The organism is Bacteroides sp. AR29, from assembly GCF_900217715.1.
GTDB classification, from domain to species: Bacteria; Bacteroidota; Bacteroidia; order Bacteroidales; family Bacteroidaceae; genus Bacteroides; species Bacteroides uniformis.
The window spans coordinates 1-56,885 of sequence record NZ_OBMS01000023.1; the positions used below are offsets into that span (position 1 = coordinate 1).

Annotated in this window: 64 protein-coding genes (1 of these 64 running past the window's edge); 6 read left to right on the forward strand and 58 right to left on the reverse strand. The window is 46.8% G+C overall.

The genetic code is table 11. The features are described from left to right. Positions 1-52: 52 nt before the first annotated feature. The 5 genes from CSD97_RS14270 to CSD97_RS14295 all read right to left on the reverse strand — a co-directional run bounded on the left by CSD97_RS14270 (position 53) and on the right by CSD97_RS14295 (position 7,571). On the reverse strand, positions 53-661 hold the full coding sequence (locus tag CSD97_RS14270) for an HU family DNA-binding protein (RefSeq protein ID WP_098032610.1): 609 nt from the start codon (positions 659-661) through the stop codon (positions 53-55). A gap of 244 nt (positions 662-905) precedes the next feature. Beyond that, a complete protein-coding gene (locus tag CSD97_RS14280) occupies positions 906-1,625 on the reverse strand; it encodes an SGNH/GDSL hydrolase family protein (protein WP_005825612.1) in 720 nt (239 codons plus the stop codon). A 186-nt stretch (positions 1,626-1,811) separates the two neighbouring features. Beyond that, a complete protein-coding gene (locus tag CSD97_RS14285) occupies positions 1,812-3,212 on the reverse strand; it encodes a TolC family protein (RefSeq protein ID WP_098032611.1) in 1,401 nt (466 codons plus the stop codon). A gap of 31 nt (positions 3,213-3,243) precedes the next feature. Beyond that, on the reverse strand, positions 3,244-6,435 hold the full coding sequence (locus tag CSD97_RS14290; protein WP_098032612.1) for an efflux RND transporter permease subunit: 3,192 nt from the start codon (positions 6,433-6,435) through the stop codon (positions 3,244-3,246). Between the two features lie 20 nt (positions 6,436-6,455). Beyond that, positions 6,456-7,571 carry an efflux RND transporter periplasmic adaptor subunit gene (locus tag CSD97_RS14295; RefSeq protein ID WP_005825620.1) on the reverse strand — a complete coding sequence of 372 codons (1,116 nt, stop codon included), beginning with the start codon at positions 7,569-7,571 and terminating at the stop codon, positions 6,456-6,458. Positions 7,572-7,761: 190 nt separating this feature from the next. On the opposite strand from CSD97_RS14295, the gene CSD97_RS14305 reads away from it, so the two are divergent. Then, positions 7,762-8,598, forward strand: a complete 837-nt coding sequence (locus CSD97_RS14305; protein ID WP_098032613.1) for a helix-turn-helix domain-containing protein — start codon at positions 7,762-7,764, stop codon at positions 8,596-8,598. A 90-nt stretch (positions 8,599-8,688) separates the two neighbouring features. Next, positions 8,689-10,356 (forward strand): beta-N-acetylhexosaminidase, encoded by a 1,668-nt coding sequence (locus CSD97_RS14310; protein ID WP_057098261.1) that lies wholly within the window; start codon positions 8,689-8,691, stop codon positions 10,354-10,356. On the opposite strand, the gene CSD97_RS14315 is transcribed toward CSD97_RS14310, so the two are convergent. The 13 genes from CSD97_RS14315 to CSD97_RS14375 all read right to left on the reverse strand — a co-directional run bounded on the left by CSD97_RS14315 (position 10,357) and on the right by CSD97_RS14375 (position 27,658). After that, positions 10,357-11,865: an MBOAT family protein gene (locus CSD97_RS14315; protein WP_057098260.1), complete on the reverse strand. Its 1,509-nt coding sequence runs from the start codon at positions 11,863-11,865 to the stop codon at positions 10,357-10,359. Beyond that, a complete protein-coding gene (locus CSD97_RS14320; protein ID WP_232059003.1) occupies positions 11,852-12,787 on the reverse strand; it encodes an SGNH/GDSL hydrolase family protein in 936 nt (311 codons plus the stop codon). The genes CSD97_RS14315 and CSD97_RS14320 overlap by 14 nt, the downstream gene beginning before the upstream one ends. Beyond that, positions 12,771-14,150, reverse strand: coding sequence for an SGNH/GDSL hydrolase family protein (locus tag CSD97_RS14325; RefSeq protein ID WP_009037291.1), 1,380 nt, complete (start codon positions 14,148-14,150; stop codon positions 12,771-12,773). The genes CSD97_RS14320 and CSD97_RS14325 overlap by 17 nt, the downstream gene beginning before the upstream one ends. A gap of 123 nt (positions 14,151-14,273) precedes the next feature. Then, positions 14,274-14,567 carry a PG0541 family transporter-associated protein gene (locus CSD97_RS14330; protein ID WP_005825638.1) on the reverse strand — a complete coding sequence of 98 codons (294 nt, stop codon included), beginning with the start codon at positions 14,565-14,567 and terminating at the stop codon, positions 14,274-14,276. A gap of 51 nt (positions 14,568-14,618) precedes the next feature. Continuing rightward, complete coding sequence (locus CSD97_RS14335; protein ID WP_057281922.1) at positions 14,619-17,789, reverse strand: efflux RND transporter permease subunit; 3,171 nt, start codon at positions 17,787-17,789, stop codon at positions 14,619-14,621. 102 nt (positions 17,790-17,891) lie between these two features. Then, positions 17,892-18,908 (reverse strand): efflux RND transporter periplasmic adaptor subunit, encoded by a 1,017-nt coding sequence (locus tag CSD97_RS14340; protein WP_022400662.1) that lies wholly within the window; start codon positions 18,906-18,908, stop codon positions 17,892-17,894. Between the two features lie 43 nt (positions 18,909-18,951). After that, the gene (locus tag CSD97_RS14345) at positions 18,952-20,304 is read right to left on the reverse strand and encodes a TolC family protein (protein WP_057087526.1); all 1,353 of its coding nucleotides are present in this window, start codon (positions 20,302-20,304) and stop codon (positions 18,952-18,954) included. Positions 20,305-20,331: 27 nt separating this feature from the next. Next, positions 20,332-20,994 carry a TetR/AcrR family transcriptional regulator gene (locus tag CSD97_RS14350; protein ID WP_005825647.1) on the reverse strand — a complete coding sequence of 221 codons (663 nt, stop codon included), beginning with the start codon at positions 20,992-20,994 and terminating at the stop codon, positions 20,332-20,334. Positions 20,995-21,149: 155 nt separating this feature from the next. Continuing rightward, a complete protein-coding gene (gene hutH / locus CSD97_RS14355; RefSeq protein ID WP_098032615.1) occupies positions 21,150-22,646 on the reverse strand; it encodes a histidine ammonia-lyase in 1,497 nt (498 codons plus the stop codon). Then, a complete protein-coding gene (locus CSD97_RS14360) occupies positions 22,643-23,272 on the reverse strand; it encodes a cyclodeaminase/cyclohydrolase family protein (protein WP_098032616.1) in 630 nt (209 codons plus the stop codon). Before CSD97_RS14360 ends, hutH begins: the two co-directional genes overlap by 4 nt. Before the next feature lie 48 nt (positions 23,273-23,320). Further along, entirely contained in the window at positions 23,321-24,574 is a 1,254-nt protein-coding gene (hutI, locus tag CSD97_RS14365) for an imidazolonepropionase (protein ID WP_098032617.1), read from the reverse strand. A gap of 63 nt (positions 24,575-24,637) precedes the next feature. Then, a complete protein-coding gene (gene ftcD, locus CSD97_RS14370) occupies positions 24,638-25,528 on the reverse strand; it encodes a glutamate formimidoyltransferase (protein ID WP_005833514.1) in 891 nt (296 codons plus the stop codon). A 147-nt stretch (positions 25,529-25,675) separates the two neighbouring features. Continuing rightward, a complete protein-coding gene (locus tag CSD97_RS14375) occupies positions 25,676-27,658 on the reverse strand; it encodes a urocanate hydratase (protein WP_098032618.1) in 1,983 nt (660 codons plus the stop codon). Positions 27,659-27,971: 313 nt separating this feature from the next. Between CSD97_RS14375 and CSD97_RS14380 the strand changes: the two genes are divergently transcribed. Further along, positions 27,972-28,709, forward strand: a complete 738-nt coding sequence (locus tag CSD97_RS14380) for a hypothetical protein (RefSeq protein ID WP_005833521.1) — start codon at positions 27,972-27,974, stop codon at positions 28,707-28,709. Positions 28,710-28,737: 28 nt separating this feature from the next. On the opposite strand, the gene CSD97_RS14385 is transcribed toward CSD97_RS14380, so the two are convergent. Then, a complete protein-coding gene (locus tag CSD97_RS14385; protein ID WP_005833523.1) occupies positions 28,738-29,088 on the reverse strand; it encodes a lipocalin family protein in 351 nt (116 codons plus the stop codon). A 432-nt stretch (positions 29,089-29,520) separates the two neighbouring features. On the opposite strand from CSD97_RS14385, the gene CSD97_RS14395 reads away from it, so the two are divergent. Together CSD97_RS14395 and CSD97_RS14400 are read left to right on the forward strand one after the other, a co-directional pair. Next, complete coding sequence (locus tag CSD97_RS14395; RefSeq protein ID WP_005825664.1) at positions 29,521-29,799, forward strand: LysO family transporter; 279 nt, start codon at positions 29,521-29,523, stop codon at positions 29,797-29,799. After that, complete coding sequence (locus tag CSD97_RS14400) at positions 29,796-30,416, forward strand: lysine exporter LysO family protein (RefSeq protein ID WP_005825665.1); 621 nt, start codon at positions 29,796-29,798, stop codon at positions 30,414-30,416. Before CSD97_RS14395 ends, CSD97_RS14400 begins: the two co-directional genes overlap by 4 nt. 251 nt (positions 30,417-30,667) lie before the next feature. Here the strand turns inward: CSD97_RS14400 and CSD97_RS14410 are convergent, their stop codons facing one another. Together CSD97_RS14410 and CSD97_RS14415 are read right to left on the reverse strand one after the other, a co-directional pair. Beyond that, on the reverse strand, positions 30,668-31,120 hold the full coding sequence (locus CSD97_RS14410) for a DUF6078 family protein (protein ID WP_009037297.1): 453 nt from the start codon (positions 31,118-31,120) through the stop codon (positions 30,668-30,670). 11 nt (positions 31,121-31,131) lie between these two features. Next, the gene (locus CSD97_RS14415) at positions 31,132-31,776 is read right to left on the reverse strand and encodes a DUF6563 family protein (RefSeq protein WP_034532588.1); all 645 of its coding nucleotides are present in this window, start codon (positions 31,774-31,776) and stop codon (positions 31,132-31,134) included. 126 nt (positions 31,777-31,902) lie between these two features. Between CSD97_RS14415 and CSD97_RS14420 the strand changes: the two genes are divergently transcribed. Continuing rightward, the gene (locus tag CSD97_RS14420; RefSeq protein ID WP_009037299.1) at positions 31,903-33,801 is read left to right on the forward strand and encodes a MutS family DNA mismatch repair protein; all 1,899 of its coding nucleotides are present in this window, start codon (positions 31,903-31,905) and stop codon (positions 33,799-33,801) included. A 40-nt stretch (positions 33,802-33,841) separates the two neighbouring features. Here CSD97_RS14420 and CSD97_RS14425 read toward each other — a convergent pair whose 3' ends face one another. The 37 genes from CSD97_RS14425 to rpoC all read right to left on the reverse strand — a co-directional run. After that, positions 33,842-34,381, reverse strand: coding sequence for a hypothetical protein (locus CSD97_RS14425; protein WP_005833536.1), 540 nt, complete (start codon positions 34,379-34,381; stop codon positions 33,842-33,844). A gap of 109 nt (positions 34,382-34,490) precedes the next feature. Beyond that, complete coding sequence (locus CSD97_RS14430; protein ID WP_098032619.1) at positions 34,491-34,904, reverse strand: hypothetical protein; 414 nt, start codon at positions 34,902-34,904, stop codon at positions 34,491-34,493. 141 nt (positions 34,905-35,045) lie between these two features. Continuing rightward, entirely contained in the window at positions 35,046-35,549 is a 504-nt protein-coding gene (gene rplQ / locus CSD97_RS14435; RefSeq protein WP_005825680.1) for a 50S ribosomal protein L17, read from the reverse strand. Positions 35,550-35,552: 3 nt separating this feature from the next. Continuing rightward, a complete protein-coding gene (locus tag CSD97_RS14440; RefSeq protein WP_005825683.1) occupies positions 35,553-36,545 on the reverse strand; it encodes a DNA-directed RNA polymerase subunit alpha in 993 nt (330 codons plus the stop codon). Positions 36,546-36,556: 11 nt separating this feature from the next. After that, positions 36,557-37,162 (reverse strand): 30S ribosomal protein S4, encoded by a 606-nt coding sequence (gene rpsD / locus CSD97_RS14445; protein WP_005825685.1) that lies wholly within the window; start codon positions 37,160-37,162, stop codon positions 36,557-36,559. Between the two features lie 117 nt (positions 37,163-37,279). After that, positions 37,280-37,669: a 30S ribosomal protein S11 gene (gene rpsK / locus CSD97_RS14450; protein WP_002558049.1), complete on the reverse strand. Its 390-nt coding sequence runs from the start codon at positions 37,667-37,669 to the stop codon at positions 37,280-37,282. A gap of 11 nt (positions 37,670-37,680) precedes the next feature. Continuing rightward, positions 37,681-38,061, reverse strand: coding sequence for a 30S ribosomal protein S13 (gene rpsM / locus CSD97_RS14455; RefSeq protein WP_004291218.1), 381 nt, complete (start codon positions 38,059-38,061; stop codon positions 37,681-37,683). A gap of 34 nt (positions 38,062-38,095) precedes the next feature. Next, complete coding sequence (ykgO, locus tag CSD97_RS14460; RefSeq protein WP_002558051.1) at positions 38,096-38,212, reverse strand: type B 50S ribosomal protein L36; 117 nt, start codon at positions 38,210-38,212, stop codon at positions 38,096-38,098. A gap of 9 nt (positions 38,213-38,221) precedes the next feature. Continuing rightward, entirely contained in the window at positions 38,222-38,440 is a 219-nt protein-coding gene (infA, locus tag CSD97_RS14465; RefSeq protein ID WP_002558052.1) for a translation initiation factor IF-1, read from the reverse strand. Positions 38,441-38,449: 9 nt separating this feature from the next. Further along, complete coding sequence (gene map, locus CSD97_RS14470) at positions 38,450-39,250, reverse strand: type I methionyl aminopeptidase (RefSeq protein ID WP_005825687.1); 801 nt, start codon at positions 39,248-39,250, stop codon at positions 38,450-38,452. A gap of 13 nt (positions 39,251-39,263) precedes the next feature. Continuing rightward, positions 39,264-40,607 (reverse strand): preprotein translocase subunit SecY, encoded by a 1,344-nt coding sequence (gene secY, locus CSD97_RS14475; RefSeq protein ID WP_005825690.1) that lies wholly within the window; start codon positions 40,605-40,607, stop codon positions 39,264-39,266. Between the two features lie 4 nt (positions 40,608-40,611). Then, a complete protein-coding gene (gene rplO, locus CSD97_RS14480) occupies positions 40,612-41,058 on the reverse strand; it encodes a 50S ribosomal protein L15 (RefSeq protein WP_005825692.1) in 447 nt (148 codons plus the stop codon). Between the two features lie 30 nt (positions 41,059-41,088). After that, positions 41,089-41,265, reverse strand: coding sequence for a 50S ribosomal protein L30 (rpmD, locus tag CSD97_RS14485; protein ID WP_004291222.1), 177 nt, complete (start codon positions 41,263-41,265; stop codon positions 41,089-41,091). A gap of 11 nt (positions 41,266-41,276) precedes the next feature. Further along, on the reverse strand, positions 41,277-41,795 hold the full coding sequence (gene rpsE / locus CSD97_RS14490; protein ID WP_005825693.1) for a 30S ribosomal protein S5: 519 nt from the start codon (positions 41,793-41,795) through the stop codon (positions 41,277-41,279). A gap of 5 nt (positions 41,796-41,800) precedes the next feature. Then, on the reverse strand, positions 41,801-42,145 hold the full coding sequence (gene rplR / locus CSD97_RS14495; RefSeq protein ID WP_005656518.1) for a 50S ribosomal protein L18: 345 nt from the start codon (positions 42,143-42,145) through the stop codon (positions 41,801-41,803). 20 nt (positions 42,146-42,165) lie between these two features. After that, positions 42,166-42,735 carry a 50S ribosomal protein L6 gene (rplF, locus tag CSD97_RS14500; protein WP_098032620.1) on the reverse strand — a complete coding sequence of 190 codons (570 nt, stop codon included), beginning with the start codon at positions 42,733-42,735 and terminating at the stop codon, positions 42,166-42,168. A gap of 15 nt (positions 42,736-42,750) precedes the next feature. Next, positions 42,751-43,146, reverse strand: coding sequence for a 30S ribosomal protein S8 (gene rpsH, locus CSD97_RS14505; RefSeq protein WP_004291226.1), 396 nt, complete (start codon positions 43,144-43,146; stop codon positions 42,751-42,753). Positions 43,147-43,201: 55 nt separating this feature from the next. Then, positions 43,202-43,501, reverse strand: a complete 300-nt coding sequence (gene rpsN, locus CSD97_RS14510; protein ID WP_005825697.1) for a 30S ribosomal protein S14 — start codon at positions 43,499-43,501, stop codon at positions 43,202-43,204. Between the two features lie 4 nt (positions 43,502-43,505). Continuing rightward, positions 43,506-44,063, reverse strand: coding sequence for a 50S ribosomal protein L5 (gene rplE / locus CSD97_RS14515; protein ID WP_005825698.1), 558 nt, complete (start codon positions 44,061-44,063; stop codon positions 43,506-43,508). After that, positions 44,063-44,383 (reverse strand): 50S ribosomal protein L24, encoded by a 321-nt coding sequence (gene rplX / locus CSD97_RS14520; protein ID WP_005825699.1) that lies wholly within the window; start codon positions 44,381-44,383, stop codon positions 44,063-44,065. Before rplX ends, rplE begins: the two co-directional genes overlap by 1 nt. 20 nt (positions 44,384-44,403) lie before the next feature. After that, positions 44,404-44,769: a 50S ribosomal protein L14 gene (gene rplN, locus CSD97_RS14525; RefSeq protein WP_005825700.1), complete on the reverse strand. Its 366-nt coding sequence runs from the start codon at positions 44,767-44,769 to the stop codon at positions 44,404-44,406. Positions 44,770-44,771: 2 nt separating this feature from the next. Beyond that, entirely contained in the window at positions 44,772-45,041 is a 270-nt protein-coding gene (gene rpsQ, locus CSD97_RS14530; protein WP_005825701.1) for a 30S ribosomal protein S17, read from the reverse strand. After that, positions 45,038-45,235: a 50S ribosomal protein L29 gene (gene rpmC, locus CSD97_RS14535; protein WP_005825702.1), complete on the reverse strand. Its 198-nt coding sequence runs from the start codon at positions 45,233-45,235 to the stop codon at positions 45,038-45,040. Before rpmC ends, rpsQ begins: the two co-directional genes overlap by 4 nt. Positions 45,236-45,240: 5 nt before the next feature. Then, positions 45,241-45,675, reverse strand: a complete 435-nt coding sequence (gene rplP, locus CSD97_RS14540) for a 50S ribosomal protein L16 (RefSeq protein WP_004291234.1) — start codon at positions 45,673-45,675, stop codon at positions 45,241-45,243. Positions 45,676-45,696: 21 nt separating this feature from the next. Next, the gene (gene rpsC, locus CSD97_RS14545; protein WP_004291235.1) at positions 45,697-46,428 is read right to left on the reverse strand and encodes a 30S ribosomal protein S3; all 732 of its coding nucleotides are present in this window, start codon (positions 46,426-46,428) and stop codon (positions 45,697-45,699) included. A gap of 5 nt (positions 46,429-46,433) precedes the next feature. Beyond that, positions 46,434-46,844, reverse strand: coding sequence for a 50S ribosomal protein L22 (gene rplV, locus CSD97_RS14550; protein WP_004291236.1), 411 nt, complete (start codon positions 46,842-46,844; stop codon positions 46,434-46,436). Between the two features lie 36 nt (positions 46,845-46,880). Then, positions 46,881-47,150, reverse strand: a complete 270-nt coding sequence (gene rpsS / locus CSD97_RS14555; protein ID WP_002558070.1) for a 30S ribosomal protein S19 — start codon at positions 47,148-47,150, stop codon at positions 46,881-46,883. Positions 47,151-47,170: 20 nt separating this feature from the next. Next, positions 47,171-47,995, reverse strand: a complete 825-nt coding sequence (rplB, locus tag CSD97_RS14560) for a 50S ribosomal protein L2 (RefSeq protein ID WP_005825705.1) — start codon at positions 47,993-47,995, stop codon at positions 47,171-47,173. A 5-nt stretch (positions 47,996-48,000) separates the two neighbouring features. Then, positions 48,001-48,294, reverse strand: a complete 294-nt coding sequence (rplW, locus tag CSD97_RS14565) for a 50S ribosomal protein L23 (protein WP_005825706.1) — start codon at positions 48,292-48,294, stop codon at positions 48,001-48,003. Between the two features lie 16 nt (positions 48,295-48,310). After that, positions 48,311-48,937, reverse strand: coding sequence for a 50S ribosomal protein L4 (gene rplD / locus CSD97_RS14570; RefSeq protein WP_005825707.1), 627 nt, complete (start codon positions 48,935-48,937; stop codon positions 48,311-48,313). Continuing rightward, entirely contained in the window at positions 48,937-49,554 is a 618-nt protein-coding gene (rplC, locus tag CSD97_RS14575; protein WP_005825708.1) for a 50S ribosomal protein L3, read from the reverse strand. Before rplC ends, rplD begins: the two co-directional genes overlap by 1 nt. A gap of 19 nt (positions 49,555-49,573) precedes the next feature. Beyond that, positions 49,574-49,879, reverse strand: a complete 306-nt coding sequence (gene rpsJ, locus CSD97_RS14580) for a 30S ribosomal protein S10 (RefSeq protein ID WP_004291244.1) — start codon at positions 49,877-49,879, stop codon at positions 49,574-49,576. An 87-nt stretch (positions 49,880-49,966) separates the two neighbouring features. Continuing rightward, positions 49,967-52,084 (reverse strand): elongation factor G, encoded by a 2,118-nt coding sequence (gene fusA, locus CSD97_RS14585; RefSeq protein ID WP_005833549.1) that lies wholly within the window; start codon positions 52,082-52,084, stop codon positions 49,967-49,969. 58 nt (positions 52,085-52,142) lie between these two features. Continuing rightward, positions 52,143-52,619, reverse strand: coding sequence for a 30S ribosomal protein S7 (gene rpsG / locus CSD97_RS14590; RefSeq protein ID WP_005825710.1), 477 nt, complete (start codon positions 52,617-52,619; stop codon positions 52,143-52,145). Between the two features lie 155 nt (positions 52,620-52,774). Continuing rightward, a complete protein-coding gene (gene rpsL / locus CSD97_RS14595; protein WP_005825712.1) occupies positions 52,775-53,176 on the reverse strand; it encodes a 30S ribosomal protein S12 in 402 nt (133 codons plus the stop codon). A gap of 117 nt (positions 53,177-53,293) precedes the next feature. Then, on the reverse strand, positions 53,294-53,605 hold the full coding sequence (locus CSD97_RS14600; RefSeq protein ID WP_005825714.1) for a DUF3467 domain-containing protein: 312 nt from the start codon (positions 53,603-53,605) through the stop codon (positions 53,294-53,296). A gap of 268 nt (positions 53,606-53,873) precedes the next feature. Next, on the reverse strand, positions 53,874-56,885 hold the 3' portion of the coding sequence (gene rpoC, locus CSD97_RS14605) for a DNA-directed RNA polymerase subunit beta' (RefSeq protein WP_008661873.1). The gene runs 1,284 nt beyond the window's last position; the window shows 3,012 of its 4,296 coding nt (coding positions 1,285-4,296); its start codon lies beyond the right edge, outside the window; the stop codon is at positions 53,874-53,876.

Sequence of the window (56,885 nt, forward strand, 5' to 3'; positions counted from 1 at the left end):
AAGGAAGGGGACACATTATATATATACGCGCGCGCATCGGAATATACTAAGTTCACCCCTTGACATAGACCACAGAACGGCCGGCACCACGCTTGCGAATCACGCCGGAATCGATAAATGTCTGCAAATCCCTCGAAGCCCGGCGGGCGGTGACATGGACAAGGCGGGAATATTCTGCACGAGTAATACAGACATTAGCCTCCAGAAAGTCCATCATGCTTTTTTCACGGGCAACCATGTCGCCCATTGCTTTCGGTTTATCCGGGAAAAAGCGTTTATCCGCACGTTCCAACTCCATCTTACCTGCCACATAACGTTTGAATTCGATGCCGGAACGGAATTTCACCGTGGACATCTTGACCGACTCCGCACGTACTTCTTTCTTATTCATCACCGGATGGGTACACTTCAGCGTGGTGCTGAAGAAGCCAAGTCCCTCTATCTCCACCGTATAGCCCTTTGCCAGCCAGTCTCCAAGCGTAGTGGTGATGGCTTGCACAATACCCACAACCATGGCGTGGGGCATATGTTCTTCACGAAAAACCCGTTCCATAAACTCTTTACCAGAAATGGTTCCCTTGGAACAGACACGGGCATGCAGCGACTTCGGTTCCTCGCCTTCGGGGACGGGCGTTTCATAAAGGTCATAATAAGCACTCATAAAATAATTTAAATTAATGGTTTATAGAGAATTGAGGGAAACTTGCAGCAAACTTGGGGAAGAAATGTTCTCGAAATCGGCAGAAGCTGGCAGTAAAGGTACTAATTATTTTTCTTGCCACAAGGATTTTACTTTCTTTCCACTGCCGTATTCTTTTCTTTCCACAGCTGTGGAAAGAAAAGAATACGGCAGTGGAAAGATTAGCATTTAGGATAGAAAAGGATAACTCCCAATGAGTCTGTCCTTAGTTCTTGGCAGGCAAAGAAACAGAAGCCTCCAATATCGGGGAGACAGACTCCCAAACCTGAGCATCGATACTCTGCATTCCTTGCACAGAAGGATGCCCCCATTGTTTATCAATGTCGTGCAAACGAATATTCTCGATGCCATAGTGCCGGCAAATTTCATCCATGGAATCAGTTACCTCTTCGGATAATTCAGAATTGGTAATATTATAAATCCTGGCCGCAGGATAGAGCTGCTTGAGAGATGCAAGCAGATAGCAAAAGGCAGGACGGAAGCTATACAAATCGGCTTTCGTCCAGCCATCATATTGGTATGCGCCAATGGGAGCACCTGCCCAACTGTCATTGGTACCGCCAAAAACAAGGATTATGTCGGGGGTGCCGAGGTTGTGAATACGGGTGATAAAAGAACGGTCGGAGTAATCAGCTTTCTCGTAACCGGTATGACAGACGGTAGAGCCGGAATAGGAATTGTTGCGTTCCAACTGAAAGCCGTGCTCATGGATGAAACGGTACCACCAGGTTTCCTCCACCTTTGTCACATCATTCTCTTTCTTTTCGCCGGGAACTCCATACCAGCAGAGATTGGCGGCAGGAGAGACATGACCGTAAAAAGTGGAATAGGAATCGCCAAGAATAGAAACTTTCTTTTGAGCAAACACCCCTGATATAAGGGTCAGGGAAAAAACAACCAGAAAAAACAAGGATTTGCAGTTCATAATAGATAGATTTTTATGTCGTATGCCGCAAAGTTATAAAGTTTGTCCCGGTTTGACGGCAAGAAACCGTAGTTTTTTTGCCATAGCCCGCTTATATGAAAGCCCCTCTACCATCGGATTCCCACAAAAAAAGGAAATGCCGGATTGATAGAGGGGCGAGAGAATGAAGATGAGAAAGAGTATATTTTACTCCCGCCCTCCACCGAGGGCTTGATAGAGGTTGATGATACCTTGTATTTCATCAAAGCGGTCGGCTACCTGTGTCAGTTGGGCAGAGAGTAGCCCCTGCTGGGCAGTGAGCACTTCCAAATAGATGGAAGTGCCGTGTTGCATCAGTAACCGGGTGCTGCGGACGGTAGTTTCCAGTGAAGTTATCTGCCTTGCGCGGAGCTCCGTCTTTCCACGGGCTACCTGCACTTGGGTCAGAGCATTGTTCACTTCGCTACCGGCATTGAGCAAAGCTTGCTGAAAAGCGAGCCTGGCTTCTTCCTGCTGTGCTTTGGCTATCTTGAGCTGTGCCACGTTCAGCCCTTTGTTGAACAAGGGTTGTGTCAGCGAACCGATGGCGGAGAAGAGTAGTTTTCCTGGATTGACAATCATGCTTCCTGCCGAGTTGGTCCAGCCAGCTGTACCGCTCAGGGTGATGGAGGGGTAGAAAGCAGAACGGGCGGCATTGGTGCTGTAGAAAGCGGATGCCAGCGAGAGTTCGGCACTTTTCACATCGGGACGGCGGGAAAGCAGTTGCAGAGGTACGCCCACCGCAAGTTCCTGCGGGAACTCCTGCCCCGCCAACCGGCCACGCTCAATGGTGCCCGGAACATCGCCCAACAGAATGGAGAGACTGTTCTCCACTTCCTTTACCTGCTGCCGGAGGTCGAGCAGCGAAGCTTCCACCTGACGACAGTTGGCTTCGGATTGCGAGACACTCGCCTCGTTCGTCATACCTGCAGCCATCATGGCTCGCATGGTGCGTACACTTTCGCGCCAACTGGCGGCTGTTTCTTCGGAAATGCAGTATTGCTCGTCGAGCATCAGCAAGGTGTAGTACAAATTGGCCACATTAGCTATCAGCGAAGTGTTGACGGCTTGTTCGTACTCCAAGCTTTGAAGGTAGAGCGCTTTGGAACGGCGTTTGGCATTGGTCAACTTACCAAAAATATCGACTTCCCAACTTGCCGAGGCAATGCCGGAATAGGTCCACGAGCCTTTGGAATTGTCGAAACTGCTGACGCCACCCTGCGGAGTGAGCATAAACGAAGGCAGGTACGAAAGTTTGGCCGACATCAGCGTGGCTTCTGCCTCCTTGATACGTTGTTGGGCGGAAAGCAGGTCAGTGTTGCCTTGCAAGGCTTGTTCGATGAGCGACTGTAATTGCGGGTCCGTAAAAAGCTCGCGCCAGGAAAGGGAAGCGATGGAGGTAGTGTCCGATGCCGCAAACAGACTCAGGCTATCCAGACTTTGCCCATCCAAATCGTGTCCATAAAGTCCATCGGTCGTGATGTCCTCCGGGCGCTGGTATTTGGTATAGATGCCGCAACTGGTCAGTACCAAGCCGGCGACAGCTAATAATATGAATTGTTTCTTCATTATTTTTTTATGTTAGTTACGCGATAATGTACTAATGTGATTCTTCTATCTCCTTCCGGCTTACTTTCATCTCTTCCTCAATCTGCCAGTCGCTCGTCGGGACGGATTGGGCAGGACGAAGCCGCTCCTGCAACCACTGGAAACTGATGAACAAGACAGGAACAATGAACAGCAGCGCCAATGTGCCGATGAACATACCACCGACAACACCCGTACCCAATGAACGGTTACCGTTGGCTCCGACACCCGTGGCAACCACCAAGGGGAAAAGGCCGAAAATCATCGTCAGTACCGTCATCAGGATGGGACGGAAACGCGCCTTTGCCGCACTGACGGCAGAAGCAATCAGCCCCATTCCCGCTTTACGGCGCTCGGCGGCATACTCCGTCAACAGAATAGCGGTCTTTGCCAACAGACCTATCAGCATGATAAGTCCCGTCTGCAAATAGATATTATTCTCCAACCCGGCTATCCTGGCAAAAAGGAACGACCCCATCAGGTCCGCAGGAACGGCCAGGATAACGGCAAACGGAATCAGAAAGCTCTCGTAAAGCGCACTCAGAATCAAGTAAATCATCAAGATACAGATACCGAAGATGATGACTGTAGTACCACTCTGCTGGCTTTCCTCGCGGGTGATGCCACCAAAGTCATAGCCATATCCCTTCGGCAAGGCTATCTCCGCCGTTTCTTGTACGGCACGGATGGCGTCACCGGTACTGTATCCCTCAGCAGGCATGGCATTCACGGCAATGGAGTTGAACATGTTGAAGCGGCTCAAGGACTCGGCACCGTAGGAACGGGTCAGCGTAACGAACTGGCTCAACGGAGCCATCTCACCGTTGGACATGCGCACAAAGGCATTGTTCAGTGAAGCCTCATCCAAACGGAACTTCGGGTCGGCCTGAATCATTACCTTGTAAACTTTGGAGAAACGGTTGAAGTTGGAGACATATTGCCCGCCATAATAGCCCGACAGTGTGGACAACACCTGGTCGGGAGTAATCCCGGCACGTTTGCACTTGGAAGCATCCACCTCGACGGTCCACTGCGGATAGCGTACATCGAACGTGGAGTATGCCATCGAAATTTCCGGACGCTGGTTCAGTGCCGCCAGATACTGCTGGGTGGTCTGGAAGAAGGTGTTCATATCCCCTCCCTGCTTGTCCTGCACATTCAAGTCCAGCGCATTACCCATACCATAGCCCGGAATCATACCCGGAGCAATGGCAAAGACTGTAGCATCCTTAATATCCGCCGTGCGAGCGTATATCTGGTTGACGACTGCCTGCACCTGGTCTTCCTTTGCCGTACGCTCGTCCCAAGGTTTCAGCTTCACGATAATCATACCGAAAGAATTTCCCTGCCCGGACAGCAGACCATAACCGGCAACTTTCTGCAAGTGCAATTTCTGAGGAAGGTCTTCCAGACGCTTCTCCACGCGGTCTATAATGTCATTTGTCGTCTTGAGCGAGCTACCCGGAGCGGTGCTAACGTTGACAAACAACGTTCCTTGGTCCTCATCGGGCACCAGTCCGGTCTTGGTGGTATTCATCAGGAATACCAGCAGCACTACCGAAAGTGCCAGCAACGACCATCCCAGCCAGCGGCGCTTGATGAACAGCAACACTATCTTCTTATACTTCTCGACCACCGCCTCGAAAGCCGTGTTGAATGCCTTGCGGAAGCGCGAAGCAAAATTATTCTTCTCCGTTCCGTCCTCATTGATATAAGGCTTCAGCAGCAAGGCACAAAGTGCGGGACTGAGTGTCAACGCATTAATCGCCGAAATACCAACGGCCACCGCCATCGTCAACCCAAACTGGGTATAGAACGTACCGGAAGTCCCTCCCATGAACGATACCGGAATAAACACCGCCATAAACACCAGTGAAGAAGTGATAACCGCGTTGCTGATGCCCTTCATCGCATCGATACTTGCCATGTAGGAGGACTTATAGCCCACATCAAACCGTGCCTGCACCGCCTCCACCACGACAATGGCGTCATCCACCACCGTACCAATCACCAATACCAGCGCAAACAGCGTAATCAGATTGATACTGAATCCGGCAACGGACATGAAAGCAAACGTACCAATCAGTGAAACAACGATACCTACCAGCGGAATCAGCGTAGAGCGGATGTCTTGCAAAAAGACATAAACCACCAGGATAACCAGGATAATAGCCTCAATCAGCGTTTTCACCACTTCGTGGATAGAGGCGAAAAGGAAGTCGTTGCTGGACATCATCTGGGTAAGCTCCACGCCTTTCGGCAAGTCCTTGCGTGCTTCTTCAAGGAGCCGGTCAATCTGCCGGTTCACTTCCGTGGCATTGGAGCCCGCGGTCTGGAACACCATGCAGGAGATACCGGGATGTCCATCCATGGTACCTTTGTAGGCATAACTGTCCTTACCCAGTTCTATGTCGGCGATGTCCTTCAGTTTCAGCACCTCGCCGTCTTCGGTAGAACGGATGACGATGTCGCCGAACTCTTCAGGAGTAATGAGGCGTCCCGTATATTTCATGGTATATTGATACGTCTCATCCGAGTTCTCACCGAACGACCCGGTAGCCGATTCGATATTCTGCTCAGCCAGCACAGCCGTCACATCCGAAGGTATCAGCTTGTACTGCGCCATGACATCCGGTTTCATCCAGATACGCATACTGTAGTCACCACCCATAATCATCATATCGCCCACACCGGAGATACGTAGAATCTGCGGCTTCAGGTTGATACTGATATAGTTGGCAAGAAAGTTTTCGTCATAGCTGTCATCAGGGCTATATAAAGAGAACATCTGTAAGATACTGGTCTGCCGCTTGCTGGTGGTGACGCCCACCTGGGTTACTTCGGCAGGAAGCTGCCCCGTGGCTTTGGACACACGGTTCTGCACATTGACCGCCGCCATGTCCGGGTCTGTACCCTGCTTGAAGTACACAGTAATGGAAACCGACCCTGCATTGCTGGCGGTAGAAGTCATGTAAGTCATGTCCTCTACACCGTTGATGGCCTCTTCCAACGGAGCGATAACACTTTTCTGAAGGGTTTCCGCACTGGCACCATAGTAAGTGGTGCTCACCATGATGGTGGGCGGCGCAATGTCGGGATATTGCTCAACGGGCAAGGTGAACAATCCGATGATGCCCAGAATGACAATCGTAATGGAGATGACTGCCGAAAAAACGGGGCGTTCTATAAAAGTTCTGAGGTTCATATTCTATCGGTTAAAAATTATCATTCATTCGTTTTGGGTTGGACGGAAGTACCTTCACGCAGCAAACCCACGCCTTCGGCCACAATTGTGTCCCCCACTTTCAAGCCACTCTCTACGATATATTCCTGACCTCCATTCACACGGGTCACTTGCACGGGAACTGATTGCGCCTTGCCGTCAACTACCTTATATACATAGACCTTGTCCTGCACTTCGTAAGTGGCACTCTGGGGAACAACGATGCAGTTCTCTTTCCGTACCGGGATGATGACGTTGCCCGAACCGCCACTGGTCAGCAATCCCTCTTTATTGGGGAACACGGCACGCAGACTGACTGTACCCGTAGAGGTATCAATTACACCACTGATAGTTTCTATCTTACCTTCTTGCGGATAGACAGAACGGTCATTGAGCTGTAATTCGATAGAGTCCATCTCTGCCAGCGCCTTATCCTTGGAGCCGTAGCGGCGGGTGAGGTCAAGCAACTGATTCTCTGTCATGGAGAAATAGACATACATATTAGAATTATCGGATACGGTCGTCAGTGGTTTGGGCAAACTGGCGCTGACCAACGTCCCCACCCTATAAGGGAGCGTACCTACCATTCCATCTGCCGGACTCTTCACTTCTGTATAAGAGAGGTTATTGGCGGCATTCACCTGCTGCGCCTCGGCTTGGGCCAACTGGGCTTTCGCTGTCAGCAGGCTGTTGTAGGAAGTCTTTAAGTCAAACTCGGAAATCACCTTCTGGGCATAAAGCTCCTTCTTGCTGTCATATGTCAGTTGCGAAGTGGCCACGCCGGCACGGGCAGCTTCCACATTGGCTTCTGCTGTGCGCAAGGCTGCCAGATAGGGCACCTGGTCGATAATAAACAAGACTTGCCCCCGACGCACGGTCTGTCCTTCCTCCACACAAAGTTTGGTGAGTGTACCAGACACCTGCGGATAGATGTCAATGTCCTGCCGTCCGCGGATGGCTGCGGAATAAATTGTCTGCAGTTCTTTGTCGGTAGTCGAAATAGTCATCACCTGATATTCCGACTGGGGTTGCACGACAGGCGCGCTGCCGCAGGCTGCCAGTGTTGCACTACAGATGACGGTCATCATCTGTTTCATCATACTCTTTTTTGTTATCATACTTTTTATCTTAAAAAAATAATACGTCGGCTTTCTCTTTCATTTTTTAAGCCGGCAGCAAAGGTATGCCGTTTTTGAACAACCATTTGTTTCATTGAAGGTACACGACTGTTCATTTTCGGAACATGCCATTTAACAATCCAAAAAGAACTCGTACCTTTGTAACCGCAAATCATAAGCAATCTAACATATGAACCCATTACTGACTACCAAACAAGAAACGTTCAGAGCCGGAACAGACAAGCTGGAATTCTTCCGGGAACGTCTTCTGAAAATGAACAATGGAGCACTGATGTTCTGCACCCGTGGAGAAGCAATTATCACAATAGATTTAAGAAAATATCATATTGTACCCAATACGCACATTACGCTGCTTCCAAGTTCCATTATTTCACTGACAAGTGCGAGTAAAGATTTTCTGGTGGACTTCTTTGCCTATTCCGAGACAATGTTCAAGACGGCATGCTTCCGTTTAGAGCCGCCCTTCATACATTTTATAAAGGAGAATGCATGCTATACGCATACCGAAGACGAACCGGTTCGTGCTATCACGGGACTCATCACGGCAAGCAATGCCATCTACCGCGATTCTGAAAATCTGTATCGCGAAGCCATTGCACAAAACCTGCTGCAAATTTTCTTTCTTGACACCTACGACAAGGTTCAACGTTACTTTACGGAGGAACAAATCAATGGCAGTAACCGGAAAGAAGAATTGTTCAAAAAGTTTATAAATCTGGTACATACGTACTGTACTACCCAGCGGGATGTCGTTTTTTATGCTGACCAACTCTGCATTTCGACCCGCTACCTATCTGCCATCACCAAACAAGTGGCGGAAAATTCTGCCAAAGAAATCATTGACGAAAACCTGATATTGGAACTGAAAATGGCGCTGCAATCCACCGGCATGTCACTGAAAGAGATTGCCGACAAATATCGTTTTCCCGACCAGTCTTTCTTCGGACGATATTTCAAGAAACACACGGGAATGTCACCCAAGGAGTATAGAGCAAAAAAGAACTGAGGTATGAGCATGCATTTATCCCCTTCTCCTCTGCCTCTTTAGTATTTTTTCTCTATATTTGTCAGACACTAATTTAATCAGTTCAATGCCATGAGAAAACTTACACACATGCTCCTTGCAGGCACTCTCATCCTGGCCTGCTCTTCATGCGGAGTAGAAACAACAGCCAACTATCAAGTCATTCCCTTGCCCCAGGAGGTTGCCTTGAGTCAGGAATCCCCCTTCAACCTGAATGACGGTACCATCATCGCCTACCCCGAAAACAATGAACTTTTGAAACGCAATGCCGAGTTTCTGGCCGAATACATCAGCCAGTCCACCGGCCGCACCCTCCAGACAGAAGCCCTTGCCCCGGGGAGCGAAGCGCCCAAAGGCGCCATCACATTGGGACTGGATCCGGCTATCGGCAACCGGGAAGGCTATGTGCTGACCGTCAAAGCCGACCGGGTGACCCTAAACGGACAGACCGAGAACGGAGTGTTCTACGGTATACAAACCCTGCGTAAATCAATCCCTGCCGAAACCAAAGCCACCTCTATCCTATTGCCTGCCGGCAGCATCCAGGATGAACCCCGCTTCAGCTACCGAGGCATGCACCTCGATGTGGGCCGCCACTTCTTTCCCATTGAGTTCGTAAAGAAATACATAGACTTGCTGGCACTTCACAATATGAATACCTTCCACTGGCACCTCACCGAAGACCAAGGCTGGAGAATAGAAATAAAGAAGTATCCCAAGCTGACGGAAATCGGCGCCTGGCGCGACCGTACCGTTATCGGCCGGAACACCGAAGAGTATGACAACACCCAGTATGGCGGTTTCTATACGCAGGAGCAAGCCAAAGAAATCGTAAAATATGCCGGGGAGCGCTATATCACGGTCATCCCCGAAGTAGACCTGCCCGGACACATGCTTGCCGCACTGGCCGCCTATCCCGAAATGGGATGTACCGGTGGACCGTATGAAGTGTGCCCACGTTGGGGCGTATTCGAAGATGTGCTGTGCATCGGCAACGAAAAGTCCATGCAGTTCCTCGAAGATGTCATGGCCGAAATCATTGACATATTCCCTTCCAAATACATCCACATCGGCGGTGACGAAGCTCCCCGCACCCGTTGGGAAAAGTGTCCCAAATGCCAGGCACGTATCAGAACCGAAAAATTGAAAGCCGACAAGAACCATACTGCCGAAGACCGTCTGCAGAGCTATTGTATGACACGTATCGAAAAGCTCCTCAATAGTAAAGGACGCCAGATTATCGGCTGGGATGAGATTCTGGAAGGCGACGTCGCCCCCAACGCAACTGTTATGTCATGGCGTGGCTCGGCAGGAGGAATCAAGGCGGCCCAACTGGGACACGACGTGATAATGACACCCAATGACTATTGCTACTTTGATTATTACCAAAGTGAGGATACCCGGCACGAACCATTTGCCATCGGAGGCTTTGTCCCATTGGAGAAAGTATACAGTCTGAATCCTACCGCCTCACTGACCGAAGAACAAGCCAAGCACATACTCGGCACACAAGCCAACCTTTGGACAGAATACATCCCGACCAGCGAACAGGTAGAGTATATGGTTCTCCCCCGTATGGCCGCCCTTGCCGAAGTACAATGGACACAACTGGAAAAGAAAGATTATACAAACTTCACTACCCGACTGGCCGGACTCATCGGCCTCTACCGGAGAGACGGGCTCAACTACCGAGAACCCTTCCGACAGCAGGCAGACTCCACAGCGACCGAGAAGAAGTAATCAGAACTGGAAATAGATAAACGGCTGTATCTCCGAACTTTTCATCTGAATGACCAGATAGATTACAGCAAGCATCAGTACCGCCTTTCCCAACAAGGGGAGGCGGATTACTGTTTTTGTGCAAGCACGTTCCCAACTGTCGGGCACAAAATGCAGCAGATAGCCCAATGCCATCAGTGCAAACACTTCCCAATAACCCTCTACCAGCTGCGGGAAGAGTTGCGGACGGAAAGTAGTGAATATCTGCTTCAGCATATCCATTGATGTGGAGAACTCCGCATTACGGAAGAATATCCAGCAGAAACAAACAAAATGGAAAGTGACAAGCACTCCGAAGAAGCGGTGGATGCCATGGCTCTCCGTCCCCTTCTTACGCCCGGTAAGCGTCATCCAGAACTTATGGGCTGCAAGCGCAACGCCATGCATCATTCCCCAAAGTACAAAATTCCACGAAGCGCCATGCCACAAGCCGCCCAGAAACATGGTAATGATGAGATTGGCATATTGGCGAATTTTCCCCTTCCGGTTGCCTCCCAAAGAAATATAAAGGTAATCGCGCAACCAGCTGGAAAGCGAAATATGCCACCGCCTCCAAAATTCCGTAATGGAAGCGGACTTATAAGGGGAATCGAAATTGATATTGAAATGGAAGCCCAGCAACAAGGCAATGCCGATAGCCATATCACTGTAACCGGAGAAGTCGCAATAAATCTGCAAGGCATAGCCATAAACACCCATCAGATTCTCCACCCCCGAATAAAGAGTAGGATTATCAAAAATACGCTCTACAAAGTTAACGCTGATATAGTCCGATATAACCGCTTTCTTGAAGAGCCCACTCACGATGAGGAAGATTCCACGTCCGAACATCTCATTGGAGACAAACAGCGGGCGGCGGATTTGCGGAATGAAATCACGGGCACGTACAATAGGACCCGCCACCAACTGGGGAAAGAAAGAAACATAAAAAGCATAATCCAACAAACTGGTCAGAGGCGTTATCTGGCGACGGTACACATCTATCGTATAGCTCAACGACTGAAAAGTGAAAAAAGAGATGCCCACCGGAAGGAAAATATCCATTGTCGTGAACGTGCCTCCCGTCAGCGAGGCAAAAGTTTCGCCCAGAAAATTGGTGTACTTGAAGTAACACAACAATCCCAAATTGATGAACAGACTCAACACAACCCATGCCTTACGTAGCCAGGGAATAGCCTCGCGTGCCATCAAGCGTGCAATGAAAAAGTCACAGACCGTCACCAGTCCAAGCAGGAAGAAATAAGTGCCACTACTTTTATAATAGAAGTAATAGGAAAACAAGGTGACAAACAGCAAACGCGCCGTCGTCCGGCGTTGCAACAACAGATAAACCAATATAAAAGCGACAAACAGCCAGAGGAAAATACCACTGCTGAATATCATCGGGGCTTGCGGGTCATAAGTGAAGACATCGCGCAAACGGTCCAAGTCTATATTCAATCCGGATAAAAATTCGTCAATATTCCACATAATCGTTATAAGCTTTTAACAAGGCCTGGTAGAACAGCTCGCCTTGCAGGCGGTAACCGTCCGGCAAATAGTGTACATGGTCCGGACGCATCAATCCGGCTTCCTGCCAGTTGAGGCAGGCACGGTGGGTACCGCCAAGTATTTCGTACATGTCCCATACCGCCAATCCGTTTTCATCGGCATAGCGGCGGATAGTCTGCACGGCAACGGCAGTACGCGGATTAATCTTATAGGTTCGACGACGGCGACGCTGCCGGAAACTCTCGTAAGAGCCCGGAGGGGTCGTCATCAACATCGGTACATTCGGCAGTTTCTCGCGAAGCATGCGTACAAGGTCGTCCATCTGGCGATAGTGCAGCATTGTATTGTAACGGCGGTTATGGCTTTCGTTCGTCCCGAAGGAAAGAATAAGCAGGTCGGGATGCAGAGCCGCAATATCAGCAATACGGTCCGGACGGGTGAAAGTAATGCAAAATGCACCGTTGATACCTACATCGGTATAAGAGACTGCTCCGAAAGTGTCCTGCATCAACGCACCAGTGGTACGGGGGAAGATATGGCCGCGTATATGGCTGTCGCCCACATGTACGATGCGAAGCGTATCAGCGGAAGCGCCCAGCCGGGACAGACGTAGCTTCTCCCAGAAAGGATTAAGAATACCCAGACTGTCGGTAAGTACATTCTCCTTCATTTGCCGGAATGCGGCGGGAAAAGTTATCAAAGGGACAGACACCGTATCCGTACGTTGGGAATAGAGGCAGAGAGTATCACAATCCGTTCCGCCGACATGACACGAAAGGCTGCCCGGCAATACATCTTGTGCATGGAGCGGCCCTATCGCCGCAATCAGCACCAGCACCGCGCAGCAAATCGTACATCGTAAATCGTACAATCGTGAATCCTCCTTATGGCTCCTCTTCATAGTAGGCCCTCCTTCTGTCATACTGTTCCTTACCATAAATCAAAGACTCATAAAGCAATCCCGCAAGATACTTTCCACCACGGAAGTTGATGTGCGTATAATCATAATTGGCCAGTGACGGCTTGGCATGCACCATCTCTGCCATACTGCCTTCCCCACCCATAGCCTCGAACATGTTCCAGAAAGCGACAGCCTCATCCGCCGCCAAATTCTGTTGATAACGAACCAGATTCTTGATACCGGGCATGGTACGCAGCTCCCCTTCTTCGGTCTTATAGTCACGGTCGCCCACGCTGACCACAAGGATGGCAGCTTGCGGAAAGGCTTCCTTGAGATGTTCCACCGTTGTCTGCATACCTGCAATGTACCTATCGTAATTGCGTCCGCGCTCGGTGGCCACATTCAAGCCGTATTGCAGGATTATCAGGTCGTAGGGTCGCTGCTCGTTGAACTCGCGCATCATCCACACGGGAACAGAACGGAGGGAGAGGCCGGAGCTGCCACGCAGTGAGAAGTTATCCAGCACAATGCCGGAAGTACCGTCCATGGCAAGGCCATAAAACAAGGTGGAGTCCGCACTTTCCACCGTCCAACGGACAGAACCGATATTTCCCTCTACCGTCATCTCCTGCAAATCATCAATCGGCTCAAAAGTCTCGGTAGTTGCTTCGCCACGATTGACGCGGACAGAAAGGGTGGTTGTGCCACGGTTATAGAAAAAAATACTGGCACGCTGGCAAGTATCCAGACGGGAGGCATAGTTCTTCTGCCCCCGCAGTTCCACATAAGCACCGGTATTCGGAATAAAGTAATGTCCGGAGACTCCCAGCTTGCTACGGTCAAAGAACACGGAGTCCATGACAGAATGACTCTGCCATCCGCTGAAGGAATGACGCACTGTAGGACGGAAGCCACTGGTCATGGACGTAATGGTGACAAAACCTACTCCGCAACCGCCATATTTCTGCTGAAGCATCTCGCGTAAATCAGCCGTCAGAATATCCGCTTCGATAAAGGAGTCGCCGAAGTAGGCGATACGAACCGGACGGGGTGCTTTGGCAAGCTCGTCGAGCGCCTGATAGAACCGCGTCATGCCACGCATGGTAGAATCGCTGTAATCTTCAATGCACGTCATGCCCGCACGGCAGGTGTCCACAAAGGCGGGCTTCACCTTCGGGGGCGGAGGCAGCAGGCTGTCCGGCTCACTCACCGGCTTGGAAGGACGACGCACGTCCCCCAAGATATCCACACGCCTCAGCACACGGCCACCCATCGTAATACTTGGCAACAGATGCATCAGCAACAATGCACCCCATACGATAAACGCCAACAGACCCGTATATTTCAATGAATTCTTTTCCATACCTAATGTGGCCGCAAAGATATAGATATAGGTTGAAAAAATCTCTCCGGACAAAAAAGAATTATCCCCAAAGAAACAAGATTTTTTCTCCGGGGATAACGGTTATAGACAGAGCAGACCCGATTAAATGGTCTGTTCGATATTCCAAACAAAAGCACGGAGTCCGAGTTGCTCGGTCTCCTTGTCCATCCGGTGGAGCGCTTCGAGCAACGGAGCCACCTTAGCCTCATCTATGATAGTGATGATGGCGGAACACATACTGGGCCAGGCATGGCTGCCATAGTGCGGTTCCCCCGTCTTACTGCCACGCCCCTGTACTTGCTGCCAATAGCTGAAGCCGCGGCAGTTGTGGCGGTCAAGCAATGCCATGATACGTTCAAAGAACGCTTGGTCGAATGTTATAAATACTGATTTCACGCTATATAATGTTTAGTGATTAATGTTTAATGATTAACGGATAATGATTAATCATTGTTTACGTGGTTTCGTCATCTTCTCCTTATGCAACTGGTAATAATCATTCAGCTCACGGTCTTTCTTAATCTTCTTACGCGTGCGGCGGATACCAACACCTGCAAACGAGCAATAGAGTACGGGGACAAGAATCAATGTCAGAATGGTAGATACCGTCAGACCGCCAATTACGGCAACACCCAACGGACGCCACATCTCGGCACCTTCACCCTGCCCTACAGCCATCGGCACCATACCGAGGATAGTGGTCAGCGTAGTCATCAATACCGGACGCAAACGGCTGCGGCCTGCCGTGACTACAGAGTGAAGCACCGCTTGACCACGTTCGCGGCAAAGCGTGATGTAGTCGATGAGTACGATACCGTTCTTCACCACAATACCAATCAACATGATTCCACCCAAAAGCGACATCACATTCAAATTGGTTCCCGTAAAGAATAATGCCATCAACACACCGCTGAATGCAAATGGAATGGAAAACATGATGATGAACGGATAACTCAAAGACTCAAACTGAGCTGCCATCACAATGAATACGAGAATAACAATCAATACAGCCAGCGTTCCCAAGTCGGAGAATGAATCCTGTTGGTCCTCATACGAACCCGAAATCTGGATAGAAACACCACTTGGTAGGTCCATCTTATCAATTATAGCATTACCATCGGCCACCACATCGCCCAAAGGTGCTCCCGAAATAACCGCAGATACAGTAACAATACGCTCACGGTCTTTACGTTCGATGGTAGGAGGAGCAGAACGCTCGACTACTTTGCCGAGGTCTTTCACGCGGATACCCTCACCGGAAGGCGTATAAATAAGGATGTTCTCCAAATCTTCAATCTTTGTACGGAATTCGGGAGCGTAACGCACACGGATGTCGTACTCGTCACCATCTTCGCGATAATAAGATGCCAAAGCACCATTTACACGATTACGCAGATAGTTGGAGGCAGTAGAAAGATTCAAGCCATGCAATGCCAGCTTCTCACGGTCAAAGTCCACCTGATATTCGGGCTGATAATCCTGACGGCTGATGTTCACTTCACTCACACCTTTCACCTGCAACAATTTCTCTTTCAGTTCGGCTGACACTTTGTCCGTAGCGGTGAAGTCGTAACCATAAACCTCAAAGTCGGCACTTGCCTGGGCGCTCATGCCGCCTGTGCTACCGCCCAGAATAACCTGCGCCTTGTCCAATTCGGGATACCCCTTCAAGTCCTCACGCATTTCGTCGCAAACGGTTTCCAGTGTCACGTCACGGTCTCCCGGACTCACCAGACTGATATTGAAACTAATGATATGACTACCGTTGTCCTGCATGGAAGCAAACGTATTGTCAGAGTCCGCCTGCCCCACAGTGTAGTTGCAAACTTTCATCATATCTCCGTAGCGTGTCATCCACTTGTTTGTCAGTTCCGAAGCCAACGCTTCCGCACGCTCCACACGGGCCCCGATGGGCAACTGAAGGTTGATACCGATGCGGCTATTGTCTGCTGCCGGGAAGAACTCGGTACCGATATACTTGGCACAGAACAGACTTGCCACAAAGAATGCGGCACAGCCTGCCATAACCGTCAGACGATGGCGCACAGCCCAGTTCAACCGGTTCTGATACCACACGTCAAGACCATCCAGCGCACGCTGAATCGGCGTATAGAGCGTAACGAACATCTTACTCTGCTTTTTCTGCAAACGCAGAAGCTGCGCACACATCATCGGGGTGAATGACAAGGCTGAAACTGTGGAAACCGTCATAATCACACACATCATCCATCCCAACTGACGGAATAACACACCGGACATACCACTTACCATCGTCAATGGGAAGAATACCGCAATCATAGTCAGCGTAGATGCAATTACGGAGATGGCCACCTCGTTCGTGGCATGTATCGCTGCCTGCTTCGGTTCGGAACCCCGTTCAATATGGGTCGTTACATTCTCGAGTACCACAATGGCGTCGTCCACCACGTTACCAATAGCAATAGAGAGACAAGAGAGCGAGATGATATTCAGTGAACCGCCGTCGATGATACCCAGATAGATGAACGAGGCAACCAGTGACATCGGTATGGTGATACAGATGATGACCGTGGCACGCCAACGCCCCAAAAAAACGAACACCACCAAGATAACGAACAGCATAGCGTACATAATGGTTTCCTCCAAGCTGTCTATCGTATTCAAGATGTTATCGGAAGTATTGACAATGATCCCCAGCTTCACATCGCTCGGCAGTGACTTCTGCAACTGTGGCAACATATCAATTACCTTCTGCGAAATGGCTACAGAATTGGCACCCGATTGTTTCTGCACCACAATCATAGCGCCCTGCACACCGTTGCTATACGTCTTCTGTGCACGTTCCTCCACAGAGTCCACAACTTTTGCCACATCGCGCAGATAGACGGAAGCACCGTTGTGCGTACCTACCACGATGTTCTCCATCTCTTTGGGATCCTTGAACTCACCTTCCACACGCAGCGAATAGGTATTGCTACCTACATCAAACGTACCGCCCGGCGTATTCCGGTTTTCGGCACTGATAATAGAGCTGATAGTTTCTACAGAAAGGTTGTAGGCATCCAGTTTATTGGGGTCGCAATATACATTGACCTCACGCTTGGGGGCACCCGAAATGGACACCGTACCCACACCGGGCACACGCGCCAAGGGATTCGCCACGTTGTCATCCAATATTTTGTAAAGAGCCGGCTGGCTCTCCTCTGCCTGCACGGAGAGCAGCAGGATAGGAATCATGTCCGTACTGAACTTGAAGATGATGGGAGTTTCGACCTCATCGGGCAGCATGGAGCTCACCATGTCCAGTTTATCACGCACGTCGTTCGTCAGCACGTCTATGTCATATCCATACTCAAACTCCAGCGTAATCACGGAAATATTCTCCGACGAACGGGAAGTGATATGCTTCAAGTTGCTGACCGAATTCAGCACGTTTTCCAACGGACGGGTCACGTTATTCTCGATGTCCGAGGCACTGGCACCCTGATAGGTCGTCATCACCATAATGGTGTTGGTCTCGATGTCCGGATAAAGGTCTACCGGCAATTTCGACAGAGAGAACAGACCAAATATAGCCACTGCCAGGAAGCAGAGCGAGGTCATAATCGGTTTCTTAACCGCTCCTTCGTATAAACTCATAAGATTAATTCTTTAATTTGCCAATGTGCTAATATGCTAATTGGCTGCGCAATGTAGCTACATCGGCACATTAGCATATTATCACATTACCACATTACCATATTATTTTTCTACCTCGACTTCCACACCATCGGCTAATTTAGACTGCCCAGCAATAACAACTTGAGAGTTATTGTCTACACCGGAAATCAACTCATACTCCGTATCCATACGACGGCCAAGCTCTACCTTATTATAAGACACCTTGCCGTTCTTGTAGACATAGACATAGCGGTCGCCTGAACCGGCACGCTTCACAATGGCCAGGTCGGGAACAACCACGTGGTCCTGTGTTCCGAAGTTCAGCGTGGCGCGGGCAAACATTCCCGGACGTACGCGCTGATCACGGTTGACAAGCTGTATCTCTACCGGGAAAGTACGGGTAGCCGGGTCGATGGTAGGATAAACAAGGCTGATTTTGCCTTCGAACTCCTCGTCACCATAGACATCTACTTTCACGGATACGGGAGCGCCCTTCTTCACTTTGGTAAAGTAGCCTTCGGATACGTTGATGTATAGTTTTACCGGAGTGATTTGCTCCACTACCAGTACCGGTTCTCCACCGCTATACATATCTCCGTTATCGTAATTGCGTGCCGTCACCACCCCGTTAATGGGACTGAGCAACGAGGTGTTCTCCAAGAGATTCTTATAGGAAGTCTCACGGATGTCGAGATTCATCTTGGCGGTATCCCACTCCGACTTGGAGGCACCGCCTACCTTATACAACTCGTCAATACGCTTGAACTCTATCTGCTGGTTGTCCAACTGATATTTTATCTGCTTCAGATTGGCAGCATCCATGCTGACCAGCTTCTGGCCTTTCGACACGCGGTCGCCCACCTCCACAAAAATGCGGTCTATACGCACCGGAGAAGAGGGAGCAATATTGTTTTTTACTTCGGCTTCCACCGTAGCGGTGTATTCCTGAATCTGTTCCACGGGACGGGACGACACCTCGGCCAGTTTCACCCTCGGCTTTTCGTCCACCTTCTCAGCAGCAGCTTTATCACTACCTCCGCTACATGCCCCCAGCATGGCAACAACCAGCAGGGCCATCCATTGAAAACCTTTTTTCATATCGTTGTTCTTATTTCTATTCTTCATTCTTAGTTCTTCATTCTTAGTTCTCTGCAATATAATCCTTTCCCAGCACTTGGTCAAGGTCAGCCTTCGCAACCAGATAATCATAGATGGACTGATTATAAGTCAGTTCGGCCTCCGTAAGCTGCACTTGCGAAGTGTTCAGCTCCAACACCGTACCTTTACCTACCTCATAGCGTTTACCGGCAATCTGCACAGCTTTCTGTGCCTGCATCACATTCTCGCGGTTGCTGACAACCTGCTCGGAACTGGCAGCCATGTTGTTCTGGTAGCTGGTAATCTGCATGTTCAGCTTTCGCTCTGTGTCCAGACGGTTCTGCTCCAACTGACGTATCTGAATACGGTTGGACTTGAGCTTGGTGAAATTGCTTGCCTTATACAAAGGAATACTCAGCGTAAACATCAGTGCGGAACTTCCGCTCCAATTATAATCGAGGATGTTCCAATCCTCGTTGTAGAGTGACTGGTACTGGTAAGAATAGTTCATACCCAAAGTAGGCATGAAGTTGGCACGGAGTGACTTGATGTTCTGATTGAGCATCTTCCGGTTCAAGTCCAACTGCTTCATCGTCGTATTATTGTTCAGATTGGCAGCGGGCTGATTCAGTTCATTGGCAAACAGCTCCGTCTCATAGTTGCCGAGATTGTCGGCAATCTCTATATCCACATCGGCCGTTACCCCCATCAGTACCTTCAACTGCAACTTGGACAACGTCACGGCATTACCCGCCGAAATCACATTCGGCTTAATGCTGCGCATCTGCACCTCGGCACTGATTTTATCGAACTCACTGACGGCACCCTGCTGATACTTGGCATTGACAATGTTGTAGTTGTCTTCCGCCAGCTTATAGCTCTTCTGCAACACATCGTAGGAGTCTTGCGTCAGCATCAGCTGATAGTAACCCTTAGTTACCTGGTTCACCAAGTCCAGCTTAGAAGCCCGTGACTTTTCCACAGCCAGTTCAATGTCTGTCTTCGTCATCGACATGGCCTTATATACGCTAGGGGCGAATATGGGCAAACTGATATTCAGCACCCCGCTTACCGTATTCGAATTGTCCATACCCATCTTGAACGACTGTCCGCCAAGATTCATCTGTGCCGCACTGATGGTATGATTCCACGTACCGTCAATGCTTGCCTGCGGAAGCAAGTTCTGCCAGGTCTCCTTGTGAGTCACTTTCTTCAAAGCAATTTCTTCCTCCGCCACCTTTATGGTAGGATTGTCGCTTAAAGCAATCTCCAAGGCACGGTCAAGGGTCAGGGTCAGGGTATCCTTTGCCTCTTGTGCGCGCACATAGCCGCCGGCATACAGCACAGCAACTGCCAACAGTAGTGCTCTTCCTACCCAAAATCTCTGCATCTTCATAAATCAAAAATAGATTATTTATTAAAACTACTCCTTCGTTTCATCCGGCTTTACCTGATTCTTGCGATATTCGCAGATAAAGTCCTCCAGGACACGGGCACCCTTCTCCGTAGAGATACCGCGCAAGAAAGTGAACATGATAGATTCGTACACTTCAAGGAAAGAATACTCATTGCAGATGTCCGAATTCATCAGCAAATCGAGCTGGTCGCGCACGAGCAGATTGATAATGGCGAAATTCACATCATCACGAAAAATGCCTTGCTTCACGCCCTCTTTGAAGAAGTTCACTGTATCTTCCGAGCTCCGGTTCCGATTGTTCTTCATCAACTGATAAGCCTTGGGATATTTCTTGATATCCTCAAAAAACTTCTTGTTCGTGGCATGAAAACGCTCTATGCTCCACTGATAACATCTCAACAAAACTTCCAATACGTTACTGGAAGTCTCTATTACTCCTTTCACAAAAATATCACCATCCTTCTGGGACTTCAGGATACATTCTTCCAACAAGGTTTCCTTGTCCGGAAAAACTTCGTAGAGAGTGCGCTTAGAGATACCCAAAGATGCGGCAATCTCATCCATCGTGATACTTTTTATTCCATTTGTTGTAAATAATTCTACGGCGGCCAGAATGATACGTTCCCTCAGTTCCACCCGTGATGTTGAATGCTTCGTGTGTTCGCCCATTTTTCTTCCCTTTCTAAACTAAAACTATTTTTATTCATTATCGGAATAAAACGGGACAAATATAGAAAGAAAACTCAATTCGCCAATTAAGTTTCCTTTCTTATTGTTAACAGATTAATAATTATTATGTTTCTGGCAGATTTATTGGGAAGTTCCTAATAATCAAACTTTGTCCGGTTGAGGAAAGCGACTGTCTTATGGATTTCCTTATACATCACGATGTCTTCCTTCACAAAAGGGACTTCCTTGCGATATTCGTGCAGGAAACGCTCCAGAACGGGAGAAGTCTTTGCCGGACGGCGGAAGTCGATGCCTTGAGCGGCATTCATCAGTTCGATGGCAAGGATATGCTCCAGATTGTCCATAATGCGATAAAGCTTAGTAGCTGCATTGGCACCCATGCTGACATGGTCTTCCTGCCCGTTGGAGGAAACGATGGAGTCGCTGCTGGCGGCATAGCAGTACATCTTATTCTGGCTTACCATAGACGCGGCAGCATATTGCGGAATCATGAAACCGGAGTTCAGACCGGGATTGGCCACAAGGAATTCCGGAAGTCCACGCAGCCCCATGATAAGCTGGGCGATGCGCCGCTCGGATATATTGCCCAACTCTGCCAGGGCAATGCCGAGAAAGTCGTAGGAAATGGCAAGCGGCTGGCCGTGGAAGTTACCGCCCGAGATGATACGGTCCTCATCGGGGAAGATGGTGGGATTGTCCGTCACAGAATTGATTTCCGTCAGCAGGACGGAAGCCACGTAACGGATGGCGTCTTTCGTGGCCCCATGCACCTGAGGGATGCAACGGAACGAATAAGGGTCTTGTACATGCTGCTTGGGACGGGCTATCAGTTCGCTGCCTTCCAATAGTTTGCGGAAGTTGGCACCCGTTTCTATCTGGCCCTTGTGTGGACGGATCTGCTGGATACAGTTCATAAACGGGTCTATACGCCCGTCGAAAGCTTCCAGAGAAAGGGCGGCAATCAAGTCGGCTTTCTTGGAGAGACGGAAGGCTTTGAGAAGGGCAAAGACACCGTTGGCACTCATAAACTGGGTACCGTTGAGTAATGCCAATCCCTCTTTACTCATCAGCTTCACCGGTTCCCAACCGAACTCATCGAGCACACTGATAGCCTCGCGCTTCTTTCCTTTATAATAGACATCGCCCACACCGATAAGCGGCAAGAAGAGGTTGGCCAGAGGAGCCAGGTCGCCGGAGGCGCCCAGTGAGCCACGGTCATAAACGATAGGCATCACGTCGTTATTGAAGAAATCTAGGATGCGCTGCACGGTGATGACCTGCACACCGCTATGCCCCAAAGAGAGGGCATGCGCCTTGAGCAACATCATCAGTTTGATGATGACCGGGCGTATCTCCTCGCCCACACTGCAAGCATGGCTCTTGATGAGATTTTCCTGCAAGGTGCCCAGCTCGTCCGACGAAATGCTCTTACTGCACAACGAACCGAAACCGGTAGTAATGCCATACAAGGGTTCTTCCGACTCCGCAATCTTCTTGTCCAGATAATCGCGGCACTTCTGTATCCGCAGCTTGGCTTCCGGAGCCAGCTCCAGTTTCAGGTTTTCATTGATGATACGTTCGATGAGGTCGAAGGTCAACTCACCGGAACCTACATAATAGACATTGTTCATACTTTCAGCTCTTGATTGATTTCGTCCAACAATTCCTTTTCTTTCGCACAAGCCAGGCGTTCCAATTCGTCGGCTTCACTTTGGAGCTTGGACACAAACTCCTTGTCCTTCAGCGAACCCAGGTTGATGCGTACATTCATCAGTGCGCCCAGCACAGCCGAACGGGCAGACATCATGGCCACACAAGCATCCGTAACGGCATTGCGGTTGCCCAGGCGGGCTACATCCATGATGACCGTCATCAGCTCATACGCATTGCGTGCCACCTGCATGGGAACAAGGGCGGCAAACTTGGTAGCCTCCTGGATGGCAGCGCTGCGCGCCGCCTTTTCCTCATCCGTAGCTTTCGGCATCTTGAAGCAGGCAAACACCTTGTCGTAGGCTTCAGAGTCGCGGTCTATATCTGCTACAAAAGCCTCCTTTTGCTGCAAGGCAACTCCGGAGATATGGCGCATCAGCTCTTCGTGAAGTTCATAACCTTTCTTACCGATGGTGAGGTTAGCAACCATAGCGGCAAGAGCAGAAGCAATAGCACCGTTCAAAGCGGCAATACTACCGCCACCGGGGACGGGATCGCTACCCGCCACTTTATTCAAAAATTCCTTTACTGTCAAATCAACTAACATGATATTAAATATTAAAGATTAAGGATTAAGAGGGGATATCAGCACTTCTTAAAGTACAGGATAAAGCACTCCCCCCTTTATGGTGGTATTGACACAATTCATACCTACATAATAAGGTAGAAAGTGATAATTATCCGTATTGAGCACTACGAAGTCCCCTTTCTTGCCCACCTCGATGCTGCCGATGCTATCCGCGCGGTTCAAGGCGGCGGCACCGTTCAAGGTCAGGGCAGTGATGGCCTCTTCAATACTCATTTTCATATAAATGCACGCCAAGGCAAATGTCAGGGGGATGGAACCGGAGAAACAACTGCCCGGATTGAGGTCGGTGGCAAGGGCCACGGCACAACCAGCATCAATCATTTCGCGCCCACGAGCATAGGGTTCCTTCAAAGCAAAGGCTGTCAGCGGAAGAAGGGTCGCCACAACTCCCTTGTCGGCCATGGCGTGGATGTCCGCATCCGAAGCATGCAGCAGATGGTCGGCAGAGACGGCAGAAAGTTCAGCAGCCAGTCCGGCACCCCCTAATGGTACAATCTCGTCGGCATGGAGTTTCAAGGCAAGTCCCATTTCCTTGGCTGCCAGCAAAAGGCGACGGGACTGCTCGATGGAGAAAACGCCCTGCTCACAGAAGACATCGCAGAACTCTGCCAAATTATTATGAACCACTACGGGCATCACTTCGCGGATAATGTAGTCCACGTACTCGTCCGTCTGTCCGTTGTATTCTGCAGGCACAGCATGTGCACCGAGAAAAGTGGAGACAACGTCTACACGCTTGTGCTCGTCATTATTAAGGCTACGCATCACCCGAAGCTGCAGGAGCTCGGTTTCCTTGTCCAGACCGTAGCCGCTCTTTCCCTCTACGGTAGTCACTCCCATAGCACTCATCTGCTTCAGAAAGCCCTCCGCCTTGCTGCGCAGCTGGATGAAATTGCATGCACGGGTAGCTTTCACCGTACTCACGATGCCTCCTCCACGTTCCATGATGGACATGTAACTCTCTCCCTTCAAACGCCAGGAGAACTCCTCGGCACGCTCGCCACCAAACACAAAATGTGTGTGTGAGTCCACAAAGCCGGGTAGCAGACACTTGCCGCGGGCATTGTAATGCCAGTAGTGCTGATAATAGCCGTCACGCTCCTCTCCACGGTTAGGTCCGACGTAGGTGATGATGCCATCGGTCACTTCCACCGTAGCATTGTCGATGATGCTCAGTTGCTCCATCTCCTTGCCGCAACGGGCAGAAAAGCCGAGGGGGGTCACTACACGGGTATTGAATATAATAAGGTTTTCTGTCATAAAGCCTCTCTCCTAACCCCTCCCCCGTAGGGAGGGGAATTAAGTTAGTACTATTTAATTCGGTTACATTCGTGCTTCTAAGACTTGCTCCATGGAGAAGTTCTCCAATCCCAGATAGTAGGACGCTGTATCTATCAAGGCCTCCATCGGCACCAGACCGATAATCTCACTGCCCACAATACTGACGCCGTAGCGGCGGGCTTCCACACGCACCAGTTCGAAAGCACGGTAGAGGGCGGTGCGGGTATAGTCCGTCATGTTGATGGATACCTGCGTGATGCCGCGGTCCTTCAACTCCACTCCCATTGCCTTGCAATAACGCAGTCCTCCGCCGATGAAACGGATTTTCTTAGCGATGTCATGGGCTATCTCCAGACTGGGGGTATTGAGGTTGATGTTATAGGCCACCAAAGGCATGCGGGCACCGATAGCCACTGTGCCTGCGGTGGGATGACGTTCGGCCAGTCCGAAGTCGGGATGCCATTCCGGTTGCTTTATCTTCTCGGCCATACCTTCGAACTCCCCTTTACGGACAGCAGCCAAATTCTCCCGATGAGGGGCAGAAGCAGACTTTTCATATAAGAAGACGGGAAGATTGTAACGTTTTGCAACCTCCTTGCCCACTTCTTTCGAGAGGGCAACGGCTTCTTCCATCGTCACATTCCGGATGGGGATAAAAGGTACTACATCTACAGCACCCATACGAGGATGCTGTCCCTGATGGTGATTGAGGTCTATCAGCTCTACCGCCACGCCGATAGCTTCGAGCACAGCATCACGAAGCGGTTCCGGCTCGCCCACTACGGTCACCACAAGGCGGTTGTGGTCTTCATCGTTACTGTAATCCAACAGTTTCACACCTTGTTTGCCCCGAAAAGGAGCTACTATCTTATCTATCTTCTGCAAATCGCGCCCTTCGCTGAAATTGGGGACGCATTCCATAATCTTATTCATAATGCTCTTTAAAAAAAAATATATATACTCTGATTTTTCAGACGCAGATGACGCGAATTCTTTTTATCGGAATACAGAGACGTCGGGATTCTTTTGAAAGAAAAAATCCGCGTTATCCGCGTCTAAAAAATGAAATCATCACTTTACTTACTCCTTCACCACTTTCTGCACCAACTTCTCATCAGCCACATACGGCATCGTGATATGATAGCCGTCTGCATGCGTACGGTTAAACTCCTCGCTCGTCTCCATGGCATGCGGATTGCGTGCCCACGAACGGCGGGCCACACCACCCATCACATCCCACAACATAGCGGAACGCAGGATTTCGTCTACCCGGTCACTGCCGTCGCACACCATGCCGAAACCGCCGTTGATGGCTTTTCCGATACCTACGCCACCTCCATTGTGCAAGGCCACCAAGCTCATGCCACGCGCACAGTTTCCAGCAAAACACTGCACCGCCATATCTGCCATGACATTACTGCCGTCCTTGATATTGGATGTTTCACGGAATGGAGAGTCTGTACCGCTGACATCGTGATGGTCGCGTCCCAACATAATGGGGCCGACCTCTCCCTTACGCACCATTTCATTGAAGCGCAAAGCTATATTCATACGTCCCACGGCATCCTGATAAAGAATACGAGCCTGCGTGCCTACCACCAAGTTGTTTTTCTCCGCATCACGAATCCAATTATAGTTATCCAAATCTTGCCCGCGACGTGTAGGGTCGATACATTCCATCGCCGCACGGTCGGTCTTCACCAAGTCTTCATGTTTTCCACTGAGGCACACCCAGCGGAACGGACCATAACCATAATCAAACAGTTCCGGTCCCATTATGTCTTCCACATAGCTGGGAAAGATGAAGCCGTTCTTATCATCTCCGTCCCGAGCAATTTCGCTCACGCCGGCATCGTAGACGGCTTTCATGAAGGAGTTCCCATAATCGAAGAAGTACGTGCCGTGTTCCACCAGCCTTTTTATAGCCTTAAAATGACGCTCCAAGGAAGCATCCACCAGACACCGGAATTTCGACGGATTCTCGTGCAGCATATGGGTACGCTGCTCAAACGTCAGTCCGGCAGGACAGTAACCGCCCTCATAGGTGGCATGGCAGGAAGTCTGGTCGGAAAGTAAATCTATGTGCAACTGCTTCTGCACCGCATATTCCAGCAAATCGACGACATTGCCGTGATAGGCCACAGAAACCGGGCGACACTCGTCCATGGCTTGTCGAGCCAGCGAGAAGGCTTCTTCCAGAGAATCTGTAACGTGTCCCACCCAGCCCTGGGTATGGCGGGTTTCGATGCGGGAAGCATCCACCTCGGCAATGATTGCCGCCGCCCCTGCCATCTCGGCAGCTTTGGGCTGCGCACCGCTCATGCCTCCCAGACCGGAAGAAACAAACAAGCGTCCGCGCAAATCGCCGTCCTGCGGAATGCCCAGTTTCAGACGGCCTGCATTCAGCAACGTGTTGAACGTGCCGTGCACGATGCCCTGCGGACCGATGTACATCCAGCCGCCGGCAGTCATCTGCCCGTAGTTGGCAACGCCCATCTGTATAGCGGTGTGCCAGTCCTTCTGATTATCATAGAGCCCCACCATCAACGCATTGGTAATGATGACACGGGGCGCCTCGGGCTTGGACTTGAAAAGCCCCAACGGATGCCCGCTTTCGATGACCAGTGTCTGTTCGCGCGTCAACACTTCGAGGTACTGCTTGATGAGCCGGTATTGCATCCAGTTCTGACAGACCTGTCCCGTCTCACCATAGGTAACTAATTCATACGGATAAAGGGCGATGTCGAAACAAAGATTATTGTCAATCATCACCTGGAAGGCCTTGCCTTCAATACAGTTCCCTTTGTACTCGTCGATGGGTTTCGCTTTGAGGTCGCCCTGCGGGCGGTAGCGGTAGCCGTAGATACGTCCACGTGTACGCAACTCTTCCATGAACTCCGGAGCGAGGGTTTCGTGCAACTCTTTGGGGATGTAGCGCAAAGCGTTCTTCAATGCCGTAGCCGTCTGCGCAGGGGTAAGGGTGTAGCCACGGTCGGGTGCCCGCCGGATACCCTCGACAAAGGAAGGATAGGAAGGCAATGTTTTACTTAAGGTTATCTCCATGTCCTATAAAGATTAAGGATTTACAAAGTGTCAGCCCACAAGGGTTATATTTGCCGCAATATAGAAATAAATCCCGACATTCGCAATGAAATATCTGGATTATTTATCTTTTAGTCAGAAATCCACCACGGCACTTCGCCCGACACACTCGCTGTTTGTTACAACGCTTTCACCAGAGATTACCCAAAACCTGCAAACATTCCAGATGTTTTTCGTCTCCACACACTACATCTTATCAAAATAATCTCTATATTTGTGAAACTCTTCCAGAAGAAGACGAGATAAAATCATTAAAATCCCAAAACATATAGCTATGAAAAACTTACTATCAAGTATCATCCTGACAATCGGCATGCTTAGCTGTTCAGGTTGCACAGACCTTATGAAAGACGACGGTTCCAGAGGATTTGCCAACGTGGCCACCATCGTGGGAGATGCAGAAAACGGTTTCTACTGCTACCAGAGACACTATGCCGGTCTGGTTGTTTCGCACAGCAAGGAACTTGCCGGCAAGGAACGGGGTTACTTCAACTTTTACTACACAGAAGACGACCGGACCACCTCTACCAATGGCATGAAATATATCGACAATGCGCAGGTCTATACGATAGAGGCATACGAAACAGTCCATCCCCTCACCCGGGAGGAAGCAGATGCCGGACACATCACCGGCAATGAAAATTGTGCCATTCCCCAATCATTGTCTATAGATTATGCCTCTTACGGCTATGTGGATTTACAGGCAGGATTCTCCACCTTCAACCACATAAACGGCGAAATCCACGACGGAGAAGTGAATCTGGTATACGACGCAACCAAGCAGGAACCGGACACGCTCAGACTGCAACTTTGCTACAATCCGCGCATTCCCGACGGATGGACAAAAACAAGCCATCACTTCCGCACCGTGTCATGCGATATTTCTTCCCTATCTTCTCTCCAACAATGGAGCGATTCGCTGACCCTCGTCATTGATGACGGAAGCAAGGAGAAGCATCTGAGAAAAATGAGCCGGAACGACTTCTTGAAACCCAGCGCAGGAACTAAGTAGCCAAAATCAAAGTATTTTTTTTCTTTATTCAGTCTACGTTGGTTTTGGCATACCTCAAGAGCAACTCTCCTCTTTTGAGAATCAAGCTGTCCTGCGTCAGTTTTTCTATTGTCAGCGTATCCGTGAAAGAAATATTCTGGTGATTGCCGATGCTGGTACCTGAAAGTAACAACCGGTTTCCTACTTTTTTCCATGCCTCATATTTCAAGGTGGCCATGTTAATGGAAGAGGCGCTTCCGTCCCCATCAAGAACGAAACCTTGTTGCATGCCGGGCATTCCCGGAACCGGCTCCACCCAGGAGCCTTCAATGGAGGCATTGTTGCAAGCAGTCAAAGCAACCATGCCAAGAACAGCAGTTAAATCTCTCAATCTTTTCATGTCTCTTTTCTTTCTAAAACTATATTTCTAAACAAAGGAACTCTTGTATTTCCTCTATGTTCCTGCAAAATAATGTTTTTACGGGAGCTTCCATATATTGAAGAGTCTTTTCACAAAACAAATTGTGAATATTTATTTGGAAATTATTCAAGCTAGCATTACCTTTGTACCGAAATTCAAAAAACGATATGAACCAGTCTTTAACTACAACATACAATACGCGCAATGCTGCATGGGGCAACAAGACCTTATGCGGCCATTTCATAGTGCACGTACATTGGTTCAGCGGATTCATTTAACTACCCTGCAATTTACATTTTACTATTTTGCACTTCCCTTACCGAGAAAAGGAGGGAGAAATGCCGTGTATGGGGTTTCCATTCGGAAAAACCGGACTAACCTATGTATTCACCAAAAAGAAGAAGAAAACTTATGTTTACAATTATATCTATCATGTTTATAGGAATCGGTATCGGATACCTGATGCGTAACGTACAAATGTTGCAAAAAGTGGAGAAAAGCGCCTCGCTCACCATCTTACTGCTGCTCTTTGTACTCGGTGTATCCATCGGCTCCAACCGTCTGATTGTTGACAATCTGGGAAGATTCGGGTGGCAGGCCGCCGTACTGGCCTCACTGAGCATTACAGGCAGCATGCTGGCCTCACTGATGGTGTTTCACCTATTTTTCAAGAAAGGAGAGAAGAGATGAAGGGAAGTTTGACGGTTGTTGCATTTTTCTGTGCCGGCTGCCTGATGGGAGTAGCCAATGATTTTCAGTTCGACCTGCACGACTTATCCATGTATGTGCTCTATGCATTGATGTTCCAGGTGGGCATCGGCATCGGGAGCAACAAGAAACTGAAGGAGCTGGTCAAGAGCCTGCGGCCCAAAATGCTTTTGGTGCCGATGGCCACCATTGTGGGAACGCTGTTGTTCTCCGCCTTCGCCAGTCTGCTGTTGAGCCAATGGAGTGTGTTCGACTGCATGGCGGTGGGTAGCGGATTTGCTTATTATTCGCTTTCCTCCATTCTGATTACGCAATTCAAGGAACCTTCCATAGGCCTGCAACTCGCCACGGAGCTGGGCACCATCGCCCTGCTTGCCAATATCTTCCGTGAAATGATGGCTTTGCTGGGTGCACCGCTCATCCGGAAATATTTCGGCAAACTGGCACCTATATCGGCGGCAGGGGTCAATTCGATGGATGTACTTCTACCCTCCATCACCCAATATTCCGGAAAGGACGTGATTCCTATCGCTATATTCCACGGAATATTAATTGATATGAGTGTACCGGTATTCGTATCCTTCTTCTGCAATCTGTAAACAGCAGGCCGAAAAGAGGGAGATAAGGCCTCATTGTATTCATACTGTAACAACGTGAACAACAGCGACTTCTCACTGCAAAGTGAGTGCATGCATTTTGCAGTGCCACTGCATACCGTTTGCAGCATCACTGCATACCTATTTGCAGTGATACTGCAACTGCTTTGCAGCGCGACTGCAACGGGTTTGCAGTGACGCTGCAAAAGGTGTGCAGTGACGCTGCAAAAGGTGTGCAGTGACTTTGCAGCCGGTCACCAAGCTACCGCATACTCGTAGTGGTCGAACTTAGGCTTGGTGCCTATGCCTACCGCATTGAATACCCGGGCTATCCGCTGCTGTTCTTCGGGAGAGATAGGGCGCTCGCCCTTGCGGCAATGATAGTAATAGCGTTCGCAAGAGAAGCATCCCATCACGCGATGGCGCACGGTGAAAAGCAGCTTGGTGGGTACTTCGTCGAAAAGGCGTGTCATACCGCGGGCATAATGCAGCTGCTCGCTGGAGCGGTAACGGGCACAAGTGGAGGACCCGGACAAGCTGCCGACATAAAAAGGATTCACCGCACGAACGGACTGTGGCTGGGGGCCTTCACTCTCGGACAACAGTTGTGCCGCTATCGCCCGCAGGCAGGAAGAGGCTTTGGGGCACTTTCCGTTACCCGCAAAGCAGTATTCGTACCCATCGGGCACGTCTTGCAATAATATCATCTTATTAATGATTAATGATTAGTGATTAATGGACGGAGTGCACGCAGATACTTGCCGATGACCTCTGCCGACTCGCTTGTTTCTTTCTCGAATTCGGCGTGCAGTGTCGGGTATCCGGCAAGCAATTGCATCATTCGCTCACGTCCCACGAACTCGGACTTTCCGGTTTCGGGATTCAGTTCGTAATAGACGCGGGCATGCACCAGTCCCGAAGCATTGATGGCGTCTCCCACTTCACCGCCCAATCGTGTGGCATCATCGGGAGTCATGGTACTGGTGGCTGCTTGTCCCACAGGCTGTGCACAGAAGTAAACCTTGCCGCCGAGCCACATGGCAGGTGCATACCACTGCCCGAAGCGATAACGCTTATAGCGCATCTTACGGCAATTGACATAAAGCGAGGTATCTACCCGTACAGCATAACAACGGGACTTCAAATAACGGCAAAGACCGGGATTGTCGTCTACCGTAATACGATAATCGGCACCGCCCATGAGGTAAATCTGGTTCTTTGTACGCTTCTCAATCTTCAGTGTGGTAACCGTATCGCCACGGTTCTCCACCAACTCTTTCAGATTGGAATACATTACCTGTTGCGCCCCCACCGGCAAAACCGCCAGCAACATCAGAACGCCTAACAACCAACTCTTCTTCATATCCCAACCTCCTCTTTTCTGAAACTTTGTTTTAGTGAGCGAAAGGTACATTTTTTATCGGAAGTAGACAAAAAATCGCGGAAAAAACAATTGGAAATGTATATCTTTGCCTTAAACTTAACATGTATGGAGCAAATAAATACGATAGATAAAATCAGCGCCGTCTACCGCAACACGGCAGAAGAGGCAAGACAAGAACTGAATAAAGTACAACAGAAGATTTACCGCATCGGCAGCCTGCGCCTGCTGCTATTTGTGGCAGGAGTAGTAGGAATTATCTATTTCTGGAGCGAGAGCTGGGGTATACTGGCCTGCATTGCCCTCATCACCCTACTGCCGTTCCTATTTTTAATGAAATACCACAACCGGCTGTTCCATCGCAAGGACTATCTGGAAAAGAAGATGGAAATCAACGAGCAGGAACTCGCCGCTCTGGATTACGATACGTCTTCTTTCGATGACGGCGAAGCATACATCGACCCCACCCATCTCTACACCTATGATTTGGATGTTTTCGGTCCGCATTCCCTTTTCCAGTACATCAACCGTACCTGCACACAGCCCGGGAAACACCGCCTCGCCCACTGGCTGGGGAAACATCTCGAGAGAAAGGAAGAAATCATCCGCCGACAAGAAGCCGTCAGTGAACTGGCTCCGGAACTGAAATTCCGTCAGCGCTTCCGTATCCTCGGCCTGCTGTACAAAGGAAAAGCCGCCGATGAAACAGAACTGTGCCAATGGGCGGAAAGTCCGAGCATCTTCCGGAGCCGGAAATTACTGCGCCTCCTGCCGGTACTGGTGACGGGAGCCAACCTCATCTGCCTCGCACTCGTCATGGCAGGAATTCTGTCCGCAAGTATCTACGGCATCATCTGGACCTGCTTCGTCATCGCCGGCTTCGGCTTCACTGGCAAAGTCACCAAGATGCAGGCCATCTATGGCAAAAAACTGCAAATTCTCTCCACCTACGCCGCCCTGCTCCACCTCATGGAAAAGCAGCCTGCACAAGCCACCCTGCTCAAAGAGATAAGACAACAGATTGACGGAGAAAAACGGAAAGCCTCCCACTCCATCAGCAGGCTGAACAAGCTCATGGATGAACTCGACCAACGCAACAATGTCTTTATGTACGTCATTCTGAACGGCCTCTTCTTCTGGGAACTGCGTCAAATCATGCGCATTGAAGCCTGGAAAGAGCAATATGCCGCTGAACTGCCCGGGTGGCTCGATGCCATCGGACAAATGGATGCGCTCAACTCACTGGCAACATTTGCCTATAATCATCCGGACTATATTTACCCAAAGATAGTTCAAGCGGAAAGAAAGGGAAAAGGAAACCTAAATAAAGAAGAAGAAAGCAATTCTGAAACGGAAGCACCCATCAATGCCCCTTCCTCCTTCCGTCTCCGTGCCGAAGCCCTGGGCCATCCGCTGATGAACCGTGACCGCTGTGTCCGCAATGACATCGACATGGTGAAACGACCGTTTTTCATCATCGTCACCGGCGCCAACATGGCAGGGAAAAGCACCTATCTGCGTACGGTGGGCATCAATTACCTCCTTGCCTGCATCGGCGCCCCCGTCTGTGCCCGCCAAATGGAAATATGCCCGGCCCGGCTCATCACTAGCCTGCGTACCTCGGATTCACTGAACGACAACGAGTCCTACTTCTTTGCCGAACTCAAACGTCTGAAACTCATCATAGACAAGCTGCAGGCTGGTGAGGAGCTTTTCATCATCCTCGACGAAATTCTGAAAGGTACCAACTCCATGGACAAGCAGAAAGGCTCCTTTTCCCTTATCAAGCAATTCATGACTTTGCAGGCCAATGGCATCATTGCCACCCACGACCTGCTGCTGGGAACACTCATCGACCTCTTCCCCGATGACATCCGCAACTATCGCTTCGAAGCAGACATTACAGACAATGAACTGACCTTCTCCTACCGCTTGCGCCCAGGCATCGCCCAGAATATGAACGCCTGCTTCCTGATGAAAAAAATGGGGATTGCCGTTGCCGACTAATCCCCACCACAGTTAAAGTCAAGTCTAACTCTTTGACTGATTATGCTGTTTTACATTTCTCCAGGAAAGTAGATACTGCAACCGCATCGCTACCCGTATAGTAGCGTACGGAAGTTACCGGAGTATACGTGTAAGGCACAAACTGATACAACTGTACAGCCGCAAATTTATTGTCCTGCGAAATCATGACATCCATGCGCACATTTCCACTGCCGCTACTTTTTATTTCAGTCTCGCCATTCAGCTGTTCATTCTCAATCATATCTGTAAGTTTGCCCAAATATTTCAAATCGAAGAAAACACTGCGTTCCTTGGTCACACTGCCCGTCGGCAAATAGACCACTTCCTTCGATTTCCAAAACAGACGGAACACGCCAAGCAAGACGAATGCCGTACCCAGCACCATCAAAGCCATGCTGAGAGTAGAAGATTTATCACTCATCTCAAAAATGGATGCAAAAATAAAAACACCGACCAGCAGCATAGCTACTGAAAAGATAAGTCCTGAAACACTGGTACGCTTTACAATATCGGGATGTGAAGACGCAAAAAGAGTTGCGTCAATAGTTTGAGTTGCCATAATTATAATATGTTTTAATGAATTTATTAGAAATAGAAAATACAGTATTTCCCTGCAAAAACACATAGTCTGACCATACACAAGGGAAAAAGGAAGATTCAATAAAACACTAAATGAGAATACGCCTTAGTGTGAAAATGTAATATTCGCACACCGGCTGGCAACGATAATAGGCAGTGGCATCATAGAGTTTCTCACGATGCAGAGACAAAACAGCCGCTCGCTGGGCCAGTTTGTCAATCCAGTCCTTTAAAGAAAATATATATTCCGTGGTAGAAATACGCTGTATACGGGAGTACGTCAGCGAATGTAATTGTCCACCCATGCCCGCCAGCTCTGCATCCGGCAGATAAGGCAATTGAGGCATCGCAATATAGGCATCAGTCTGCTCATGTACGGCAATAGTATTCTCACTCACAACATTCCCACCACTCACCGCTTTATTGGCAAATGTATCGCTTACAGTCTGCCATAAAGCCAATGCAAGCACCATGAATCCTATGAATCTTAAGAATTTAGCCATATCTATGTGCAAATATAACAGTTTCTTTCAGGAATTTGTTTAATGCACACATCTTTTAATGTTTCTTGGATGATTTATAGGAAATAAAAAGCCGCTCCAAACAAATTGGAACGGCTTCTATATATAAAAAGAATAGTTGAATTATTCAGCTTTAGCTTCCTCAGCAGCAGGAGCTTCTGCAACTGGTGCAGCAGTTTCTGCAGCAGGAGTAGCTTCAGTAGCAGCAGCTTTCTTTGAACGGCGGGTACGAGTAGCCTTCTTGGCAACCTTTTCCTTAGCCATGTTTTCGTTGTAGTCAACGAGTTCAATGAAGCACATTTCAGCGTTGTCACCCAAACGGTTACCAGTCTTGATAATACGAGTGTAACCACCCGGACGATCAGCAATCTTCACAGAGATTTCTTTAAACAATTCAGTTACAGCATACTTGTCTTGCAAATTGCTAAATACAACACGACGGGAATTAGTCGTATCGTCTTTAGCCTTTGTAATCAAAGGCTCAACAAACTTCTTCAAAGCTTTAGCCTTTGCAACGGTCGTAGTGATTCTTTTGTGCTTAATCAAAGAACACGCCATATTAGCCAACATAGCGTTTCTATGAGAGGCAGTACGACCCAAATGGTTGAATTTCTTATTATGTCTCATTTTTTATTCTTTATCTAATTTATATTTAGAAATATCAGTTCCAAACGACAGATTCAGACTCTCCAGCAAATCATCAAGCTCGGTAAGCGATTTCTTTCCGAAGTTTCTGAATTTCAGCAAATCCGTCTTGTTGAATTGTACCAAGTCACCAAGAGTCTCTACATCTGCAGCCTTCAGACAGTTGAGGGCACGTACAGAGAGATCCATATCAACGAGCTTGGTCTTCAGCAACTGACGCATGTGCAATACTTCTTCATCAAACTCTTCATTGCCGTCAACATCATTTGTTTCCAGCGTGATCTTCTCGTCAGAGAAAAGCATGAAGTGATAAATCAGAATCTTTGCAGCTTCTTTCAGGGCTTCTTTCGGATGAATGGAACCGTCGGTAGTAATCTCAAGTACCAGTTTCTCGTAGTCGGTCTTCTGCTCTACACGGAAGTTCTCTACCTGATACTTCACATTACGTATCGGAGTATAAATAGAATCGATAGGAATTACGTTCACATCGGTGCAATATTCGCGGTTTTCGTCAGCAGGAACATAACCACGACCTTTGTTGATCGTAATATCTATCTGCATAGTCGACTTTGAATCTAAATGACAAATAACTAATTCAGGATTTAACACTTCAAATCCAGTCAAATACTTACCTATGTCACCTGCTTTAAATTCACTTGAATTCTCGACTGTAATACTTACTTTCTCACTCTCGAATTCTTCAACTACTTGCTTGAATCTCACTTGTTTCAGATTCAAGATAATGTTAGTAACATCCTCTTTTGCCCCCGGAACACTGGAAAATTCATGCTCAACACCGTCTATCTTGATAGTAGTGATAGCAAAACCTTCCAATGAAGAAAGCAGGATGCGGCGCAGTGCATTACCCACGGTAATACCGAAACCGGGCTCCAACGGACGAAATTCGAATTTTCCGAATCTAGAGTCCGCTTCCAACATTAATACTTTATCAGGTTTTTGAAATGCTAATATCGCCATGAAATTAATTATTATTTAGAATACAATTCTACGATCAAATGCTCTTTAATGTTTTCAGGAATGTCTGCTCTTTCAGGTACATGCAGCAATTTGCCTACCTTAGAGTTATCATCCCATTCCAACCAAGGATATTTGCTATGGTTAAAGCCAGCCAGTGAATTAGCGATAACTTCCAATGATTTGGATCTTTCACGAACACCGATCACCTGACCCGGTTTCACTGCATAAGAAGGAATATTCACAACCTCACCGTCTACAGTAATGTGCTTGTGGCTCACCAACTGACGAGCAGCTGCGCGAGTAGGAGCAATACCCAAACGGAATACGATATTGTCAAGGCGACCTTCCAACAATTGGAGAAGGATTTCACCAGTAATACCTTTAGCAGTCTCAGCCTTCTCAAACAAGTTGCGGAATTGTTTTTCCAAAACGCCATAAGTATATTTGGCTTTCTGTTTCTCACGAAGTTGAACACCGTATTCAGAAGTCTTTCTCTTTCTGGAATTACCGTGCTGTCCGGGAGGATAGTTCTTCTTTGACAATACTTTATCTGCTCCAAAGATACCTTCACCGAATTTACGGGCTATTCTTGATTTTGGTCCAGTATATCTAGCCATTTCTTTTAAATATTTAATTGTTTATTCATGAACTTGGGTTTGTTGCAGCCGCGATTGCAGAGAGAAAGTTTACAATCCAATAACAAAATCAAGTCTCACTTCTATTAAAGGTAAATTTTAAACTCTACGTCTTTTCGGAGGACGACAACCGTTGTGCGGAAGCGGAGTTACGTCAATGATTTCAGTAACCTCGATACCTGCACCGTGGATAGTTCTAATAGCAGACTCACGTCCGTTACCCGGGCCCTTCACATATGCTTTTACCTTTCTCAAGCCAAGATCGTATGCTATCTTAGCACAATCTTGAGCAGCCATCTGTGCTGCGTAGGGAGTGTTCTTCTTTGAACCTCTAAAACCCATCTTTCCAGCAGAAGACCAAGAAATGATCTGACCTTCGCTGTTTGCCAGAGAAACAATAATGTTGTTAAAAGATGAATGAACATGCAACTGTCCATTAGCATCAACCTTCACATTTCTCTTTTTTGCTGCAACTGTTTTTTTTGCCATATCAACAATTATTATTTAGTAGCTTTTTTCTTATTAGCAACGGTTTTCTTTCTACCCTTACGAGTACGGGCATTGTTCTTTGTGCTCTGACCTCTTACTGGAAGACCAATACGATGACGAACACCACGATAGCAACCGATATCCATTAAACGCTTAATGTTCAATTGAACTTCAGAACGAAGATCACCTTCAACCTTATACTCTGCACCAATGATCTCACGAATCTTGGCAGCCTGATCATCCGTCCAGTCTTTTACTTTCAGGTCTCTGTCAACACCTGCTTTATCCAAAATTTTTGCTGAACTACTACGACCTATACCATATACATAGGTCAACGCAACTTCACCTCTCTTGTTTTGAGGCAAATCGACACCAACTATTCTTATAGCCATATACTAAATTATTTTTTTTGCAAAAATAATAATATTATCCTTGACGTTGTTTATACTTAGGATTTTTCTTGTTAATAACATACAAACGGCCATTACGTCTAACGATCTTACACTCTGGCGTACGTTTCTTTAAGGATGCTCTTACTTTCATATCTTAATTTTATTTATATCTAAATACAATTCTTCCTTTCGATAAATCGTAAGGAGACATTTCGACTCTTACTTTATCCCCTGGCAGGATTTTGATGTAATGCATCCGCATCTTACCGGAAATATGTGCAGTAATCTCATGTCCGTTTTCTAATTCAACACGAAACATTGCATTAGACAATGCTTCAACTATAACTCCATCTTGTTCTATTGCAGATTGCTTTGCCATATTAATTTCTTAAATTGCTTTATCTCCTAATACTTCTTCAATGAACTCGAATGATGACAATATATCAGCTTCACCAGTGCCGACTGCTATCGTATGTTCAAAATGAGCTGCACACTTGCGGTCTTTTGTCCTCACCGTCCAGCCATCACGCTCCATGAGTATTTGTCGGTTACCTAAAGTTATCATCGGTTCAATGGCAATGCACAAGCCTTTCTTCAGCATTGTCCCATAACCACGCTTTCCGTAATTGGGAACCTGAGGATCTTCATGCATTTCCTTGCCTATTCCGTGACCCACAAACTCACGCACCACACCATAAGAATTAGATTCGCAGTGCTGCTGTATCGCATAACCGATATCACCCAACCGCTTGCCGTGAACGGCATTCTGTATCCCTATGTACAATGCTTCTTTAGTAACCTTCAGTAATTTGCGGACTTCTTCGTCAACTTCACCTACACAAAACGTATAGGCTGAGTCGCCACAAAAGCCATTCATGTAAGTACCACAATCAACAGACACGATATCACCATCTTTCAGTACCACATCATCTCCCGGAATACCATGTACCACCTGGTCATTTACAGATGTGCAAATAGAAGCTGGAAACGGATCGCCATATTGATTAGGAAAACCTTTAAAGGTTGGAACAGCACCATTGTCTCTGATGAACTCTTCCGCCACCCTATCCAGCTCTTTTGTTGTCACTCCGGGCTTTATAACCTTAGCTATCTCAGCCAACGTCTTTCCAACAAGCAAATTACTCTTGCGGAGCAGCTCTATTTCATCTTCTGTTTTAAGAAATATCATTCTTCAAAAAAGATTAATATGCAGCTACATTACCACTGCGGCCTTTAATACGTCCGGATTTCAGCAAACCGTCATAGTGTCTCATCAACAAATGACTTTCTACCTGCTGGAGAGTATCAAGCACCACACCCACAAGGATTAACAAAGATGTACCGCCAAAGAATTGAGCAAACTCAGCTTTCACACCGAATATACCGGCAAACGCAGGCATAATGGCAACCAAGGCCAAGAAGAAAGAACCAGGCAAAGTAATACGCGACATAATCACGTCAATATACTCAGCAGTTTGCTTTCCTGGCTTGATACCCGGAATAAAACCATTGTTTCTCTTCATATCTTCAGCCATCTGAGTCGGGTTAATAGTAATTGCAGTATAGAAATACGTAAACAATATAATCAACACTGCAAAAATCAAATTATACCAAAAGCTTGTATGATCAGTCAATGCACGTACGAAACCACTTGCATCATTTACATTTGAGAACCCAACAAGAGTGATAGGAATAAACATGATAGCCTGAGCAAAAATGATAGGCATCACGTTAGCAGCATTCACCTTCAAAGGAATATACTGTCTAGCACCGCCATATTGCTTGTTACCCACGATCTTCTTCGCATATTGTACAGGAATCTTTCTAGTTCCCTGCACCAAAAGAATAGCGAATGCAATAACAACCAGCAGAACAACAAGCTCAATCAAGAACATTACCAGACCACCAGTCTTGTCCGTCATACGGGAAATCAATTCCTGGAATAAGGACTGTGGCAGACGGGCGATGATACCAATCATGATAATCAGCGAAATACCATTACCGATACCCTTATCCGTAATTCTCTCACCAAGCCACAAAATAAACATACTTCCAGCCGCTAAAATAATGGTAGAAGTAAACATAAACAGAGTCCAATCTAATGAAGCATTTAAAGAAGGACCAGCCTGCATCTTAAGATTGAGCAAATAAGAAGGAGCCTGAACCAAAAGAATAAGAATCGTCAGATAACGAGTATATTGATTCATTTTTCTTCTACCACTCTCACCTTCGCGCTGCAATTTCTGGAAATACGGAACCGCAATACCCAGCAACTGAATCACAATGGAGGCAGAGATGTACGGCATGATACCCAATGCAAAAATAGAGGCATTGGAAAATGCTCCTCCGGAAAACATATTTAACAAGGCTAAAAGACCTTCGCTTGTCTGTTGATGCAATTGTGTCAGCATTGACGGATTGATACCCGGCAAAACGACATACGAACCAAAACGGTAGATTGCCACAAACAATATGGTAATGAGGATCCGTTGTCTCAGATCCTCAATTTTCCATATATTCTTTAATGTTTCAATAGCTTTTCTCATTGAATTAGAGTTTTACTACTTGTCCACCAGCAGCTTCGATGGCAGCAACAGCAGTCTTAGAAAATGCATGTGCTTGTACATCCAACTTAGCAGTCAAAGTTCCGTTACCTAATACTTTTACCAACTGGCTTGCAGAAATGAAACCAGCAGCAATGAAGTCACTGATACCTACAGTCTGCAAGTTCTTTGCTTCAGCCAATTTCTGAATTGTATCCAAGTTGATAGCCTTATACTCTACACGATTGATATTTTTAAAGCCAAACTTAGGTACACGACGTTGAAGAGGCATCTGACCACCTTCAAAACCGATTTTCTTAGAGTATCCAGATCTTGATTTAGCTCCTTTATGACCTCTAGTAGAAGTACCTCCCAAGCCAGAACCCGGACCACGTCCAATTCTCTTTCTTGTTTTAGTAGATCCCTCTGCAGGTTTTAAATTACTTAAGTTCATATTGTAATTCGTTTTATATTCAACAAATAATTACTTAACAATGGTAACCAAGTGTTTAACCTTATCCACCATTCCAAGAATTGAAGGAGTGCATTCGTGTTCAACCACACGATTCAACTTATGAAGTCCCAGTGCATCGAGAGTTCTCTTCTGATCAGCAGGAGCACCAATTCTACTTTTAACTTGTTTAATCTTTATAGTCGACATATTCTTCCTCCTTATCCTCTAAATACTTTTTCCATACTAACTCCTCTGTTCTGGGCAACCATACGAGCATCGCGCATTTCACTCAATGCCAAGATAGTAGCCTTTACCAAGTTGTGCGGGTTGGAAGAACCTTTTGACTTAGCCAAAACGTCTGTTACACCAACACTTTCCAATACGGCACGCATTGCACCGCCAGCAACAACACCGGTACCGTGAGAAGCCGGTTTAATAAATACTTCAGCGCCACCGAACTTTGCAGACTGTTCGTGAGGAACTGTACCTTTCAGTACAGGCACTCTTGTCAGGTTTTTCTTTGCAGATTCAACACCTTTGGCAATAGCAGCGGTTACTTCACCAGCTTTACCAAGGCCCCAACCGATGATGCCTTCTTCGTTTCCTACTACCACAATAGCAGAGAAACTAAAAGTTCTACCACCTTTGGTTACTTTGGTTACACGATTAATAGCAACCAATCTGTCTTTCAGCTCTATATCGTTTGTAATCTTAACTCTATTATTAAGTCCTGCCATAATGATTAAAATTTAAGTCCACCGTTACGGGCAGCATCAGCCACCTCTTTTACTCTCCCATGATACAAGTAACCATTACGGTCGAAAACAACAGTAGTAATACCTGCTTCCTGAGCTTTTTTCGCAATCAGTTCACCTACTTTAGCAGCTTGTTCCTTCTTTGGCATTTTTTCAGTCATACCCAACGAAGAAGCGGCAGCCAATGTCTTACCGGACAAGTCATCGATAATCTGAACATAGATTTGCTTGTTACTTCTAAATACACTCATACGCGGGCATTCAGTAGTACCTGAAATTTTGTTGCGTACTCTATATTTGATCTTAATTCGTCTTTCTATTTTTGTTGTCATAATAATATCAATTTAAATGATTATTTAGCACCAGCTGATTTACCAGACTTTCTACGAATTTCTTCGCCAACAAACTTAATACCCTTACCCTTATACGGTTCAGGCTTACGGAAAGAACGTATTTTAGAGCAAACTTGACCAAGTAACTGCTTGTCGCAAGATTCCAATATAATCAAAGGATTCTTGTTTCTTTCAGACTTAGTCTCAACTTTAACTTCAGGAGGCAACTGTATAAAGATACTGTGAGTATAACCTAAAGCCAGTTCAATGATATTTCCCTGGTTAGAGGCACGGTAACCTACACCGACAAGTTCCAATTCTTTCTTATATCCTTCTGATACACCAACAACCATGTTGTGCACCAATGAACGGTATAATCCATGGAATGCATGCTTTTGCTTGGGGTTATCCAGCATTGCATTTTCATTCTCAGCCAAAACAACATGACCGTCTTCGATGGCAACATTGATAGCAGGATTTACATATTGGCTCATTTCGCCTTTGGGTCCCTTAACGGTAACCACGTCATCTTTCAGAGTAACTGTTACTCCAGCGGGAATACTAATGGGTAATTTTCCTATTCTTGACATTGCTAATTCCTCCTATTAATATACATAACACAAAACTTCACCACCAATCTTCAGTTCAGCGGCTTCTTTGTTGGTCATTACACCCTTGGAAGTAGATATTATAGCAATACCCAAACCATTAATAACACGCGGCATGTCTTTATAACCGGTATATTGACGCAAACCCGGAGAAGAGATTCTCTCCAGCTTCTTGATTGCGTTAACCTTGTTTACCGGATCATACTTCAAGGCAACTTTGATTGTACCTTGAGGACCATCTTCTACAAACTTATAATTAAGAATGTAGCCCTTTTCAAAAAGAATCTTAGTGATTTCTTTTTTCAAATTAGAAGCCGGAACTTCCACAACTCTGTGCTTCGCTTGAATAGCGTTCCGCAACCTCGTCAAATAATCTGCTATTGGATCAGTCATATAAAAAATAAATTAAATTAATCAGGCCTACCCTGACAATATTTAAAAACAATAATTACCAGCTTGCTTTCTTTACACCGGGAATAAGACCGTTAGAAGCCATCTCACGGAACTGGATTCTGGAGATGCCAAACTGACGGATATATCCTTTGGGACGACCTGTCAGCTTGCAACGGTTGTGCATGCGAATCGGGTTAGAATTTTTAGGCAAATCCTGCAATTTCTGTGCAGCTTCAAAAGCTTCAGCAGGATCACCGGTTCTAACGATTTGCTTCAACGCAGCTCTTTTCTCGGCATATCTGGCTACTAATTTAGCACGCTTTACTTCGCGTGCTTTCATTGATTCCTTTGCCATATTATCAATCTTTTTTAGCGTTTTTAAACGGTAAACCGAATTCTTTCAACAAGGCATACCCTTCTTCATCTGTTTGCGCAGAGGTTACAAAGGTAATATTCATTCCGAGAATTCTAGTAATACTATCGATATTAATTTCAGGGAAAATGATTTGTTCCTGAATACCAAGGGTATAGTTACCCTTACCATCGAACTTACTTTCAATACCCTTGAAGTCGCGGATACGAGGCAGAGCTACACGAACCAACTTTTCAAGGAATTCGTACATTCTCTCACGACGCAGAGTTACCATAACGCCAATCGGCATTTTCTTACGCAACTTAAAGTTTGCAATATCCTTACGAGAAATGGTTGCCACGGCTTTCTGGCCAGTGATAGTAGTCATTTCATTAATTGCCACTTCAATAATCTTCTTGTCGGCAACAGCCATACCCAGACCCTGATTGATAACAATCTTCTTAAGTACGGGTATCTGCATAGAAGAAGAATACTGGAACTGTGATTTCAATGCAGGCGCAATACGCTCTGCATATTCTTTCTTAAGGCTAGCAGTATTACTCATTACTTAATCTCCTCTCCTGATTTTTTAGAATAACGCACTAAAGTGCCTTCAGCACTTACTTTTCTACCAACACGCGTTGCTTTGCCAGTCTTTGGATCAACGGGGTTCAAGTTTGACAAGTGGATAGAAGCTTCTTGCTTCACAATACCACCTTGCGGGTTCTTAGCATTCGGTTTTGTGCTCTTAGACACCATGTTGATACCTTCAACGATTGCGCGGTTTTTATCAACAAGAACCTTCAATACACGACCAGTCTTACCCTTGTCTTCACCGGAGTTTACATAAACTGTATCGCCTTTTTTAATATGTAATTTACTCATTACTCAAATCTTTTACAATATTAAAGTACTTCAGGAGCGAGTGACACAACTTTCATGTTAGTAGCACGAAGTTCACGAGCTACCGGACCGAAAATACGACTACCTCTAATTTCACCTGCATTGTTCAACAACACGCAAGCATTATCATCAAAACGTATGTAAGAGCCATCAGCACGACGGATTTCTTTCTTAGTACGTACGATCAAAGCTTTAGACACTGCACCTTTTTTAATATCACTTGAAGGGATAACGCTCTTAACAGAAACGACAATCACGTCCCCTACTGAAGCATAGCGACGACCTGTACCACCCAAAACGCGGATACAGAGAGCCTCTTTTGCCCCACTATTATCACATACTGTAAGTCTGGATTCTACTTGTATCATAATTACTTAGCTCTTTCAATTATTTCTACCAATCTCCATCTCTTAGTCTTGCTCAAAGGACGAGTTTCCATGATGTGTACAGTATCGCCGATATTGCACTCATTCTTTTCATCATGAGCATGGTACTTCTTCGTCTTGCTAACGAACTTACCATATATGGGGTGTTTCTCCTTAAACTTAGCTGCTACTGTAATGGTCTTATCCATCTTGTTGCTCAGCACAACCCCAGTTCTTTCTTTTCTTAAATTTCTTGCTTCCATCAAGCTCATCATTTATTGTTAAGTTCTCTTTGGCGTAATTCAGTCTTCATACGCGCAATAGTCCTGCGTAATTGTTTGATCTGAGCAGGATTATCCAAAGGAGAAATAGAATGATTTAAAATCACTTGGTTGTAATTAGCTACTTCTGCTTCAACTCTTTCTACCAAGTCACTGGTAGGCATCTCTTTAATTTCTGCTGTTTTCATACTTCTTACGCATTTTGATTTTGAATATCATAATCACGTCTAACCACAAACTTAGTTGTGATAGGAAGCTTCTGTGCAGCCAAGCGCAAAGCTTCTTTAGCGATTTCATAAGATACTCCTTCGGCTTCGATAATAATTCTACCCGGTGTAACAGGCGCTACGAATCCTTCCGGCGCACCCTTACCCTTACCCATACGCACATCAGCAGGCTTTCTGGTGATAGGTTTGTCGGGGAAAATACGAATCCAAATCTGTCCTTGACGTTGCATATATCTTGTCACTGCAATACGCGCAGCTTCAATCTGACGGCCTGTAATCCATTTCGTTTCCAAGGCCTTAATACCAAAAGATCCGAAAGCCAACTGGTTTCCTCTTTGGGCATTACCCTTTTGACGGCCTTTTTGTTGTCTTCTGAATTTTGTTTTTTTCGGTTGTAACATAATTCCTAAAAATCAAATTCGTTAGCGATTATTTTTCTTTCTTTTGAAGTTCTTTCCGCCATTGTTTCCGCTATTGCTTCCACGACCACTTTCCTTGCTTTGCGTAAAGTTCGGAGCCAACTCCTTCTTACCATAAACTTCACCTCTACAAATCCAAACTTTAATGCCGAGAAGACCAACCTTAGTCAATGCTTCTGCATGACAATAGTCGATATCTGCTCTGAAAGTGTGCAACGGAGTTCTTCCTTCCTTATACATTTCAGAACGGGCCATTTCTGCACCATTCAAACGTCCTGAAATCTGAATCTTAATACCTTCCGCACCCATACGCATTGTATTGGCAATAGCCATCTTGATGGCACGACGGTAGGCTATTTTACCTTCAACCTGACGGGCAATGTTGTTAGCCACGATAACAGCATCCAACTCTGGTCTCTTAACTTCGAAGATATTAATCTGAATATCCTTATCAGTAACCTTCTTCAACTCCTCTTTCAACTTGTCAACTTCTTGGCCACCTTTGCCGATAATGATACCCGGACGTGCAGTACAAACGGTAATAGTCACGAGTTTCAGTGTACGTTCAATTACAATTCTTGACACACTAGCCTTTGCCAGACGAGCGTTCAAATATTTACGAATCTTGCTATCTTCCAGCAGAGAATCGCCGTAATTCTTTCCACCATACCAATTGGAATCCCATCCTCTGATAATTCCTAAACGGTTGCTTATTGGATTAACTTTTTGTCCCATTTACCTTAATTTTGATCTTCGTTATTACTTTTAGAACCAACGAACAACGTTACGTGGTTTGAACGTTTACGAATTCTGTAACCTCTACCCTGCGGAGCCGGTCTCATTCTTTTGAGTGTAGCACCACCATCAACAAAAATCTTGGTTACGAACAGCTCGCCACTTTCAGCTTTACGTTCGTTTTTCTGCTCCCAGTTAGCAATTGCAGAGCGCAGCAACTTTTCCACTCTTGCGGCAGCCTCTTTTGAAGAGAACTTCAAAACGCCGAGTGCTCTGTTCACCTCCATCCCGCGAATCATGTCAGCCACGAGACGCATTTTACGGGGGGAAGTAGGAACATTTTGCAATTTCGCAAAATACATGGTCTTAAGGGCTTCTTTTCTTTTTTCAGCCGATATTTTTTTTCTTGCTCCCATTATATTATTACTTTATTATTTCAGATAAATCCTGTTTTATTTTTTCTTGTTACCAGCGTGTCCTCTGAAAGTACGAGTTGGAGCAAATTCGCCCAACTTGTGTCCTACCATATTTTCGGTAACATAAACAGGAATAAATTTATTTCCGTTGTGAACTGCAACAGTATGGCCTACGAAATCAGGCGAAATCATTGAAGCTCTGGCCCAGGTCTTAACTACCACTTTCTTGCCCGATTCATTCATGGCAAGCACTTTCTTCTCAAGCTTAACGTTAATATACGGACCTTTTTTTAATGAACGACTCATAATTTACTCAATTAATCAGATTACTTCTTTCTTCTCTCAATAATATACTTAGACGATTGTTTCTTCGGAGCTCTTGTCTTAAGACCCTTAGCGTACAATCCCTTACGAGATCTCGGGTGTCCTCCTGAAGCACGTCCTTCACCACCACCCATCGGGTGATCAACCGGGTTCATAACAACACCACGGTTACGCGGACGACGTCCTAACCAACGAGAACGTCCAGCTTTACCTGAACTTTCCAATCCATGATCTGAGTTACCTACACTACCAATAGTAGCCTTACAAGTACTGAGGATCTGACGAACCTCACCTGAAGGCAACTTGATAACGCAGTACTTACCTTCTCTAGAAGTCAACTGAGCGAAGTTACCAGCCGAGCGAACCAAGGCAGCGCCTTGTCCCGGACGTAATTCGATGTTGTGAATTACAGTACCGACCGGAATATTCTGAAGCGGAAGTGCGTTTCCGATTTCCGGAGCGGCAGTCTCACCTGACATCAAAGTCGTACCAACTTGCAATCCATTGGGAGCAATAATATATCTTTTTTCTCCATCTGCATAAAACAACAAAGCGATACGAGCCGAACGATTCGGATCGTATTCAATTGTTTTAACCACTGCAGGCACACCGTCTTTATTTCTCTTGAAATCTACGATACGAATAATCTTCTTACTACCGCCACCGATGTAGCGCATAGTCATCTTACCTTCGTTGTTACGACCACCTGAAGATTTCTTACCAAATACAAGAGACTTTTCTGGTACCCGTGCAGTAATCTCTTCGTAAGTACCAATAATTTTATGTCTTTGCCCCGGTGTTGTGGGCTTAAATTTACGTACTGCCATTTTTATTAAATATTGCTATAAAAATCAATAGTATCTCCTTCTTTCAACGTAACGATAGCCTTCTTGAACGCATTCGTACGTCCGTTGATGATACCGGCACGAGTATAGCGGCTCTTGTTTTTGCCGGCATACTTCATTGTATTCACATCAACTACTGTAACGTTGTAAAGGGCTTCAACTTCCTTCTTAATTTCCAGTTTATTAGCTTCAGGACGCACGATAAAGCCGAAACGATTATTCGTCTTATCAGTAATTGCAGTCATCTTCTCTGTCACTAACGGTTTAATAATAATTCCCATTATTTAAGCCTCCTTTTTACATTAAGATATTGTCGATAGCAGAAAGTGCACTTTCAGCAAACACAACGACCCCAGCGTCCAATACTCTGTAAGTATTTAACCCTGAGATAGTCTGCACATTAGCACCCTTCACATTACGAGCCGACAAATATACGTTTTTATTTGCTTCTGGTAAAATCACAAGCAGCTTTTTGTCAGAAACTTTAAGATTTTTTGTCATTGCAACAAAATCTTTAGTCTTCGGAGCTTCAAAAGAGAAGTCTTCTACTACTACAACTGCGTTGTTCTGAGCCTTGTATGACAAAGCTGACTTACGAGCCAGAGCCTTTACTTTTTTGTTTAATTTGAAGTAGTAATCTCTCGGTTTCGGACCGAATACGCGTCCACCACCAACAAGTACCGGTGAGTTCATGTCACCACGACGTGCACCACCACCACCTTTCTGGCGACCGATTTTACGAGTAGAACCACTGATTTCGCTTCTTTCCTTTGACTTGTGTGTACCCTGACGCTGGTTAGCCATAAACTGTTTAACATCCAAGTAGATAGCGTGGTCGTTGGGCTCAATTCCGAAGATAGACTCGTTTAACGTAATCTTTCTCCCAGTGTCTTCACCTTTAATGTTATATACGTTAACTTCCATTATTTCTCAATTATTACGATTGAACCTTTGCAACCAGGAACAGATCCCTTAATCAAAAGAAGATTGTGCTCCGCGATTACCTTTAATACCTGCAGGTTTTGAACAGTTACTCTGTCGCCACCAAGCTGTCCGCCCATGCGCATTCCTTTGAAAACTTTTGCAGGGTAAGAACAAGCACCGATAGAACCCGGCTTACGAGCGCGGTTGTGCTGACCGTGAGTAGTCTGGCCTACACCACCAAAACCATGGCGTTTTACTACACCCTGGAAACCTTTACCCTTAGAAGTACCTACAACGTCAACAAAAGTTGCGTCATTGAACAGTTCTACGGTAACAGTGTCACCCAGATTCAACTCTGTTTCAAATTCTTTGAACTCAGCCAAGTGTTTCTTGGGAGTTACTCCAGCTTTCTTAAAGTGCCCCATCAAAGGCTTTGTAGTGTGCTTCTCCTTCTTGTCCTGGAAGCCCAGCTGAACAGCTTCATAACCGTCCTTTTCTACAGTTTTCACTTGAGTAACAACACAAGGACCTGCTTCGATAACAGTGCATGGTACATTCTTACCCTCGGCACTGAAAACGGATGTCATTCCGATTTTTTTTCCTAATAATCCTGGCATTTCACTTAATTTTTAATACTTACACTTTGATTTCTACTTCCACACCACTCGGCAACTCCAACTTCATCAGAGCATCTACTGTCTTAGCTGTTGAGCTATAGATGTCAATCAGTCTCTTGTAAGAAGAGAGTTCGAATTGTTCACGCGACTTCTTGTTAACGAAAGTCGAACGGTTCACGGTAAAGATACGCTTGTGCGTAGGAAGAGGAATCGGACCGCTAACGATGGCGCCCGTTGTCTTCACCGTTCTTACAATCTTCTCAGCTGACTTGTCAACCAAGTTGTGGTCGTAAGATTTCAGTTTGATTCTAATTTTTTGACTCATTACTGTCTTTAATTATTAAATAGTTATATAAGATGAAGTTCCGCAGGCTAAGAGTCATTCGCTAGCCTACGGGACTTCAAGTTTTTTTTAGATTAAGTCAGCACGACCTTTTACTTCCTCCAATACTGCCTTGGCAATAGAGTTGGAAACCTGGGCGTGGTGAGAGTATACCATTGAAGAGGTTGCACGACCAGAAGTGATGGTACGCAATGCTGTTACGTAACCGAACATTTCTGCCAGCGGAACCATTGCCTTCACGATACGTGCACCGGAACGGCTGGATTCCATACCTTCCACCTGGCCACGACGCTTGTTCAAGTCACCGATAACGTCACCCATGTTCTCTTCCGGAGTAACAACTTCCAGCTTCATGATAGGCTCCATCAGCACCGGACCTGCCTTAGCACAAGCATTCTTATATGCCTGGATAGCACAGATTTCGAATGACAACTGGTCAGAGTCAACCGGGTGGAAAGAACCGTCAATCAAGGTTACTTTCAGTGAATCCAACGGATAACCTGCCAACACACCATTCTTCATGGCAGTAGTGAAGCCCTTCTGTACAGACGGGATAAATTCCTTAGGAATGTTACCACCCTTCACTTCGTCGACGAATTGCAATCCGCCTTCCTTGAAGTCTTCATCAACCGGGCCGATGTTCACGATAATATCAGCGAACTTACCACGACCACCGGACTGCTTCTTGTAAACTTCACGCAAGTTGACTGTCTTAGTGATAGCTTCCTTATAGTTAACTTGAGGCTTACCTTGGTTACATTCAACCTTGAACTCACGTTTCAGACGGTCGATGATAATATCCAAGTGAAGCTCACCCATACCAGAGATAACTGTCTGACCAGTCTGTTCGTCAGTCTTAACTGTAAACGTCGGATCTTCTTCAGCCAGCTTAGCCAAGCCATTTGACAGTTTATCCATATCCTTCTGAGTCTTAGGCTCAACTGCGATACCAATTACCGGTTCCGGGAAGTCCATAGACTCCAATACAATCGGTGCAGTTTCGTCACACAATGTATCACCAGTATGTATATCCTTGAAACCTACGCCAGCACCAATATCACCAGCACCGATAACTTCTACCGGATTCTGCTTGTTTGAGTGCATCTGGAACAGACGGGATACGCGCTCCTTCTTCCTTGAACGGGAATTATAAATATAAGAACCCGCTTCAATTTTTCCTGAATAAACACGGAAGAAAGTCAGACGACCGACATACGGGTCAGTAGCAATCTTAAATGCCAAAGCAGATGTTTTTTCATCATCATCCGGCTTACGATCTTCCTCCAAACCAGTATCAGGATTAGTTCCTATGATATTCGGAGTATCCAACGGAGAAGGCAAGAATGCACAAACATAGTCAAGCAAAGTCTGTACACCTTTGTTCTTGAATGAAGATCCACACAGCATCGGAACAACAGCCATCTGTACTGTTGCGTTACGAAGAGCTCTCAAAACCTCTTCTTCTGTAATAGTAGAAGGATCATCGAAATATTTCTCCATCAAGGCATCGTCAAACTCAGCTACTTTTTCGAGCATCTTATCTCTCCATTCATTGGCTTCGTCTACTAAATTGGCAGGAATTTCCTCCACCGTATAGTCAGCCCCCATTGTCTCATCATGCCAATAGATAGCTTTCATTTTAATAAGGTCAACCAACCCCTTGAAAGTTTCTTCAGCGCCAATAGGGATAACGATAGGACATGGATTAGCACCCAAAACGTCCTTCATTTGGCGAACTACTTCGAAGAAGTCTGCACCGGAACGGTCCATTTTATTAACATAACCGATACGTGGCACATTGTACTTGTCTGCTTGACGCCAAACTGTTTCAGATTGCGGTTCAACGCCACCAACTGCACAATAAGCAGCGACAGCACCGTCCAACACACGTAAAGAGCGTTCTACCTCAGCAGTAAAGTCCACGTGTCCCGGAGTATCAATCAAATTGATTTTATAAGTATTACCGGCATATTTCCAACGAGTGGTGGTAGCGGCAGAAGTGATAGTGATACCACGCTCCTGCTCTTGCTCCATCCAGTCCATTGTAGCGGCACCATCGTGTACCTCACCGATTTTATGGGTCAAACCCGTGTAAAACAAAATACGTTCAGAGGTCGTTGTCTTTCCGGCATCGATGTGGGCCATGATACCGATATTACGTGTCAAATGTAAATCATGCTTTGCCATTTTCTAATTCCCTTACTTTAAGTTTTTTAATCTTCTAATTGGTTAGTCTCTTATAGTATTAGAATCTGAAATGAGCAAACGCACGGTTAGCTTCTGCCATTCTGTGCATATCTTCTTTACGTTTGTAAGCGCCGCCCTGTTCATTGAAAGCATCCATGATTTCAGCAGCCAACTTATCAGCCATTGATTTACCGCCACGCTTACGTGCAAAGATAATCAAGTTCTTCATTGAAATTGACTCTTTACGGTCAGCACGGATTTCTGTAGGGACTTGGAAAGTAGCACCACCCACACGGCGAGATTTAACTTCCACCTGAGGAGTCACATTATCCAGAGCTTTTTTCCAAATTTCAAGAGCGGATTTCTCTTCGTTCTGCATTTTGTTCTTCACTGTTTCCAACGCAGCATAGAAGATTTCATAAGAAGTATTCTTCTTTCCATCGTACATCAAGTGATTCACGAACTTGGAAACTTTTACATCATTGAACACGGGATCCGGAAGGATAACGCGTTTTTTTGGTTTTGCTTTTCTCATTTGTCTGAAAGAATAATGTTTTTCGTTCTTGGTTGTTTACTTCTGTCTTCTTCAACTCTCCCTCCGGAGAATTTACTCAACCTTTAGCATTTCCAACAAACTAAAACGTAAGTTATTACTTTAAATTTTCCTATTTTGGGAATCAGGCCACCAGATTATTTCTTCTTAGCAGGAGCTGCTTGACCCGGTTTCGGACGTTTTGCGCCGTATTTGGAACGTCTTTGTGTACGACCTGCAACACCTGCAGTATCCAAAGTACCACGTACGATGTGATAACGCACACCCGGAAGGTCTTTTACACGACCACCACGTACCAACACGATAGAGTGTTCCTGCAAGTTGTGACCTTCTCCCGGAATATAAGAGTTCACCTCTTTACCATTGGTCAAACGTACACGAGCTACTTTACGCATAGCTGAATTCGGCTTCTTCGGAGTGGTTGTATACACTCTCACGCAAACGCCACGTCTTTGAGGACAAGAGTCCAAGGCTGGAGACTTTGATTTCTCCACCAGCACTTCGCGTCCTTTTCTTACTAATTGCTGAATTGTAGGCATTTTAATTGTTTTTAGTTATATATTATTGTTTATATTAATTCAAAACTATACACTTTTGGGCTGCAAAGATACTAATAAGTTTTGAATAATCAATGCACTACAAGTTTTTTTTTGATTTTACGCTTCACCCTTGATGTTGGGAAGAGGCGGAAATGTTTGTTCGTCCGGCATGCGAATCAGTCCGAAAGCGCGTTCATATTTCCCAATATTCTCTTCGAGTGCACGCAGCAAACGCTTGGCATGTTCGGGTGCCAAAACTATGCGCGATTGCACGCCAGCCTTTGGCATTCCAGGCATCACGCGGATAAAGTCGAGAATAAATTCCGAACTGGAATGAGTTATAATAGCCAAATTGGCATATGTACCTTGCGCCACTTCTTCCTTCAATTCTATCTGGAGTTGACCGTTGTTGTTTTCTTGATTTTCCATGTTGCACAATTGTTTTTAAAATGTTCTTAAAAGATAGACCAAAAGTACTCTTTTTTTTCGGATGATATACATTTAAGTTCAAAAAGACACATAATAATCCGTTCTGAAAAAGGAGCAAGCCACTGCAACCGTTTTGCAGTAGCACTGTAACAAACATACAGAAGCATTGCAGTACAGAAGGAAGAGGCAAAGACAAAACAGAGAGGGAATACTCCTTCTTATAGGATATTCCCTCTCTATTTAATAGAATTATATTGACGTTGTAAGGCTATCCCTCTACTTTCTCGTCTACAGCATAATCAAGTACCGTCTTCTTGTTGGCAAGCATACGGTCGTACTCTTCTTTGGAGCCAACGATAATCTTCTCGAACTCGCGTTGTCCGGTACCGGCAGGAATCAGGTGACCGCAAATTACGTTCTCCTTCATACCTTCCAGACGGTCCACCTTTCCGTTGATGGCAGCCTCGTTCAGTACCTTCGTCGTTTCCTGGAAGGAAGCAGCCGACATGAAGCTTGAAGTCTGCAATGCAGCACGGGTGATACCTTGAAGAATCTGAGTAGAAGTCGCAGGTACAGCGTCGCGCACTTCCACGGGTTTCAAGTCGCGGCGTTTCAACATGGAGTTCTCGTCACGCAGCTTGCGAGCCGTCACAATCTGGCCAGCCTGCAGACTCTGGGAATCTCCAGCATCCACTACCACCTTCTTTCCCCAGATACGGTCGTTCTCTTCCATGAATTCCATCTTGTCAACAACTTGCTGTTCCAGGAAGCGGGTATCACCTGGCTCGTCGATTTCCACCTTGCGCATCATCTGACGAACGATGATTTCAAAGTGCTTATCATTAATCTTCACACCCTGCAGACGGTAAACGTCCTGAACCTCGTTCACAATATATTCCTGCACGGCCGTAGGACCTTTGATAGCCAGGATGTCCGCAGGTGTGATAGCACCGTCAGACAACGGAGTACCGGCGCGTACATAGTCGTTCTCCTGAACCAGAATCTGCTTGGACAACGGTACGAGGTACTTCTTCACTTCACCGGTCTTGGAAGTAACGATGATTTCGCGATTACCGCGTTTCACCTTACCCATGGTAACCTCACCGTCGATTTCTGAAACCACAGCGGGATTAGACGGGTTACGTGCCTCGAACAACTCAGTGACACGGGGAAGACCACCCGTGATATCACCCGCTTTACCTACGGCACGCGGAATCTTCACGATAACTTCACCGGCCTTTACCTTCTGACCGTCTTCAACCACTACGTGGCCACCTACTGGCAAGTTGTATGTACGGATCAGTTCGCCGTCTTCTGTCATGATGTGTGCGGTAGGCACCTTCGTCTTATCCTTAGACTCAATGATGATGATTTCGCGCAAACCGGTAGATTCATCAGACTCTACCTTATAAGTCACGTTTTCAATAACGCCTTCAAATTCAATCTTACCGGTAGCTTCGGTAATGATAACCGCGTTGAACGGGTCCCAACGGGCAATCATCTTGCCTTTCTCTACCATTTCACCATCGGCTGCATAGAGCGTAGAACCGTAGGGTACATTATGAGTGGAAAGCACAATACCCGTGTTGACATCCACAAAACGCACTTCGGCCAAACGGCCTACCACTACCTTTGCCGGTTCGCCTGCTTCGTCGATAACGTCTACCGTACGGAGTTCTTCGAATTCCAGACGGGCAGGATTCTTGGCCACGATGCTTGCGTTGGCAGCAATATTGGCTGCCGTACCACCGGCATGGAATGTACGCAGTGTCAACTGTGTACCCGGCTCACCGATAGACTGTGCAGCGATTACGCCGACTGCCTCGCCCTTCTGAACCATACGGCTGGAAGCCAGGTTACGTCCGTAACACTTGGCACAAACACCTTTCTTGGATTCGCAGGTCAATACAGAACGGATTTCAACGCTCTCGATTGGAGAGTCTTCAATGCGTTGTGCAATGTCCTCGGTAATTTCCTCACCGCCGGCCACAATCAGTTCGCCAGTTGTAGGATGAACAATATCATGTACGGATACACGACCCAGGATACGTTCATACAGAGTGGCAATGGTTTCATCATTGTTCTTCAGTGCCGTACAAACCAATCCGCGGAGCGTGCCGCAGTCTTCTTCATTAATAATCACATCATGCGATACGTCAACCAGACGACGGGTCAGGTATCCGGCATCGGCCGTCTTCAAAGCGGTATCGGCAAGACCCTTACGGGCACCGTGGGTAGAGATAAAGTACTCCAACACGGACAGACCTTCCTTAAAGTTAGAAAGAATCGGGTTTTCGATAATCTGACCGCCTTCGGCACCTGCTTTCTGGGGCTTCGCCATCAAACCACGCATACCGGAGAGCTGACGAATCTGTTCCTTAGAACCACGGGCACCGGAATCCAGCATCATGTATACAGAGTTGAAACCCTGGTCGTCGCTTGAAATGGTTTTCATCAGGATGTTGGACAACTCAGAGTTCACGTGCGTCCAGATATCGATTACCTGGTTGTAACGCTCGTTGTTCGTGATGAAACCCATGTTATAGTTATTGATTACCTGCTCTACTTCATCATAACCTTTCTGTACTAATGCTTCCTTCTCTTCCGGGATAATGATATCGCCCAAGTTGAACGACAAACCACCCTTGAAGGCCATGTAATAACCGAGGTTCTTGATTCCGTCGAGGAAGTCGGCTGCCTTGGCAACACCACACACCTTGATTACGTGACTGATGATGTCTCGGAGTGACTTCTTGGAGATAATCGTATTGATATATCCTGCTTCTGCCGGAACAATTTCGTTGACAATGACACGGCCCACGGAGGTATCGTGCATCATCTTGTCCACAATGTTACCATTCTCGTCAACGTCTTTCACTATTACGCTTACCGGAGCATGGATGTCGCACTTACCTTCATTGTAGGCAATCAGCGCTTCCTCAGGACCGTAGAATGTCAGGCCTTCACCCTTGGCACCCTTGCGCAGCTTCGTAATATAGTACAGACCAAGTACCATATCCTGAGCAGGCACAGTGATAGGAGCACCGTTGGCAGGGTTCAATATATTGTGTGACTGGAGCATTAGCATCTGTGCTTCCAGAATCGCTTCGTTGCTCAACGGCAAGTGCACGGCCATCTGGTCACCGTCGAAGTCGGCATTGAACGCCGTACATGCCAACGGGTGCAGCTGGATTGCCTTACCTTCAATCATTTTAGGCTGGAATGCCTGGATACCCAGACGGTGAAGTGTCGGGGCACGGTTCAACAGCACCGGATGCCC

Bases quoted from the DNA above. Each gene is read 5' to 3' on its own strand.
- rplX (WP_005825699.1), bottom strand. From the start codon at position 44,383: ATGAGTAAATTACATATTAAAAAAGGCGATACAGTTTATGTAAACTCC.
- rpsK (WP_002558049.1), bottom strand. From the start codon at position 37,669: ATGGCAAAAAAAACAGTTGCAGCAAAAAAGAGAAATGTGAAGGTTGAT.
- CSD97_RS14305 (WP_098032613.1), top strand. From the start codon at position 7,762: ATGAACCCATTACTGACTACCAAACAAGAAACGTTCAGAGCCGGAACA.
- rpsS (WP_002558070.1), bottom strand. From the start codon at position 47,150: ATGAGTCGTTCATTAAAAAAAGGTCCGTATATTAACGTTAAGCTTGAG.
- CSD97_RS14415 (WP_034532588.1), bottom strand. From the start codon at position 31,776: ATGAAGAAGAGTTGGTTGTTAGGCGTTCTGATGTTGCTGGCGGTTTTG.
- rplE (WP_005825698.1), bottom strand. From the start codon at position 44,063: ATGAGTAATACTGCTAGCCTTAAGAAAGAATATGCAGAGCGTATTGCG.
- secY (WP_005825690.1), bottom strand. From the start codon at position 40,607: ATGAGAAAAGCTATTGAAACATTAAAGAATATATGGAAAATTGAGGAT.
- CSD97_RS14430 (WP_098032619.1), bottom strand. From the start codon at position 34,904: ATGGCTAAATTCTTAAGATTCATAGGATTCATGGTGCTTGCATTGGCT.
- rpsL (WP_005825712.1), bottom strand. From the start codon at position 53,176: ATGCCTACAATTCAGCAATTAGTAAGAAAAGGACGCGAAGTGCTGGTG.
- CSD97_RS14280 (WP_005825612.1), bottom strand. From the start codon at position 1,625: ATGAACTGCAAATCCTTGTTTTTTCTGGTTGTTTTTTCCCTGACCCTT.
- rplC (WP_005825708.1), bottom strand. From the start codon at position 49,554: ATGCCAGGATTATTAGGAAAAAAAATCGGAATGACATCCGTTTTCAGT.
- rpsG (WP_005825710.1), bottom strand. From the start codon at position 52,619: ATGAGAAAAGCAAAACCAAAAAAACGCGTTATCCTTCCGGATCCCGTG.
- CSD97_RS14315 (WP_057098260.1), bottom strand. From the start codon at position 11,865: ATGTGGAATATTGACGAATTTTTATCCGGATTGAATATAGACTTGGAC.
- fusA (WP_005833549.1), bottom strand. From the start codon at position 52,084: ATGGCAAAGCATGATTTACATTTGACACGTAATATCGGTATCATGGCC.
- CSD97_RS14285 (WP_098032611.1), bottom strand. From the start codon at position 3,212: ATGAAGAAACAATTCATATTATTAGCTGTCGCCGGCTTGGTACTGACC.
- ftcD (WP_005833514.1), bottom strand. From the start codon at position 25,528: ATGAATAAGATTATGGAATGCGTCCCCAATTTCAGCGAAGGGCGCGAT.
- CSD97_RS14410 (WP_009037297.1), bottom strand. From the start codon at position 31,120: ATGATATTATTGCAAGACGTGCCCGATGGGTACGAATACTGCTTTGCG.
- rplN (WP_005825700.1), bottom strand. From the start codon at position 44,769: ATGATACAAGTAGAATCCAGACTTACAGTATGTGATAATAGTGGGGCA.
- infA (WP_002558052.1), bottom strand. From the start codon at position 38,440: ATGGCAAAGCAATCTGCAATAGAACAAGATGGAGTTATAGTTGAAGCA.
- rpsM (WP_004291218.1), bottom strand. From the start codon at position 38,061: ATGGCTATAAGAATAGTTGGTGTCGATTTGCCTCAAAACAAGAGAGGT.
- rplW (WP_005825706.1), bottom strand. From the start codon at position 48,294: ATGGGAATTATTATTAAACCGTTAGTGACAGAGAAGATGACTGCAATT.
- CSD97_RS14395 (WP_005825664.1), top strand. From the start codon at position 29,521: ATGTTTACAATTATATCTATCATGTTTATAGGAATCGGTATCGGATAC.
- rplV (WP_004291236.1), bottom strand. From the start codon at position 46,844: ATGGGAGCAAGAAAAAAAATATCGGCTGAAAAAAGAAAAGAAGCCCTT.
- CSD97_RS14325 (WP_009037291.1), bottom strand. From the start codon at position 14,150: ATGGAAAAGAATTCATTGAAATATACGGGTCTGTTGGCGTTTATCGTA.
- rpsC (WP_004291235.1), bottom strand. From the start codon at position 46,428: ATGGGACAAAAAGTTAATCCAATAAGCAACCGTTTAGGAATTATCAGA.
- map (WP_005825687.1), bottom strand. From the start codon at position 39,250: ATGATATTTCTTAAAACAGAAGATGAAATAGAGCTGCTCCGCAAGAGT.
- CSD97_RS14600 (WP_005825714.1), bottom strand. From the start codon at position 53,605: ATGGAAAATCAAGAAAACAACAACGGTCAACTCCAGATAGAATTGAAG.
- CSD97_RS14335 (WP_057281922.1), bottom strand. From the start codon at position 17,789: ATGAGTTTATACGAAGGAGCGGTTAAGAAACCGATTATGACCTCGCTC.
- CSD97_RS14400 (WP_005825665.1), top strand. From the start codon at position 29,796: ATGAAGGGAAGTTTGACGGTTGTTGCATTTTTCTGTGCCGGCTGCCTG.
- CSD97_RS14385 (WP_005833523.1), bottom strand. From the start codon at position 29,088: ATGAAAAGATTGAGAGATTTAACTGCTGTTCTTGGCATGGTTGCTTTG.
- ykgO (WP_002558051.1), bottom strand. From the start codon at position 38,212: ATGAAAGTAAGAGCATCCTTAAAGAAACGTACGCCAGAGTGTAAGATC.
- CSD97_RS14380 (WP_005833521.1), top strand. From the start codon at position 27,972: ATGAAAAACTTACTATCAAGTATCATCCTGACAATCGGCATGCTTAGC.
- CSD97_RS14290 (WP_098032612.1), bottom strand. From the start codon at position 6,435: ATGAACCTCAGAACTTTTATAGAACGCCCCGTTTTTTCGGCAGTCATC.
- CSD97_RS14345 (WP_057087526.1), bottom strand. From the start codon at position 20,304: ATGAAGATGCAGAGATTTTGGGTAGGAAGAGCACTACTGTTGGCAGTT.
- CSD97_RS14310 (WP_057098261.1), top strand. From the start codon at position 8,689: ATGAGAAAACTTACACACATGCTCCTTGCAGGCACTCTCATCCTGGCC.
- rplO (WP_005825692.1), bottom strand. From the start codon at position 41,058: ATGAACTTAAGTAATTTAAAACCTGCAGAGGGATCTACTAAAACAAGA.
- CSD97_RS14360 (WP_098032616.1), bottom strand. From the start codon at position 23,272: ATGTTAGTTGATTTGACAGTAAAGGAATTTTTGAATAAAGTGGCGGGT.
- rplF (WP_098032620.1), bottom strand. From the start codon at position 42,735: ATGTCAAGAATAGGAAAATTACCCATTAGTATTCCCGCTGGAGTAACA.
- CSD97_RS14420 (WP_009037299.1), top strand. From the start codon at position 31,903: ATGGAGCAAATAAATACGATAGATAAAATCAGCGCCGTCTACCGCAAC.
- rpsQ (WP_005825701.1), bottom strand. From the start codon at position 45,041: ATGATGAGCTTGATGGAAGCAAGAAATTTAAGAAAAGAAAGAACTGGG.
- rpsH (WP_004291226.1), bottom strand. From the start codon at position 43,146: ATGACTGATCCAATAGCAGATTATTTGACGAGGTTGCGGAACGCTATT.
- CSD97_RS14295 (WP_005825620.1), bottom strand. From the start codon at position 7,571: ATGATAACAAAAAAGAGTATGATGAAACAGATGATGACCGTCATCTGT.
- hutH (WP_098032615.1), bottom strand. From the start codon at position 22,646: ATGAACAATGTCTATTATGTAGGTTCCGGTGAGTTGACCTTCGACCTC.
- CSD97_RS14270 (WP_098032610.1), bottom strand. From the start codon at position 661: ATGAGTGCTTATTATGACCTTTATGAAACGCCCGTCCCCGAAGGCGAG.
- hutI (WP_098032617.1), bottom strand. From the start codon at position 24,574: ATGACAGAAAACCTTATTATATTCAATACCCGTGTAGTGACCCCCCTC.
- CSD97_RS14425 (WP_005833536.1), bottom strand. From the start codon at position 34,381: ATGGCAACTCAAACTATTGACGCAACTCTTTTTGCGTCTTCACATCCC.
- rplB (WP_005825705.1), bottom strand. From the start codon at position 47,995: ATGGCAGTACGTAAATTTAAGCCCACAACACCGGGGCAAAGACATAAA.
- CSD97_RS14375 (WP_098032618.1), bottom strand. From the start codon at position 27,658: ATGGAGATAACCTTAAGTAAAACATTGCCTTCCTATCCTTCCTTTGTC.
- rpsJ (WP_004291244.1), bottom strand. From the start codon at position 49,879: ATGAGTCAAAAAATTAGAATCAAACTGAAATCTTACGACCACAACTTG.
- rplR (WP_005656518.1), bottom strand. From the start codon at position 42,145: ATGACAACAAAAATAGAAAGACGAATTAAGATCAAATATAGAGTACGC.
- CSD97_RS14340 (WP_022400662.1), bottom strand. From the start codon at position 18,908: ATGAAAAAAGGTTTTCAATGGATGGCCCTGCTGGTTGTTGCCATGCTG.
- rpsN (WP_005825697.1), bottom strand. From the start codon at position 43,501: ATGGCAAAGGAATCAATGAAAGCACGCGAAGTAAAGCGTGCTAAATTA.
- rplP (WP_004291234.1), bottom strand. From the start codon at position 45,675: ATGTTACAACCGAAAAAAACAAAATTCAGAAGACAACAAAAAGGCCGT.
- CSD97_RS14440 (WP_005825683.1), bottom strand. From the start codon at position 36,545: ATGGCGATATTAGCATTTCAAAAACCTGATAAAGTATTAATGTTGGAA.
- rpsD (WP_005825685.1), bottom strand. From the start codon at position 37,162: ATGGCTAGATATACTGGACCAAAATCAAGAATAGCCCGTAAATTCGGT.
- rpmC (WP_005825702.1), bottom strand. From the start codon at position 45,235: ATGAAAACAGCAGAAATTAAAGAGATGCCTACCAGTGACTTGGTAGAA.
- rpmD (WP_004291222.1), bottom strand. From the start codon at position 41,265: ATGTCGACTATAAAGATTAAACAAGTTAAAAGTAGAATTGGTGCTCCT.
- CSD97_RS14320 (WP_232059003.1), bottom strand. From the start codon at position 12,787: ATGAAGAGGAGCCATAAGGAGGATTCACGATTGTACGATTTACGATGT.
- rplQ (WP_005825680.1), bottom strand. From the start codon at position 35,549: ATGAGACATAATAAGAAATTCAACCATTTGGGTCGTACTGCCTCTCAT.
- rpsE (WP_005825693.1), bottom strand. From the start codon at position 41,795: ATGGCAGGACTTAATAATAGAGTTAAGATTACAAACGATATAGAGCTG.
- rplD (WP_005825707.1), bottom strand. From the start codon at position 48,937: ATGGAAGTTAACGTATATAACATTAAAGGTGAAGACACTGGGAGAAAG.
- CSD97_RS14350 (WP_005825647.1), bottom strand. From the start codon at position 20,994: ATGGGCGAACACACGAAGCATTCAACATCACGGGTGGAACTGAGGGAA.